We start from the raw sequence: 55,382 nt of genomic DNA on the forward strand, positions 1-55,382 counted from the left end.
CGCGCGGCGAGTTCGACATGTGCCGCAACGGACAGTACGTGGAGCGCGGGATCAAGCAGATCGACGGGTTCGGCTCGACCAGCTGGGTGGTGCCGGTCGACTACGCGGTGAAGCTGGATCCCGCGCTCGAACAGGTCGGTGTGCTGATGGAGCCGACGACGGTGGTGGCCAAGGCCTGGGATCAGATCGAGCGGATCAACCAGCGCGCCTGGTTCGAGCCCAAGACCGCGCTGGTGACCGGCGCGGGCCCGATCGGATTGCTCGCGGCGCTGCTCGGTGTGCAGCGTGGCCTCGATGTGCATGTCCTCGACCGCACGACGGAGGGGCCGAAGCCGGGGCTGGTCGCCGATCTCGGCGCCACGTTCCACACCGGGTCGGCCTCGGACCTGGCCGAGCGGATCGATCCGGATGTGGTGATCGAGGCGACGGGCGCGCCCGCGGTGGCGCTGGACGCGGCCAAGATCAACAATCCGGGTGTGATCGTGTGTCTGACGGGTGTGTCGACGCCGGGCAGCGACGCGTCGGTGGACGTGGGCGCGCTCAACCGCAACATCGTGCTCGACAACGCGCTGGTGTTCGGCTCGGTGAACGCCAACCGCCACCACTACGAGCTGGCGGCGCAGGCGCTGGCCAAGGCCGACGCGGGGTGGCTGGGCCGGCTGATCACCCGGCGGTTGCCGTTGGAGCGGGCGCTCGAGGCGTTCGATCCGGGTGATCACGCCGACATCAAGGTCGTCATCGACCTGTAGCGCTCAGACGGCGCAGCCGTCCGGGCCGCACGCGGGCGCGCCGTCCGCGGACACCTGCACCAGCGGTGCGGGGCGGTCGTTCCACGCGGTGGTCAGCGCCTGGGTGAAGACCTCGACGGGCTGGGCGCCGGAGACCGCGTACTTGTTGTCGAAGACGAAGAACGGCACGCCGGTGACGCCGAGCTGCTGGGCCTCGAGCTCGTCCTGGCGGACCGCGGCGGCGTAGGCGTCGGGGTCGGCGAGGACGTCGCGGACCTCGGTCTCGTCGAAGCCGGCGCGGACGGCGAGGGCGACCAGTCGTTCGTGGTCACCGAAGACCGGTTCGGGATCGGCGAAGTTGCCTGCGTAGAGCGCGTCGAGCAGCACGTCCTGTTTGCCCTGGTCGAGGGCGAAGTGCAGGAGCCGGTGCATGTCGAAGCTGTTGCCGTAGTCGCGGCCGCTGCTCTGGTAGGGCAGGCCGAGTTCGGCGGCCTGGGCGCCGATGGCGCGCTCGTTGGCGGCGGCCTGCTCGACGGGGATGCCGTACTTGGCGGCGATGCGCGGGATGACGGGGCCGGTCTCGTCGGCGGGCAGGGTGGGGTCGAGTTCGAAGGAGCGGTGCACGACGTCGACGTCGTCGCGGTGCTCGAATTCGGCCAGTGCCGCCTCGAATCGGGCTTTGCCGAGGTAGCAGAACGGGCAGTTGATGTCGGTCCAGATCTCTACTCTGGTGCTCAAGCGGGCCTCCTCTCGGCGGCGGTCCGCCGAACATCTCAGACGAACAGCAGTAGTGACGCCGCTATTCCCTGGCGCGTCCGAGCACGACGGGACGAGCGCGGAGGGGGTCCGATGGCGATCGAACAGCGAAGGGGGTGGGTGCCGGTGGCGGAGGGACTGGCGGTGCCGCGCGCACTCGGGGGTCTGTGGGCGGTGCGGCACGCGCAGAGCGTGGCCAACGCCTGGTACGCGGATCCGGCGACCGAGCAGCGTCCGATGCGTGGCACCGACGCGGAGGTGGAGCTCACCGAGTACGGGCAGTGGCAGGCGCGGTGCCTGGGTGAGTGGCTGGCGGGGCTGGCGGGTGTGCAGACGCCGACGCTGGTGGCGTGCTCGCCGTACCTGCGTACCCGGCTCACCTGGGCGGTGATGGCCGAGGCCGCCGCGACCCGCAATCGGCATCTGCGCCCGATCCGCACCCTCGTCGACGAGCGGCTGCGCGATCGCGAGATGGGGGTGTTCGAACTGCATCCGTACAAGGCGATCCGGCGCCGCGCCCCGGACGAGGCGATGCGCAGGGAGCGGGTGGGCAACTGGGTGTATCGCCCGCCCGGCGGGGAGTCGCTGGCCGATGTGGCGGTGCGGGTGCGCAGTTTCCTCGACGAACTCGACGTGGTCGCGGCCGGGGAGCAGGTCCTGGTGGTCACGCACGACGCGGTCGTGGCGTCGATGCGCTACATCCTGGCGGGAATGGGTGCGCCGGTACCGGATTCGCTCGAACCGGTGCCCAACGCGTCGGTGTCGCAGTGGCGCCGCGAGGGTGAGCGGCTGGGCTTGCGGGTGTGGGGTGAGGTGGGCCATCTCGGGGGCGCCGCCCAGGTGGGCTGAGTTCGGCGTGTGCGGACGCCTCACGCGCGGCGCCGACATTGGATTGTCGCCATGGCGACCCCCGCGATCGAGCACCGCCGGGTCGAGGCGGCGCTGCGTTTCCTGACCAGGCTCGGCGCCGCGATGCTCGAATCCGGGTTCGCGACCGAGGCGATGGAGCTGATGGTGCTGCCGTGCGCGGCCGCGCTCGGGCTCGAGGACGCGCGGGTCGTCGGGATCGGGCGGGTGGTGATCGTCGAGTGCGCCGACGGGACGGGCCGGACCACCTCCAGGCTGGGCGAGGCGGCGTCGCTGGACAGTTTCGACTGCGATCGGATGCGCAGGCTCAAGGATGTCGCCCGGGAGGTGGTGACGCGTCGGCTCGACCCGGAATCCGCGTGTGCGCGGCTGGATTCGGCCGATGCCGGGCCCGCGCCGTTTCCGTGGTGGTCGGTGCAGGCCGGCGGGATGTTGCTCGCGTTCTGTATCTGCGTGCAGATCGGCGGTACGCCGCTGGCCGGTGTGCTGGCGGCACTGAGCCAGCTGGTGGTGAACCTGAGTGCGCGCGGCTTCGGCGCGGTGTCGGAGCCGTTGCGGTTGCCGATGTCGGCGCTGGCGCTGGTCGGGATCACCGGGGCGTTGCTGCCGGGTCTGATCGTGTGCCAGGGGTTGATCCTGTCGGTGTACGAGGTGGCGGGGGTGAGCTACTTCGTGCAGGCGGGCGCGGTGTGTGTCGGGTTGGGTGTCGGTGCCAGCCTCGGGGTGTATCTGTGGTCGCTGGTGGCGCGGTTCGTCTCGGTGCCGTTGCCGAAGTAATCCGGTGGAAGAATGCTGGTCGTGCATGTGGCGATCGGCTTGGTGGTCCTGATCGGTTCGGCGACCGCGCTGGCGGCGCTGGCCCGGCGATTCGGGGTGTCGGAACCGCTGGTGCTGACCCTGGCGGGGGTGGCGGCGTCGTATCTGCCGATGGTGCCGCAGGTGCACCTCGAGCCCGAGGTGGTGTTGCTGGGGCTGCTGCCGCCGCTGCTCTACACCGCCGCGCTGCGCACGTCGCTGGTCGACTTCAAGGACAATCTGCGCACGATCGCCTCCCTGTCGGTGGGGTTGGTGCTGTTCACGACCTTCGCGGTGGCGCTGGTGGTGTGGTGGTTGCTGCCGATCCCGTTCGCGGCGGCGGTGGCGCTGGGCGCGGTGGTCGCGCCGCCGGACGCGGTGGCGGCCACGGCGATCGCGCGGCGCACCGGGATGCCGCGCAGCATCGTCACGGTGCTCGAGGACGAGTCGCTGTTCAACGACGCGACCGCGCTGGTGTCGCTGCGCAGCGCGATCGCGGCGATGGCCGGTGCGGTGACGGTGGTGCAGATCGGGGGCGACTTCCTGCTCGCCGCTGTCGGCGGCGCGGTGATCGGGGCGGCTGTGGCGGCCGCGCTGGTGCTCGTGCGCAAACGGATCAGCGATCCGGTGCTCGACACCTCGGCGTCGCTGCTCGCCCCGTTCGTGGCGTATCTGCCCGCCGAGCACTTCCACGCGTCCGGGGTGATCGCGGTGGTGGTGTGCGGGATGATCCTGGGCCACGGCGCGCAACGCTGGCAGGGTGCGGCCTCCCGGGTCGCCGAGACGACGAACTGGCGCACCATCCAGTTCATCCTCGAGAGCACGGTGTTCCTGATCATCGGACTGCAGGTGCGCTGGATCGTCGACGGCGCCTGGCACAGCGGCCTCGACCACACCACGCTGCTGGTGACGGCGGCGGCGGTACTGGTCGCGGTGATGCTCGCGCGCCCGATCTGGGTGTTCACCCCGGTCCTGGTGGCCCGGCTGTTCGGGCGCGGCAGCGAACCGTGGAGTCATGCCGCGGTGGTGTCGTGGGCGGGGATGCGCGGGGTGGTGACGCTGGCCGCAGTGTTGTTGCTGCCCGCCTCGACCCCGCACCTGCCGGTGCTGGAACTGCTGGCGCTGGTGGTGGTCGGTGGCACGCTGCTGGTGCAGGGCACGTCCCTGCCGTGGCTGGTGCGGTTGCTGCGGTTGCGGGGGCCCAGTCGTGCCGAGGACGCGCTCGCGAAAGCCGATCTGCTGCAACAGGCCACGGCCGCCGGCCTGGCCGAGCTGGACAAGCGCGTCCGCCCCGACACTCCGGAGCCGGTGATCGAGTCGCTGCGGCAGCGCCTCGTCTGGCGCACCAATGCCGCCTGGGAACGGCTGGGACGCCCGGAGGCCGAACAGCTGACCCCGACCGCGGAGTACCGGCGGCTGCGGCTGGCCATGCTCGGCGCCGAACGCGACGCCGTCCTGCGGGTGCGCGACGCGGGCTCGGTCGACTACGAGGTGCTCCAGCACGTGCTGGCCCGGCTCGATCTCGAGGAGTCGATGATCGATCGTTTCGACGAGCGCGACGACGAACCGCGGATCGAACCCCTGGCGGGCGCGGCCGCGGCCGACGGCTGCGTCCATCTCGAACACGCTCCGCTGCTGCGGGATCCGGCCGGCGCGCTCGAATGCCGCGCGTGTGTCGAGGAGGGCCTGACGTGGGTGCATCTGCGGATGTGTGTCGCGTGCGGGAACATCGCCTGCTGTGAGTCCTCGCTGGGCAATCACGCGAGCGGTCACTTCGCGGCGACGGCGCATCCGGTGATGCGCAGTGTGGAACCGGGTGAGGTGTGGCGCTGGTGCTACGTGGACGAGTTGCTCGGCTGACGGCGGTGTGAGTAGATCAGCCGCGCGTATTCGGCGAGCAGCCGGTCCAGTTCGGTCGGTTCGCCGGTGGCCGCGAGCTGCTGGTAGCCGATCAGCATGGCCATCCCGAACTCGGTGACGACGCTGGAGGTGTCGGCGTCGCCGACGACGCCGTCGATGACGCGGTGCACGGTCCGGCGGCGGGACTCGTCGACCCGTTTGACCGTCACGTGGACCGATTCGTCGTTGGCCGCCCAGGCGCGCAGGGCCGCTTCGGCGCCGTGTTCGAGGCCGCTGGCCAGCGCCGACATGGCGCGCACGTCGGCGTCGGGATCGCCGTGGCCGACGTCGAGGGCGCGCAGCTCGAGCATCTGCCGGTTCTCCCAGTGTTCGAGCAGGGTGTCGACGAACCCCTGCCAGGAACCGAAGTGGTGGTAGAACGAGCCGCTGGTGACTCCGAGGCGGCGGCACAGCACCCCGATGTTGAGACCTTTGAAGCCGAACTCGGCGAGCACCGTGACGGCGGCGTCGTAGTACTGCTCCTTGGTGACCACTCGGGACATCGCGATGCCGATCTGTTCGTGCGGACAGGACCGAAGAATGCGAACAGTACCCGATCACAACGAGGGCTCGCGCGAGCACAACGAAGACTATCGTGTGCCCGAATCCGTGGCGGTGAGATCGAAATCCCAAGGGACGGAACATAATCGGCGCCCTACCTGCTGACATGACCTCCCGAATGGAATAACAGAGCAGACGCTCTGTAAACTATTGTTCATGCCGAGACCCCGCACCCACGACCCGGAGACCGTCCTCGACGCCGCCGAGCGCCTCGCCGCGCGGTCGGGTCCGGCCGCCGTGACCGTGCGCGCCGTCGCCGCCGCGACCGGGGTGTCCAACGGCGCGCTCTACCACAGTTTCGGGTCGCGTCAGGAAGTGCTGGCGCGCACCTGGTTACGCGCCGCGCGCCGGTTCCTCGCGCTGCAGGCCGTCGACGTCGAACGCGCCGTGGCCGCCGCCGATCGGTCCGCCCGCATCGCCGCGGTGGTCGACGCCGCCGAGACGCCCGGCCGCCTGGCCGACACGCACCCCGACTCCGCGCGGCTGCTGCTGCTCGTCGACCGCGCGGAACTCCTCGCCGGCGACCTGCCGACCGAGCTCGCCGACGACATCGCCGCCACGGAGAAGGCGCTGCTGACCGTGCTGACCCGGCTCTCGCGCGCCCTGTGGGGCCGCGCGGACCGGCGCGGCGTCGCCACCGTCACCACCTGCCTGGTCGACCTGCCGACCGCGGTGCTGCTGCGCCGCGACCGGCTCACCGACCCCCTGGCCCGCGCGCAGCTGCGGGCCGCCGTCCGTGCCGTCCTCGAACTCGGCCCCCGCTGAGACCTCGGCCCCCGAAAGGAAACCCGTCATGCCCACCCTGCGCCACCACGACGCGATCGCGATCCTCGACTTCGGCGACGGCGAGAACCGCTTCTCCCCCGACTTCATCGCCGAGGTGCACGCCCACCTCGACACCGCCGTCGCCGAGGGCGCCGCCGCCCTGGTGACGACCGCGACCGGCAAGATCTACTCCAACGGTCTGGACCTGGACTGGTTGTCGGCCAACGGTGATCGGGCCGCCGAGTACGTCGAATCGGTGCACCGGCTCTTCGGCCGCATGCTCACCCTGCCCATGCCGACCGCCGCCGCGATCGGCGGGCACGCCTTCGGGGCGGGCGCGATGCTGGCGATCGCCCACGACTACCGGGTGATGCGGGCCGATCGCGGGTTCTTCTGCTTCCCCGAGGCCGATATCCGCATTCCGTTCACCAACGGGATGGCGGCGCTCATCCAGGCCAAGGTGCCGCCGCGCACCGCGATCGCGGCCATGACCACCGGGCGCCGCTTCGGCGGCACCGACGCGGCGGCCTACGAGCTGGTCGACGCCGCCGTCGGCGAGGCCGAGGTCCTCGACGCCGCGCTCGCCATGGTCGCACCGCACGGCGGCAAGGACCAGCCCACGATGACCGCGATCAAGTCGGTGATGTTCGACGGCGTACTCGCCGCACTGCGCGGCAAGGACTGACGCTCACGGCAGTCGGGGGCCCTTGCCCAGGTAGACGTCGCCGCGATCGTCACTGGCCCAGCCGCCCCCGGCGTAGTCGCCGAGCACGAAACACGCGTCGCAGAACTGCTTTCCGAACACCGACAGGTAGATGCTGCGGTAGGAACTGATGGCGCGCATCTTCACCGCCTTGTAGGCGGCCTGCGCGCTGGGCTGTGCCTCGAGGAAGGCGTAGCGACGGAAATCGGCGACCGGTTCGGTGGAGAAGCGCACCAGCCCCAGCCTGCTGAGATTGCCGAGGTAGTGGTGATCGCGTTCGGGCAGTGCGCATCCGGCCATGTAGGCGATCATGTTGATGCCGTCGGCCAGGCGTTGCGACCCGATCCCGAACGGTGTCTTGGTGCGGATGTCGATGGCCGGTTGCGGACCGGCGACGGCCAGGAAGCGCAGGATGCGGGCCTCGTCGGGGGTCAGGTCGTGCAGGATCGGCACGAACGAGGGATGCAGGTCGCGTGGCTGCTGGGCCGAGTCCCAGCCCTCGGTGATCATCGCGTCGCCCATCGCCTTGAGATCCTCGGCGCCCACGGAGTTCTCGCCGGACCCGTAGACGCCCGTGGCGGTGCTCGTCAGGCCGAGCGCGGCGAGGGCGATCTTGCGCAGCGACTCGACCCGTTCGTCGATGATCTGGGAGATCGGTTCGCCCGCGCGGATGTCGTCGGCCAGATCGGTCGCGGTGTGCAGGGCGCCCCGGGTGACGGCGCCGACGATGTGGCGCAGCGAGAGCCCGGCGATGCGCGCCAATCCCACCAGGTCGGTGGGGATTCCGGGCTCGGGCTCCGGCGCGGGCAGGTTGTCGCGTTCGTTCATGCTCACGCTCCGAAGACCAGCAGGTGCAGGGCGCCGACGAGCACACCCAGGACCCCGCCGTGCAGATAGAGCAGCCAGGCGTCCTGTTCGATGGCGGTGTACAGCATCTCGACGAATTCGTCGGGCGGCAGTTCGCGCAGCTTCTCGGTGGCGAGCCGGTCGACACTGGCGGCGGTGGTCTGGGAGAACTCGACGTCCTCGACCAGCCACGGCTTCATCTCCGTGGCCAGACTCGCGCCCGCGGTGGCCTGGATGGCGTCGAACTGGGCCGGGCCCACCGCGAGCCGGGTCACCGAGCGCAACGGTCCGAGCACCCGGTCGATCTCCACCTTGAGGAAGTGGGCGATGACCGCGCGGGTCTTGTCCCCGCTCGGGCCGTCGAGCAGTTGTTCGGTGACGACGTCGAGGGTGACGATCTGATAGCCGATGGCGTGGCCGAGATCGGCGGCCGCCTGGTGCTGGCGCTTGGCGAATTTCGCGACCCGCCACGGGTATTTGTAGCGCGGCTGCGGGGACGCGGGCTCGAAGACCACCTTGATCGCGATGATGTTGACCAGCACGCCGACGACCGCGCCGCCGAGCAGTACCCACAACCACGCGGGCAGGAAATGCAGGATGTCGTAGAGCCAGCCGGGCAGCGAGATCATGGCGGGGGTGTCCCCGTGCGGGGTGCTGTAGTGCAGCAGCGACAACCACAGCGCCACGATCACCCCGAACGGGAAACCGAGGACCCCGCTGCGGGTCATGAACCGCAGTTCCGGCGCGCCGAGCCCGTAGATGACGTCCTTGAGCAGTTCGGGGCGGCGCCGCAGATACCCCACGACCATCAGCTTCACATCCAGCAGCTGGTCGATGTTGGCGCCGATGAAGTCGAAGGCGCGGTCGGTGATGGCAGGCAGCTCCGATTCGACCCGCGTGTACACGACTTCCCGTGCGCGCGGCGGCATGTCGGCCCACAGCTGCGGATGTTCGGTGATCATGATCGAGTCCACCATCGACCGCACATTGGGCAGGGCGACGTGGGCGACCTGCGCGGAGATCTTGCGCGGATCCATCTGGTCGAAGAAGTCCTTGGCGGTGCCGATCTTGGCGACCGCGTTGTCGACCATCAGGCTGGCCATCTTCTCCGCGCGTGCCGGAATGAAGCCTTGGAAGCCGAGGATGCCGCCGGGCGCGAAAGTGGGCAGGATCTGCACCTTGCGCGGCAGCAGCGGGAAGATCGTCTTGAGGCCGGGCACGTAGAAGCCGGTGAAACGCACGGGCGCGAACAGCATGATCACGCCGGTCCAGTTGGTGATCAGACCGGCCATCGCGCTGAAGATCGGAATGCTGATCATGTCGACCCAGAACTTGCTCAGGCCGGTCGTCTTCTCCCAGTCGAGCAGGCCGAAGAAGCCCGCCGCCTCGATCCCAGCATTCATCCGGCGTCCACTCCGTCGTGTTCCGAACCGCGCGCGTCCGCACATCATAAGTGACCGACCCGTAGGTTTCGGGCGGCTTTGCCGGTTACCCGCTAAACCGGAGCAAACCCGCAATACGCGCTCAGGGTTCCACCGCGCCGTGCGTCGTGTTGACCAGCAGGAGATTGGTGTCGATATCGTGGGTCACCTTGTTGGCCACCGAACCGAGCAGCCGTGCGGGACCGCTCATTCCGCGATTGCCGATGACGACGAGGTCGTACTTCCAGGCCGCGTTGCAGATCGCCTCCGCGGCGGGGACGCCGGTGAGCACGTCGCGGCCGAACAGCGCCGGATCGTCGACCCCGGCGGCGCCCTCGACCTCGCGCAGGGTGTCGGCGCCGTCGTCGTCGGTCTTGGCGGAGGTCACCAGGAACGGGCGGGCGCCCAGCGCGACCGCGACGTCGTAGCCGCGGCGCACCGCGATGATCGAGCTGGCCGAGCCGTCGGTGGTCAGCCCGACGGTGGTCCAGCGCTTCGGGATCTTGTGGGTGAACACGACATCGGATTCGCTGTGGTGCGACACATGATTGGCGGTGGAGCCGAGCAGCCGGGCCTTCGAACTGCCCAGTCCGCCGCCGCCGATGACCAGCAGCGTGTCGGGCTCGCGCGCGGCCTCCTCGAGCAGCACGGTGCCCGCGGTGCCGGGGATCTCGATGCGCACCACCTCGGGAACGCCGGCCTCGAGCAGGACCTCGGCGGCGCTCGCGGTGACCGCCTCGGCCGACGCGGCATCGGTACCCGCCTTGAGCGTGGCTTCCTTCCACACGCTGACCACCGTGACACCCAGTTCGAGGCGCAGCGCCAGCTCGCCGGCCACCGCGACGGCGGTGCGCGCCGATTCCGAGCCGTTGGTCCCCACCACGATGCGCTGGTACCCCATGTGACGCTCTCCGATCGACGGCGGGTCAGCTGCGCTTGGCCCACAGTATAAGCGGCGCACACTTCCAGCAACCGGTTCGCCGCCAGCCGGCGGACTCGGGGACCGCCCGGGCCGATCCGCCGGTGGGTCTCGCGGCACAGGTGGGAACGGGAACTAGGCCGTCGATCCCGAGCGTACCGCGGCCGCGCCGAGGCGGTGCCCGGCCGGTTGCTGATCGGGGGCATCGGGCAGCGGGAGCCGTTTCAGCCGCAGGGCGTTGAGCGCGACGATCAGGCTCGACCCCGACATCGCCATGGCCGCGATCTCCGGGCGCATGGTCAGGCCCCACGGCGCGAACACCCCGGCCGCGATCGGCAGGGCCAGCCCGTTGTAGCCGACCGCCCAGGCCAGGTTCTGGTGTTCCTTACCGACGGTGCCGCGCCCGATCCGCAGCGCGGTCGACACCGTGAACGGATCCGAGCGCATGAGCACCACATCGGCGGTCTGGATGGCGACGTCGGTGCCCGCGCCGATGGCGATGCCGAGATCGGCGCGGGCCAGCGCGGGCGCGTCGTTCACACCGTCGCCGACCATCGCCACCTTCCTGCCCGCCCGCTGGAGCTCGGCGACGCGGTCGGCCTTGTCGCCGGGGAGCACCTCGGCGATGACGGTGTCGATGCCGAGGTCATCGGCGATGCGCCGGGCGGTGGCTTCGTTGTCGCCGGTCAGCATCACCACGTCCACGCCGAGGTCGTGCAGGGCCGCGACGGCGGCCGCCGAGCTGGGGCGTGCCGCGTCGGCCAGGGCGATCACCGCGGCGGCGGCGCCGTCGACGGCGACCAGGACCGCGGTGTGACCCGAGGCCGCCAGCTCGTCGCGACGGCGCGCCAGCTCAGCGAGTTCGACGTGTTCCTGATCGAGCAGCCCGCGATTTCCGACGAGGACGCGGCTGCCGTCGACGCTGGCCGTCGCGCCCCGGCCAGGGACGTTCTGGAAGTCTGTCGCGGAAAGCGACGGCGCGCCATGCTCTTTCGCGTAGGCCACGATCGCCGCGGCGAGCGGATGCTCGGACTCGCGTTCGACGGCGGCGGCCAGCGCCAGGATGCGGTCGGTGTCGGCCGCCGGCGCCGTCACCACCTCGGTGACCTCCGGCGCGCCCTTGGTGAGGGTGCCGGTCTTGTCGAGCACGACCACGTCGATGCGGGCCGAATCCTCCAGCGCCGTGGCATTTTTGAACAGCACACCCCGTTTGGCGCCGAGTCCGGTGCCGACCAGGATCGCGGTCGGCGTCGCGAGGCCGAGCGCGTCGGGACAGGTCACCACGACCACAGTGATCGCGAACAGCAACGCCCGGCTCAGCGAGGCGCCCGCGAGCAGCCACACCACCAGGGTGGCGACGCTGCCCACGAGCGCGACCAGGGTCAGCCAGAACGCGGCTCGGTCGGCCAGCCGCTGTCCCGGCGCCTTCGAATTCTGCGCCTGCTGCACGAGGTCGACGATCTGCGCGAGCGCGGTGTCGGAACCGACCTTGGTCGCCCGCACCCGCAGACTGCCGGTGGTGTTGATGGTCGCGCCGATCACCGCGGACCCGGGTTCCTTGCGTACCGGCAGGCTCTCCCCGGTGACCATCGACTCGTCGACCTCGCTGGTGCCCTCGACCACCGTGCCGTCCACGGCGATCTTCGCGCCGGGACGCACCAGCAGTACGTCGCCGACCGCGACGTCGGCCGTGGGGATCTCGACCTCATTGCCGTCGCGGACCACGACGGCTTTCGGCGGGGACAGGTCGAGCAGCGTGGAGACGGCGTCGTTGGCGCCGCCGCGCGCCCGCATCTCGAACCAGTGCCCGAGCAGCACGAAGGTCGCCAGCATGGTGGCGGCCTCGTAGAAGACCTCGCCGCCGCCGGTGAGCGTCACCCCCAGCGAATACAGCCAGCCGGTGCCGATCCCGACCGAGACCAGCACCATCATGTCGAGGGTGCGCGCCTGCAGCGCCTGCCACGCGCCGGTGAAGAAGATCGTCGAGGAGTAGAAGATCACCGGCAGGCTCAGGATCAGCGCCCACACGTCCACGCGCAGGCCGAACGGGACCGGCAGGTGCAGGCCGAGCATGTGGGTGGCCATCGGTGACCACAGCATCACCAGCGTGGAGAAGACCAGGGCGACGAGGAACCGGTTGCGCATGTCACGGGCCATGTCGTCCATCGACATGGCCGCATGCCCGCCGTGCGCGTGGCCGCCGTGCGCAGGATCGTGCTCGGCCACATCCCCGGCGTGCCCGGTGGGCGCACCATCGCGTGCGCCCGGGTGGTCGTCGTGTGGGTGCACGGCGGGTGCGTCATGCGCGGACACGGGCGCGGCGGTCGGGGCAGCGTGCCCGGCCGCGGGCGGTGCGGAATCCCCGCGCGTCAGGTGATCCGCAGGACTCGCCGGGGGTGGCTCCGCGGCCACTCCGCGCGGGGGTTTCGTCGCAGCACGCTCGGTCGAGTCGGACCGTGGTGGGGCCGGGCGCGCTTCGTCCTGTGGGTGGGCGGGCGTGTCGAAGTCGTGGCGCGCCGACCCGCCGTCACCGGTGGGTGCCGGTTCGGACAGCGGGTCGCACAGGTGGTTCGGCACCGCGCGGCCCGCGCAGTGGTAGCCGCAGTCCCGGACCCAGCCGCGCAGGTCGGCGACCGAGGTGCGCGCCGGGTCGTAGGTGACCGTGGCGGTCTGCGCGGCCGGGTTGGTGTCGACCGCGAGCACGCCGGGGCGGCGGGCGAGAGCTCGGGTGAGGACCAGGTGGGAACTGGCCCGCAGCACCCCGCCGACGTGCAGCACGGCGGTTGCCGTGGGGGTGGCGGGGTCGTCGGTGTCTGGCATCGCCGCTCCTGTCGCCGGTCGAACGCACGACGCGACAGCGCCACGCGCCTCACTCGATCGCGACAGTACTCCGGGCGCTCCCCTGTCCGGCAGTTCCGGCGATCGGCGCCGAGGCGGCCCGCGGGGGTCGCGGGTCGACGCACCCGCGACCGGTCAGAGGCCGACGCCGAGCAGCGCGTCGACCGCGTCCCGCACCAGGCCGGGCGCCGCGGTGTCGGTACCGCCGTAGGTCAGTGCCTGGGTAGCCCAGTTGTCGATCGCGTCGAGCGCCTTCGGGGTGTCCAGATCGTCGGCGAGGTGCTGACGCAGCCGGGCGACGGTGTCGGTTGCCGCCGGGCCGGTGCTCAGAGCCACGGCTTCGCGCCAGCGGGCCAACCTGGCCTGTGCCTCGGTGAGGACCTCGTCGGTCCACATCCGGTCCTGCCGGTAGTGGCCGGCGAGCAGGCCGAGACGGATCGCGGCCGGGTCGACGCCGGAGCGGCGCAACTTCGACACCAGCACCAGGTTGCCCTTGGACTTCGACATCTTCTCGCCGTCGAGCCCGATCAGCCCGGCGTGCACGTAGTGGCGGGCGAAGCGGCGGGAGCCGGTGATCGCCTCGGCGTGCGCGGCGGAGTATTCGTGGTGCGGGTACATCAGGTCCGAGCCGCCGCCCTGGACGTCGAACTCGGTGCCGATGCGGTTGAGCGCGATCGCGGCACACTCGATGTGCCAGCCGGGACGGCCGTCGCCGAACGGCGCCTGCCACGACGGCTCACCGGGACGCGCCGAACGCCACAGCAGGGCATCGATGGTGTCGCGTTTGCCGGGGCGGTCGGGGTCGCCGCCGCGTTCGGCGAACAGGGTCTCCATGGTGGCGCGGTCGTAGCCGGACTCGTAGCCGAACTGTTCGGTGGCGTCGGTGCGGAAGTAGATGTCGGGGTACTCGGCGTCGTCGACGATGTAGGCGGCGCCTGCCGTGAGCAGCTTCTGCACCAGTTCGACGACTTCGTCGACCGACTCGATGGCGCCGATGTAGTCGCGCGGTGGCAGCACGCCGAGGGCGGTCATGTCCTCGCGGAACAGCGCGATCTCGGAGTTGCCGAGGTCGCGCCAGTCGACGCCGTCGCGGGCGGCGCGTTCGAACAGCGGGTCGTCGACGTCGGTGACGTTCTGGACGTAGTGCACGTCGTGGCCCGCGTCGCGCCAGAGCCGGTTGATCAGGTCGAACGTGAGGTAGGTGGCGGCGTGGCCGAGGTGGGTGGCGTCGTAGGGAGTGATGCCGCAGACGTACATCTTCGCGGTCGCGCCGGGGGTGACCGGGCGGACCTGGCGATCGGCGGTGTCGTACAACCGCAACGGCGGCCCTGCTCCGGGGACGGTCGGTAGGGCGATATCGGACCAGGACTGCATGATTCGAGGGTAGAGCCCCTGCCGAAGTGCTCGGCCCGCGGGCCGGTCAGGGGGTTGCCAGCGGTGTCGTGGCAACGGCCCGCTACCTGCACACAAACGTGTCCGGCGGCTTCGGTCAAGGGTTGTACTCAGCCGGATTCGCAGGTCACGGCCCTGGAGCCGGGTCGAGCGCGGCGGCGGACCGCCGTCCTGGGCGAACAGGTTGCCACGCTCGGCCGACGGCGACAATGGTCACAAACCACAATCACTCAACTATCCCTATTGCTCCCTATTCATACCTGCGTTTAGGGTAGTTTCATGTCAGATCGCCTCTATTCGGTGGAGCAGGTCGCCGACCTGCTCGGACTGCATGTGCGCACCGTGCGCAGCTATGTGCGCGACGGCAAACTGCCCGCGGCGCGCATCGGCAAGCAGTACCGCATCGCCCACGACGACCTAGAGGCGTTCACCGGACTCCCGCTCGCCACACCGCCGCCCGCGGCCGCCATCGACCAGGCCGACGTGTCCTGCATCGTCGAGATCGACGCCGTCGACCGCACCACCGCCGACCGCATCACCACCCTGCTCACCGCCACCGCGGCGACCCGGGGACCGGGCGGCCGGGCGCTGCGCGTGGAAACCGGCTACGACCCGGGACGCTCGCGGCTGAAGGTCATCGTGCTCGGCGGCCTCGCCGACACGGCCCGCCTGCTCGACTACATGGACGGAGTCCTCAGCTCATGACCACCATCTACAAGACGCCCGAGGGCCGGCGAACCGTCGAGGAGCGTTACCGCGCCCACCTCGACGCCTGGCCCGTCCCCCGCGAGGAACTGCGGGTACCGACGTCGGTGGGTGAGACCTTCGTCGTGGCCTCCGGCCCCGTCGACGCGCCCCCTCTGGTCCTGCTGCACGGGTCGGGATCCAATGCCTCGGCCTGGCGCGGCGACGTCGCCGACTGGTCGCGCGGGTACCGGGTGTATGCGGTCGACCTGCTCGGCGAACCCGGCTTCAGCGCGCCCACCCGGTTGCCGCTGGACAGTGACGCGACAGCGAGCTGGCTCGACGAAGTCCTCGACGCCCTCGGGCTCCCGGCGGTGGCGATGGCCGGGATGTCGCTCGGCGGCTGGACGGCCCTGGACTACGTGCAGCGCAGGCCGGGGCGCGTCACGGCGCTGGCACTGCTGTGCCCGGGCGGTCTGGGGCCGCATCGTTACGGGTGGATGGTGAAAGGCCTGCTGCGGCGACTCGTCGGACGCGGCACGGTACGGGACATGGCGCGTGCCGGGCTTGGGCTCGACGAGGCGGCGGCGGGGCCGATTCTCGACGAGGTCGAGGTGACGTTCGCCCATTTCACGGCGCGTTCCGGGCGGCTGCCGATCTTCGCCGACGAGCGTCTGCGCACCGTGACGATCCCCGTTCTGGTGATCCTCGGCGAGCGCGACGCGCTCTTCGATTCGGCGCGGTCCGCCGAGCGTGCCCGCGACGCGTTCACGCGGGGCGAGGTCCGGGTCCTGCCCGGCGTCGGCCACGCGATCCTGGGGCAGACCGTGCCGATCAGGCAGTTCCTCGACGCGCACGCCGAGCGGGACACCCGGCGGTGACGGGGGCGGTGTCGCCGCGCGTCGGGAGCGGCGACACCGCGCTCATCGAATGATCAGGCCTGCTCGTAGCACTGCACGTTCAGGGTGTCGGCGTTCTGGCCGAACTGGGGCAGCGCGTAGTACGCCGCGCCGACCTGGTCGGCGGCCTGCACGGTGACGTCGGGCAGCGGCGCGCCGGTGTTGCGGTCGGTGGCGGTGCACACGAAGGTCTTCTCGGTCCACCAACCGGCGGGGAACGCCTGGGCGGGCGCGGCGACGGCGGCGGCCGCACCGGTGAGCAGCATCGCGGCAGCGGTGGTGGTGACGATGGATCGGGTCGACATGAAAATCCTCTGATCTCGCGTGGTATGACGAAAGTGCTTGCAGCACAGTAGCACCGGCCCCGACCCGGAAACAGCGTCACAATACCCCATGGCCGGGCGCGCGCGCACCGGAACGGAGCTACCCGCGGATCAGAACGCGGGCCAGGGAATCGGGCGCGAGGAGTTCGGCACCGGCATCACCGGATGTTCGAGCAGCCCCTTGGTGCGTTCGATCAGCGCGGTGATCTCCGCGTCGGTGATGTGGGGGGCCAGCGAATCGGCCACGGCACCGGGCAGATTCGCCGCGAACGTCGTGATGTCGGTGACCAGCGACTCGTGCACCGGCCGGCCCGCCCATCCCCACAGCACCGTGCGCAGTTTGGGTTCGCTGTGCAGGCAGATGCCGTGATCGACGCCGTACACGTGCCCGTCGACGCCTTCGAGCGCGTGCCCGCCTTTGCGGTCGGCGTTGTTGAGCAGCAGATCAAGCACCGCCATCCGCTGCAGGCGCGGATCGTCGGCGTGGACGAGCGAGACCTCCCTGCCCTCGCCGTCGAGCGCGCGCAGGACCTCGCAGAATCCGTCGGGTACCGTGCCCGGCCGCACCAGATCGACGAGGTCGAGGCGCTGCCTGGTGTCGGTGTGGTTGTCGACGGCGGTCACCCAGCGCTGCACCATGCCCGGCCCGAACGGACCGTCGCGCAGCACCGTCTCCGGGATGACGCCCCAACCCAGCTGCTCCGAGATCAGATACGAGGCCACCTCGCGGCCCGCGAGCGTCCCGTCGGGGAAGTCCCACAGCGGCCGTTCCCCGCGCACCGGCTTGTACACCACGCGCAACGGGGCGCCGTCGGGCTCGGGCGCGGCGATCTCGCAGACCAGCGTCAGATTGCTGGCCACGCCGACCCGGCCGACGATGTCCAGCTCGCCTTCGGTGAGCACCGGCACGCGATCACTCCTCGTCGAGCTCGGCCGCGCCGAAGATCTCGCCGCGCTTGTATCCGTTGGTGCGCACACACATGTGCCCCCGGGAGGACAGCGGCTCCCCGCACAGCGGGCACGGCGGCCTGCCCGCGGCGATGACCCGGGCCGAGCGCAACGCGAACTCGCGCGCCTGGATGGGGGTCAGGAACACCCGCACCGCGTCGGGTCCCTCGTCGGTGTCGTCGAGCACCACCGATTCGTCGACCTCGGTCTCGGTGATCGCCAGCAGTTCCACCACCACGGCGCCCGCGTCGGCGTCCCAGCCCAGACCCATGGTGCCGACCCGGAATTCGGTGTCGATGGGCGTCACCAGCGGGTCGACGTCGCGGACGTCGTCGCCCTGGGGCGGCACATCGGCGCCGAAGCGGCGCGCGACCTCGTCGAGCAGCAGTCCCATCCGGTCGGCGAGCACCTTCACCTGCTGCTTCTCCAGCAGCACGCTGACCACGCGCGGTTCCTGCACAGCCTGCAGGTAGAACGAACGATCGCCCGGTTCACCGACGGTCCCGGCGACGAAACGATCGGGGGTGCGGAATACATGGATTGCGCGTGACACATGCACCTCCTGATACGTGACCCTGATCGACACTCACGAACAACATTCCCTCTAAGGAGAATCGCGGTGTCCCGCATTCCCATTATCCGCGCCGGGCGCGGTCGGCACCTCCCCGCCCGGCACCGGTGCGGCGGTGACGGCGAGCGCCGACAGGTCGGCCCCGGTGTCGTTGAACTTCCACACCGACGGTCCCATGGTCCCGTAGCGGACCACGCTGATCGAGGCGGGTTCCACCGCGATCCGCTGGAAGCTGTCCAGATGCAGGCCGAGCGCGTCGGCCAGGATCGCCTTGATGATGTCGCCGTGCGCGCACGCCACCCACAGCACGTCCCGGCCCGCCTCGCCGGCGAGCCTGCGCTCGATGTCGCGGATGGCGGCGACGGCGCGCTGCTGGACCTGGGCCAGGCCCTCGCCACCGGGGAACACCGCGCCGGAGGCGTGCCCCTGCACGACCTTCCACAGCGGTTCGGTGAGCAGTTCGGCCAGCGGGCGGCCGGTCCACTCGCCGTAGTCGACCTCGATGAGCCGTTCGTCGTGCTCGGGTTCGAGGCCGAGTTTCTCGGCCAGCGGGGCGACGGTGCGCTGGCAGCGCAGCAGCGGCGAGCTGGCGATGTGCTCGATCGGCAGCGTCGCGAGCCGGTCGGCGACCGCCGCGGCCTGCTCGGCGCCGCGTTCGGTGAGCTCCACGCCCGGGGTACGCCCGGCCAGGGTGCGACCGATGTTGGACGTGGACACTCCGTGCCGGAGCAGGATCACCGTCATGGGACCAGCCTAACCATCGCCTGCCGTCCGCTCAGGTCGCCGAGATGACACCGGCGGCGAGCAAACCCATCACGACCAGGCCGACGATGATGCGGTAACCCACGAACCAGTACAGCGAATGCTTGCTGACGAACTTCAGCAGCCAGGCGACCGAGGCGTAGCCGACGGCGAAGGCCAGCACCGTCGCGACCAGCAGCTGCGGACCGCTGGCGTTGAGGCCCTCACCGGCCGGTTCGAAGGCGTCGGGCAGGCTGAACAAGCCGGACGCGGTCACCGCCGGGATGGCGAGCAGGAACGAGAACCGCACCGCCGCTTCGCGCTCGAGTCCCAGGAACAGACCCGCGGTCGAGGTCGCGCCGGAACGGGACACGCCGGGAACCAAGGCGAGGCACTGGGCGAAACCCATGACCAGGCCGTCGCGGGTGGTGAGCTGCTCGATCGAGCGCTCCTTCTTGCCGAAGTGCTCGCCGGCGGCGATGACCAGCGCGAACGCGATCAGCATGAACGAGACCAGCCACAGGTTGCGCGCGCCGGTGCGGATCTCGTCCTTGAACAGGAAGCCGAGCACGCCGATCGGGATGGTGGCGATGATCACGTACCAGCCGATGCGGTAGTCGAGCTCGCGCTGGGTGTCGCGTTCGTGGGCCTCGCGGGCGCTGCGGTCCATCACCGGCAATTTCGTGGTGACGCGGTCACCGACGGCGACCGACTGCTGCGAGCGCTCCCGCCAGCGCATGGCCAGCGTGGTGAACCAGGCGACGACGATGCGCTGGATGTCCTTGGCGAAGTACACCAGCACCGCGGCTTCGGTGCCGAGCTGGGTGACGGCGGTGAACGACGCGCCCGCGTCGCTGCCGAAGAACACCTCCGAGACGATGCGCAGATGTCCGGAGGAGGAGATCGGCAGGAACTCGGTGAGTCCCTGTACGAGCCCGAGCAGCAATGCCTGGAACCAGGTCATCGACTCGCCCACCAACTGTCCTCCTGCTGCTTCATGCCCGAAAGACGTCGTCCTCCTGGGCTTTTGCCACGTCGGCCCGCCTCGCGGGCGTGACCTCGCAGCGACCCTACCCGTCCACCGCACCTTCGCGCTGTCGGCGGGTCGTCGGCGGAGAACCCGCCGGTGCGCCCATTAGGCTGGGCGCCGTGACGAAAACACGGGCGCGGTGATGGAACAGCGAACGGTGGGGCGCAGCGGCCTGCGGGTGTCCCGCATCGGCTTGGCCACCCATACCTGGGGGACCCATACCGACGCCGACGAGGCCGCGGTGCAGTTGGCGGCGTTCACCGAGGCCGGTGGCACGCTCGTCGACCTCTCCCCCGTCTACGGCGACGGCAAGGCGCAGCGGATCATGGCCGACCTGCTCGGCGATCTGGTCTCGCGCGACGAGTTGGTGCTCAGCGGCAGTGCCGGGGTGGTGTGGCACGGTCCCGGGGCGGGCGTGGGCGACACGGTGCCCGCACCGGCGGCGACCGGCCCGGTCGTGGACGCCTCGCGACGCACCCTGCTGGCCCAGCTGGACCAGACGCTGCGTGAACTGGGCACCGATCATCTCGACATCTGGAGCATCGCGGCCTGGGACCCCTACACCCCGCTCGACGAGGTGGCGGCGACCCTGGACACCGCGATCCGCTCCGGTCGCACCAGGTACGCGGGTGTGCGCGGGTTCTCGGCGTGGCAGCTGGCCAGTCTCGCGGCGATCGCGCCGGTGACGGTGGCGCAGACCCCGTATTCGCTGCTGGCCCGTGGCACCGAGGCCGAGGTGATCCCGGCCGCGCGTCATCACGGGGTCGGGGTGATCGCGTCGGCGCCGCTGGCGGGCGGCATCCTCACCGGCAAGTACCGCGACGGCGTGCCCGCCGACTCGCGGGGCGCCGACGAGGCGACCGCCGCGGAGATCCGCCGCAGGCTCGACGACGAGCGGGCCGTGCGGGTGGTCGACGCCCTGGTCACCGCGGCCGACGGGCTCGGCACCTCGCCGCTGGCGGTGGCGCTGGCCTGGATCAGGGACCGGCCCGGCATCGCGAGCATGATCGTGGGCGCGCGTGACATCGGTCAGCTCACCGGCGTGCTCGCCGCGGAGACCCTCGAGTTGCCGCGCGCGATCGCGGCGGCCCTGGACGACGTGAGCGCCCGTTCCGAATGATGGCTAGCCTTACCTGCATGAGACTGCGCGGTGTGCTGACGACGTTGATCGCGGCGACGGTGCTCACCGGCACCGTCGCGTGCACGACGAGCGACCCTGCATCGACTGCCACTTCGGGTGGCCCCGCAACCGCGCAGCTGGCCGACCTGGACCCGGTCCCCATCGGCCCGCCGCCCACTCCCCGCCTGCCCGCCACCGCGAAGTCGTTCGACGGCACCGACGTCACCGTCACCGACGCGTCCCGGATCATCGCCGTGGACCGCTACGGCACGCTCGCCCAGACCGTCTACGCCCTCGGGCTCGGCGCGAACCTGGTCGGCCGCAGCACCTCCGCCTCGTTCCCCGCCGTGGCCGACGTGCCGAACGTCGCGGGCGGCAACGGCGCGCTCAGCGTCGAGGCGGTGCTGGCGCTGCGGCCGTCGGTGTTCCTCACCGACACCACCAGCGCCGCTCCCGCCGTGCGCGATCAACTGCGCGCCGCGGGCGTCAACGTCGTCTACTTCGACCCCGACCGCACCATGGACGGTGTCGTGCCGCAGATCGAAGCGGTCGCCGGCGCGCTCGGTGTGCCCGAGGCGGGCACCCGGCTCGGGCAGCGCACCCGCGACGAGATCGCCGCCGCCACCGCGCGCGTCCCGAAGCAGGACCCCGCGCCCAAGATCGCCTTCCTCTACCTGCGCAGCACCGCCATCACCATGATCGCGGGTCCTGGCTCGGGTGCCGATTCGCTGATCACCGCGATCGGCGGCGTCGACGCGGGCACCGCGGCCGGGATGAGCGAACCGTTCACCGCCATCACCAGCGAGGCCATGATCGCGGCCGCCCCGGACGTCGTGCTGGTGATGTCCGACGGTTTGGCCTCGGTCGGCGGCGTCGACGGCCTGGTGAAGATCCCCGGCATCGCCCAGACACCGGCCGGGCGCAGCAAACGGGTCGTCGACATGGCCGACGCGGTACTGCTGAGCTTCGGCCCCAACACCGGACGCGTCATCTCGGCCCTGTCGGAGGCCGTCTACGGCAAGCCCGCATGAGCGAGACACCGGATCTGACCAAGCCCGCGACCGCGCCGCGGATCGACGACGCCACGCCCGATCCGCTGCCCTCGCCGCGGCACCGGTGGACCCGGGTCACCGTGGTCTTCGCCGCCGCCCTGCTCGCCCTGGTGGCGCTGGCGGTGGTGTCGGCGGTGCTCGGGCAGGTGCCGACGACGGCCGCCGAGGTGCTCGGCAGCGTCGCGCACCGGATCGGTCTGGATCTGGGCCCGATGCCCGCCCATCCCGCCGGTGAGGTGACGCTGTGGGAGGTCCGCTTCCCACGCGTGCTGCTGGCGATCCTCGTCGGCGCGGCGCTGGCGACAGCGGGTGCGTTGTTGCAGGGTGTGTTCGCCAATCCGCTGGCCGAGCCCGGCGTGATCGGGGTGTCGGCGGGTGCCGCGGTCGGCGCGGGCACCGTCATCGTGATCGGCGGCGCCTTCGTGGCGTCGTGGTCGGTGGCCGCGGCCGCGTTCGCCGCCGGACTGGTCACCACCGCGCTGGTCTATCTGCTGTCGCGCTCAGGGGGACGCACCGAGGTCGTCACCTTGATCCTGACCGGGGTGGCGATCAACGCCTTCGCGGGCGGTCTGATCGCGCTGTTGCTGTTCGTCGCCACGCCGGCGGCGCGCGATCAGATCGTGTTCTGGCAGCTCGGCAGTCTCAACGGGGCGACCTGGTCGGCGGTCGGGGTGGTCGCGACGCTGACCGCGGTCGGTGTCGCCGCCGCGGTCGTGATCGCGGGGCGCCTCGATCTGCTGGCGCTCGGCGATTCCGCGGCCCGCCATCTCGGCGTCGACGTGGAGCGGCTGCGCAGGCAGGTGATCGTGATCGTGGCGGTGCTCACCGCGGCGGGCGTGGCCTTCAGCGGCATCATCCTGTTCGTCGGCCTGATCGTGCCGCACGTGGTGCGCATGCTCGTGGGCCCTGGCCATCGGGTGCTGGTGCCGCTGAGCGCCGTCCTCGGGTCGGTGGTGCTGCTCGGCGCCGACGTGCTGGCGCGCACCCTCGTGCACAACGCCGACCTGCCGCTGGGCATGCTGACCTCGCTCATCGGCGGCCCGTTCTTCTTCTGGCTGCTGCGCCGCACCAGGGCCAAGGCGGGAGGCTGGGGATGACCGAGCTGCGCGAGACCGCGTCCACCGGCAGGCGGTCGCTGCGTGGGCTGTTCGCCAGGGCCACCGACCTGCCCGCCCGCCCCGAGCGGGGCGCCGTCACCCTGCGCGCACGCGAGCTCACGGTCGCGCGGGGGCATCGCACGGTGCTGGAGAAGGTCGACTTCGAGGTGGCGGCGGGTGAGATCGTCGCCCTGGTCGGGCCCAACGGCGCGGGCAAGTCGAGTCTGCTCGCGGCCCTGGCCGGTGAACTCACCCCGACCAGCGGCACGGTGGAACTCGAAGGCCATGCCCTCACCCACTGGACGCACGGCGAGATGGCGCGCAGGCGGGCCGTGCTCCCGCAGGCGCACTCGGTCGGATTCCCGTTCACCGCGCGCGAAGTCGTCGCGATGGGCCGCGCGCCCTGGCTGCGCACCCCGGCCGCCGACCGCGACGAGGAACTCATCGCCGCCGCCCTGGCCGCGACCGACGTCGGCCATCTCGCGGGCCGGGTGTTCCCGTCACTGTCCGGTGGCGAGCGCGCCCGGGTCGCCCTGGCCAGGGTCCTGGCCCAGGACACCGCCACGCTGCTCCTCGACGAGCCGACCGCTGCCCTGGATCTCGGGCATCAGGAAGCCGTCCTGCGCCTGGCCGCCACCCGTGCCACCGAGGGGGCGGCGGTCGTTGTCGTCGTCCACGACCTCGGCGTCGCGGCCGCCTACGCCGACCGCGTCACCGTCCTCGACGACGGCCGTGTCGCCGCCGACGGTCCCCCGCGCGAGGTCCTGACCCCCGAGCTGCTCACCGCCGTCTACCGCCACCCGGTCGATGTCTTCGACCACCCGAACACCGGCGCCCAACTCGTGCTGCCCGAACGCGGCCCCGGCAGCCGTTCGCGGTGAACGGAGACCCGGGGGCGCGTCAGCCGCCGGGGACCCGGCCTCGGGTGAGCAGCGGACACCCCGATCGGCCGCCGGTCACCGCCAGATGATCTTGAGCAGGGCCGGGGTGAGGACCATGCGGATGATCGTGGCGTCGATGATCAGCGCCACGATCATGCCGTAGGCGATGTATTTCATCAGCACCAGATCGGAGAACCCGAACGCGCCGGTGACCACAATGAGTATCGCGGCGGCCGAGGTGATCACGCTGCCCGTGTGGGCGACGCCGTACCGGATGGATTCGGTGGCGTCGGCGCCCGCGGCGCGCTTCTCCGCGATCCGCGAGAGCAGGAACACCTCGTAGTCGGTGGACAGTCCGAAGATCACCGTGACGATCAGCGCCACCACCGCGAACATCAGCGGTCCCGGCGTGAAGTGGAAGACCCCGGAGCCGTGCCCCTCCACGAAGATCCAGGTGAGCACACCCAGCGTCGACACCAGGCTGAGCGCGCTCATCGCCACTGCTTTCACCGCCAGGATCACCGACCGGAACGCGATCACCATCATCGCCATCGCCGCCACCATGAGGATCAGCAACAGCAGCGGGAGTCCCTCGATGAGACCGTTGATGCTGTCGCGTTCCAGGGCGGGGATCCCCGCGACCATCACCTGCACCCCCGGCGGTTCCGGGAGCGCGCGCAACGCCCCGATCACCGCGTCGGCGTCGCGTTTGTCGGCCAGGCCCGCCGAGAGGACGTTCATGTCGTTCTTCGTCGGTGACGCGGGTTCGAAACGCCCGGTCAGGCCGGGGATCTGGTTGGCCTCGTAGCGGATGTCGCCGAGTTGCTGCGGCGAGGCACCCACCACGATCAGCTTCACCGGCTCGGTACGGAAGCCGGGGAAGAGCCGGTCGAAGTCCTCCTGCGCCACGCGCGCCGGGTTGTCCTGCGCCAGGTACTTCTCGCTGATGCCACCGAACTCGATGTGGCGCAACGGGATGCTCAGTGCCAGCAGGGCGAGCACGATGGGCACCACCACCGCCCACGGCCGACGCATCGACCACTGCGCCAGCCGGGAGAAGAATCCGGCGTCGATCTCGTCCTCGGTCTTGCTGCGGGAGAAGCGTTTCCAGCCGAGCCAGTCGATGCGGCGCCCCGCGATGCTCAACGCCGCGGGCAGCGCGGTCACCGACAGCAGCGCGGCCAGCATCACCGCCGAGATGCCGCCGTAGGGCACCGACCGCAGCACGCCGTTGGGGAAGATGAACAGCGCGCCCAGGCTCAGCGCGATGATCGCGGCCGAGAACAGCACCGTGCGGCCCGCCGTGGCGACGGTGCGGGCCGTCGCGTCCTCCACGCTGCGGCCCGCGGCGAGTTCCTCCCGGAACCGGGTGACCGTGAACAGTCCGTAGTCGATCGCCAAGCCGAGACTGACCAGCGTCATCACGGCGCTGGCGAACACGTTGACCTCGATGTGGTCGGTGAGCACCCGCAGAATGCCCGAGGTCCCGAGCACGGTGAGCCCACCGATCAGCACCGGCAGCAGTGCGCCGATCACCCCACCGAACACGAAGTACAGCAGGATGGCCACGATCGGCAGCGCGATGATCTCCGCGCGCCGGATGTCGTGCTGCATCCCGATGTTGATGCCCTCCACGACCGGCTGCAGGCCCGCCAGCTGCACCGTGGTCCCGCCGGGTCCACCGCCCGGCACCTCGGCGTTCAGGTGCGGTTTCAGGGCGAGGTAGTTGTTGACCGTCGCCGTCCCGCCGCCCCCGGCCAGGCCGATGCTGGCGAAGGCGTGCTGTTTGCTCGGGTCGGAGGCGTTCGCCGAGAACGGGCTGTCCCAGTAGCTGTCGATCTTGTGGATGTGCTCGCCGTAGCGGGCGCGCAGGTCGTTCAACGCGGCCACGACCGGTCCGCGCACCGCGGGATCGTCGACGGTGGCGCCCGGCGGCGCGGTGTAGATGACGATCAGGTCGCCGTCGGTGTCGCGGCCGAAGGTCTCGTCGGCCAGTTTCGAGGCCGCCACCGACTCGCTGGACTCGTCGAACCATCCCTCCTGGGTGTAGCGGCCCGCCAGGTCACGGCCGAACCACCCCGAGATCAGCACCGTGAGGATGAACAGGCCGAGCACCAGGAAGCGGTGCCGGTGGACGAATCGGCCCCACCGCATCGCACGCGATTCCCGCATGGTCAGCCGCAGGCGGCGGTGCGGTAGTCGGCCGAGCGCAGGATGCCGCACAGGTCGGTGCGCGAGATCTTCCACTTCCCGTCGAGCAGCACGAAATGCACGATGGTGGTGCGGACGTTGGTGCCGGAGCCGTCCTTGTCCAGGCGCATCGTGGCGGTCAGGGTGCCGTCGCGATTGTCGAACACCGGGTCGACGACGCCGTAGACGGCGTGCGGATTGTCGCGTAGCGCCTTGTACATGTCCGGGATGGCGTCCTTGAACGCGGCGCCGTCCTCGATGAGGTCGGTGCGTTCGACGTCGGGCAGATTCGGGTCGAGCGCGCGCTTGATCTGCGCGTCGAGCTCGGCGGCGGTGGGCAGCGGCGCGTTGGCCTTGCTCGACGACGTCGCGATGGAAGCGGACAGGGAGGCGTTGGCCGAGGACCGTGCGGCGTCGACCGAGGCCTCGTCGGTTCCCCCACCGCACGCGGCGGTGAGAGCGACGAGGGCCGTGAGGCAGGCGGTGGCCGCAGCGGCCCTGGCGAAAAGTGTGGAAGACATCACCATCTACATACCATCAATGACGGAACTGATCCGGCCCAGGAGGGACCGGACCGCCGTGGCGTCGCGCCCGCCGGGCGCGACGACGGGCACCGCGGTGGGGATCAGGTCGCGCACGAAGGCGGCCACGCTGCGTTCGTCGCCGAGGTCGATGTCGGTGACCTGAGCGCGCGCGACGGCGACCACGTCGTCGGCGCCCGGCACGTCCTCGCCCAGGTCGGGGCGGTAGATCTGCAGGGTGAGGACGGCGCGGTGGGTGCGGAAGCTGAAAGCGTTGCCCTCGTCGGTCGTGCCGAAACCGTGGGCGAAGGGTCCGACGGAGATGTCATCGATGCCGAAACCCGCTGCTGTCCGGTCGGTCATCGTGGTGATCTCCTGCCGTGGACGGGCGTTCGATTGTCGACACGTCAACAGTAACCTGCGTCACCGACAGGCCCGACGCGCGCCACCCGGTCGAAGCTACCGGTGAGTCATCATGGTCAGATGGTGATCAGCGGTCACCTCGTGAGATTAGGAGTACGGTGCATGCGCCCTCGCGGCTCGGTCGCCTCAGCGTTGTTCGGCGCGGCGGTACTGGTGATGCTGACCGGATGCGCCGGTTCGGACGGCGGCCCCGACGTGCCGACGCGCGAGCCCGCCACCGCCGCGGTCTCCCCCGCCACCACGACGGAGCCCGCCGGCCGGACCGTCCCGCTCGCGGCGACGAAAGCCCTGCTGGCCGAACGTGAGTCCGGGCGTGTCGCCGCGCTCGACACCGCGGGTACCGCACTCACCCTGATCGATCCGGCCGCGCCCGAGGGCGCGCGCACCGTCACGCTGCCCGCGCCGGGCGCCGCGCTGGCGCAAGGCGGCGCGGGTGAGATCCTCGTCGCCGCACCGGGCCGGGTGCTGCGGGTCGACGCCGTCACCGGCGCGGTCTCCGAGATCGCCGTCGACGGTGACGTGCACGCCGTGCAAACTCGCAGCGACGGCAACCTCGTGGTCGGCACGGCCGACGGCACCGTCCGCGAACTGCGCGCCGACGGCGGCACCGTCCGCACCGTCACCGGCCTGGTCTCCGCCGACGCGCTCGCCCTGACCGGTGACGACATCACCGTCCTCGATCGCAAGCAGACCGCGGTCGTCGGCGTCGGCGACGACGCGCTCGGCCTGATGCTGCGCGCGGGCGACGGCGCGACCAACGCCATCGCCGACAGCGAGGGCCGGGTCCTGGTGGCCGACACCGCGGGCGGTGAACTGCTCGTCTACTCGGCCGGTCCGCTCGTGCTGCGACAGCGTTTCCCGGTATCATCGTCGCCTTACGCGCTCGCCTACGACACGCGCTCGAACACGGTCTGGGTGACCTGCACGCAGAGCAACGAGGTGGTCGGTTTCGACCTGTCGACCGGGATCGGTGTCGAGGTGGGACGGTTCCCCACCGTGCGCCAGCCCGACGCGGTGACCGTCGACGAACGCACCGGCGACCTGTTCGTGGCCTCGGCCACGGGCGAGGGCCTGCAGCGGATCGGCGCGCAGGAGCGGAGGAAGGGGCAGTGATGGCGGCCAAGCCTCGCGGGTCTCGCTCGGCGGTTCCGCCGAGCTGGGAGACCAGCAACGACGACTACGAATACGTGCCACTGCGGCTGCCACCCGAGGTCACCCGGGTCACCGCGTCGATGCGGCTGGCCATCCAGGCCGAATTCGGTGGCTGGGAGTTGTCGCGGGTGCGTGCCTACACCGACGGCAGCCGCCGGGTGTTGTTGCGCCGCCGCAAGAGTGCCGTCCTTCCTGTGCCCGAACCCGGAGTGTGAGCCGACCCATGTACGCCCTGTTACTACGCCTGATGTTCCTGGTGCCGCCGGAGCGGGTGCACCACCTGGTCTTCGGCGCCCTGCGCTTCGCCACCTGGTTCCCGCCGACCCGCTGGCTGGTGCGCAAGCTGACCGTGGTCGAGGACCCGATCCTGGCCACCACCGCCTTCGGCGTCGAGTTCCCGGCCCCGCTGGGCCTGGCCGCGGGCTTCGACAAGAACGCCGACGGCGCGAACACCTGGGGTTCGCTCGGTTTCGGTTTCGCCGAGATCGGCACGGTCACCGCGCATGCCCAGCCGGGCAACCCCGCGCCGCGGCTGTTCCGGCTGCCCGCCGACCACGGCCTGATCAACCGCATGGGGTTCAACAACCACGGCGCCGCCGCGGCCGCCGCCCGCCTCCACGGCGCGCACCCGAGCGTGCCGATCGGCGCGAACATCGGCAAGACCAAGGTCACCGAACCCGAGCACGCCGCGGGCGACTACGCCACCAGCGCCCGGCTGCTCGGCCCGCTCGCCGACTTCGTCGTCGTCAACGTCTCCTCCCCCAACACCCCCGGCCTGCGCGATCTGCAGGCGGTGGAGTCGCTGCGCCCGATCCTGCAGGCCGTGCTCGACAGCGTCTCGGTGCCGGTGCTGGTGAAGATCGCCCCCGACCTGTCCGACGAGGACATCGACGCGGTCGCCGACCTCGCCGTCGAACTTGGCCTGGCCGGCATCGTCGCCACCAACACCACCATCCGCCGGGACGGGCTGAACACCCCGGCCGCCGAGGTGGAGGCGATGGGTGCCGGAGGCCTGTCCGGCGCGCCCGTGGCCGAGCGGTCCCTCGAGGTGCTGCGCCGCCTCTACGCGCGGGTGGGCGAGCAGGTCGTGCTGATCTCGGTCGGCGGCATCGAGACCCCCGAGCAGGCCTGGGCCCGCATTCTGGCCGGCGCCACCCTGCTGCAGGGCTACACCGGCTTCATCTACGGTGGCCTGTTCTGGACCACCCGCATCCATCGCGGCATCGCCGCGCGCCTGCGCGCGGAGGGCTTCGCCTCCCTGGCCGACGCGGTCGGCGCGGAGCACCGCACGCGCTCGGTGTGAGGGTCTATCCGTAGTTGACGTGCCGCGTGCCGCCGTGCCCGAACAGCTGGGTGGTCCGCGGCCTTGTCAGCGGGCGTGGTGCGCCCTCCTCGGCCTCGTCGGAGTCGAATCGTTCGAGCATCCGCTTGTAGAGGCGGATGATCGCCTGCTCCCAGACGATGCCGATGGTGTCGGCGAGCGCGTTGATCTGGGCATGGGTGAGGCGGTCGTGGGCGGCGGTGAGGTCGCTGATCAGTTCGTCGAGTTCCATGCCCGCGTAGGCCTGGTCCCGGTTGAGCCTGCGTTCGGGCAGCCAGCTCAGGCGCCAGATCTCGGGGTCGGCGCTCACCCGTTCCGCGTATTCGGGGCTGTGGGTGCTGCGCATGTCGTCCGGGGTGATGTGAATGGTCATCGGAAGCTCCGATTCCACGAAGGGGAGCTGGCGGCTCCGGTGTTCCTGGGTGCCGGACGCGCGCGTGGCGGGTGCGGCGTGTGCGTCGGCGGCGCCGAATCGCACCTGAGTTCCTGCCGGTGGGGCCGGTGAAACTCGTTGCCTGGTGGGCGATGTCCCCGTTCCAGTGTGGCATTTGCCCTTCGGGATGGTCAATTGCCGTTGTAGATTGATAATTGCCAGCGAAGCGGGTGCATAAACCACCGAAGTCCCGACCGTGGAGGGCCGAAGGCGTGCCGATGATTCCGCAGGACGCACGAACCGACGTGGTACGCGGCATCCTCGCGCGGCTGGGGAAGTTCTCCGGCCTCAGCGCGGAACGCTTGCGCCACACCGAGATCGGCGCCGAGCCGATCCTCGACCTGCCGATCGTCGGCGACCACGCGCGCCGTTCGGGCATCTCCAGGGAAGAAGCCGTGCTGCCGGTGCTGCGCGAGACCGCCCGGCAATTGCCCCCCAACGACCTGCTGATCGCCGACGCGACCCTGGCGCTGGGGCTGCTGCGCGAGCTGTCGCCGGACACCGTCGACGTCGATCAGCTCTACGCGGCCAATCTCGGCGCGCGCCGGGAGTACCTGGCCCGGTGCTGGGACACGCTGCACGCCGCGATCGGCGCGCCCACCGCCACCGCCGCCCCGACGGTCAAACGCCTGCGCACCACGGCCGAACGCGGCGCGCTCACCGCGTTGGCCGGCCTGCTCACCGACCCGGTCACCGCTCCGGCGCGCCCCGGCGAGACCCCGCGCGCCGCAGCGCCCACCGGCCGGACAGTGACCGTGGTCGGCGACGCCGTCATCGACCACCTGTACCGGGTCGACACCTTCCCCGGCCGCAACGCCCCCGTCGACGGTTCCTTCGCGGGCCAGCCCGGCGGCAAGGGCCTCAATCGCGCGGTCGCCGCCGCGCTGCTCGGCCTCGACGTGCGGCTGCTCGCGGCCGTCGGCGACGACGAGAACGGCGCCAAGATCCTCGGCCTGCTCGACGAATTCGGCGTCGGACGCGAGCTGGTGAAGGTCGTTCCCGCCGCGGCCACGCTGGTCACGGCGGTGGTCATGAACCACAGCGGCGAGGTGCGCCTGATCGCCTGCCGCGACGCGCGTGTGCAGCTGCTCGACGAGGATCTCGACCGGCCCGACATCCGGGCCGCGCTGGCCGGGTCCGACGTCGTGGTGCTCACCTTCGAGCAGCCCGCGCCGATCATCGAAGGCGTGCTCGCGTTCCTGCGGGAACTGCCCGAGCGACCCCAGGTGATCGTCTGCGCGGCGCCGAGTATCGCTGTCCCCCAAGGGCTGTACCTGTATCTGGACGTCGTCGACTACCTGGTGGGCAGCTCGGTCGAACTCGACGCGCTGCTGCCCGAGGTCGACACCGACTCGCCCGCCGACACCGCGCGCAGGCTGCGCGGACTCGGCGTCTCGGTCGTGTGCGCCGTCGACAACTTCGGCTGCACCGTGTATTCCGATCACGACGACATCGTCATCGACCACTTCCCCCGCGTGCTCAAAGCCGCGGTCGGCGCGGCCGCGGCCTTCGCCGCCGCCCTCGCCCAGCGCGTGGCCCGATCCGAGGATTCGCTCACCGCCGCCGATTTCCGGTGGGCGACCGCGGCGATGATCCCCACTCAGAAGCTGGGCGCGGTCTCGGCCGGATTCCCCGATGTCGCCGAGGTGGACCGGATCGTGCAACTCTACGCGCCCGGTGCGGGCGGCGCCCGTAACACCGGCGTGACCCCCGGTTGATGTGCGCGGCGACACAGCCGGAGTAGAGTCGCGCCGTTGCCCTGCCCCACACCGTCCACGCAGCGGATTCCCGATGCCGACACCGTCTCGGAGGAGCGCTTGACGATCATCGACGCCACCCCGGTCCCGCCTGGCGCGGCGCCCGGACTCGGCGCGGACGATCTGCAACCGGAGCATCAGTTCAGCCGCCGTGGCGCCCAGCTGCGCGTGCGGGTGCACCCGATCGACGACCCCGACAACGGCGGCTATCTGCTGGTCTTCGGGGACCTGGGCCCCGCGCCCCTGGTCCGCGTGCACTCACGCTGCCTCTACGGCGACGCGCTGGGCTCCGACGACTGCGATTGCGGCCCGGAGCTGGCCCTGTCGATGGACATGATCCAGGCCGAAGGCGCGGGCGTGCTGGCCTACCTCGAGCAGGAGGGCCGCGGCGCCGGGCTCGTTCTCAAGGCCATCGGTTACCGCACCAGCGAACGCTACGACCTCGACACCTTCGACAGCTACGCCAAGCTCGGGCTCGACCCCGACGCGCGCCGCTACGAACCGGTCGCCAAGGCTCTGCTGAACATCGGCGTGCATCGGCTGCGGCTGCTCACCAACAACCCGGACAAGCTCCAGGCGCTGGCCGAGGCGGGGATCGAGGTCGAGGTGCTGCCGCTGGCGGTGCGGCTGACCTCCGAGCGCGGGCAGCGCTACCTCGACGCCAAGGTGCGTCAGCGCGGGCACATGATCCCGCGCGAGGTCGGCCCGTGGGCGCCCGAATACACCGCGCGGGCCGAGCATGTCACGGAGGAACGCCCGCGAACCCGCAGGCGGTGGCTGTTCGGCCGTCGTCGGTAACCCACGCCACAATCCCGTATGTCCGGTTACGATGAGTGAGCCGCGCCACTCTCGACGCCCACAGCTCGAGACGATGAGACAGATTCACTCGCATTGGCTCGGCATCCGGCACGGCCTATCGGGAACAGGGATATGACAGACATCGGTTTCGCGCACGCTTCCGGCGTCACGGTGCACACCGTGCCCGCCGCCTTCCAGCAGACCGCCGCGTTGCGGCCCGACCAGATCGCCTTGCGCACGGTCGGCGGCACCCAGGAGATCACCTGGGCCGAGTACGCGACCCGGGTGCGGGCACTGGCGGCCGGCCTGGCGAAACTCGGTGTCGGCCACGGTGACGCGGTGGGCATCATGCTCACCAACCGGCCCGAGTTCAACCTCGTCGACACCGCCGCCCTGCACCTGGGCGCGACCCCGTTCTCGGTGTACAACACCAGCTCCGCCGAGCAGATCGCGCACGTCTTCGGCAATGCGGGCAACAAGGTCGTCATCACCGAGCAGGCGTTCCTCGACGTCATCCGCGAGGCGGGCGGCGAGGTCGAGCACACCGTGCTCGTCGACGGCAGCGCCGAGGGCACCATCGGGCTGGCCGAGCTGGAAGCCGACCCGGCGCCCGACTTCGATTTCGACGCCGCCTGGCAGGCCGTGCAGCCCACCGACCTCGCCACGCTGATCTACACCTCGGGCACCACCGGCCCGTCCAAGGGCGTCGAGCTCACCCAGAGCAATGTGATCGCGCAGGTCGTCGGCCTGGTCTCCGGTCCGCTGCCGGTCGGTTTCGACGATCGCGCCGTGTCGTACCTGCCGGCCGCGCACGTGGCCGATCGCATCTCCGCGCACGCGATGAGCCTGCTGACCGGCATCCAGATCACCACCGTCACCGACCCGCGCGAGATCGCCGCCGCGCTGCCCGACGCCAAGCCCACCGTGTTCTTCGGTGTGCCCCGGGTGTGGCAGAAGATCAAGGCAGGCATCGAGAACAAGCTCGCGGTCGAGCCGTCGCCGGTGAAGAAGGCGCTGGCCAACTGGGCGATCGGCGTCGGGGTGGCCCAGGCCAAGGCCAAGCTGTCGGGCGAGGGTTCCTCGCTGCTGCTCAACGTGCAGCACAAGGCCGCCGACGCGCTGGTGCTGTCGAAACTGCGCGAGGCGCTCGGGTTCGCCGAACTCAAGGTTGCCGCGTCCGGCGCGGCTCCGGTGCCCGCGGAGACCCTGGAATACTTCCTCGGCCTCGGTTTCGCGGTCAGCGAGGTGTGGGGCATGTCCGAGACCACCGGTGTCGGCACCTTCACCGAGATCGACAAGCCGCGTCCCGGCTCGGTCGGCCGCGTCATGGACGGGGTCGAACTGCGCCTCGACGCCGACGGCGAGGTCCTCATCCGCGGCCCGATCGTCACCCCCGGCTACCGCAACATGCCCGACAAGACCGCCGAGGCCATCGACGACGCGGGCTGGCTGCACACCGGTGACATCGGCACCCTCGACGCCGACGGCTACCTGCGCATCGTCGACCGCAAGAAGGAACTGATCATCAGCGAGGCGGGCAAGAACATCGCCCCGTCCAACATCGAGAACGCGATGAAGGCCGCGTCCTCGATGATCGGTCAGGCCGTGGCCATCGGCGACGCCCGTCCCTACATCACCGCGCTGATCATGCTCGATCCCGACGTGGCGGCCTTGCGCGCCAAAGAATTCGGCGCCACCGACGCCACCCACGCCGAGCTCGCGCGCCGCGCCGAGATCGTCGACGAGGTCAAGGCCGCCGTCGCCGCCGGCAACCGCAAGCTCTCGCGGGTCGAGCAGATCAAGCGTTTCGTCATCGTGGAGACGCTGTGGGAGCCGGGCGGGGACGAGCTGACCCCGAAGATGTCACTCAAGCGCACCCCGATCGCGAAGAAGTACGCCGCCGACATCGAGCAGCTCTACGCCGCGACGCCGCCCGAGCACGTCGTCAACGTGAAGTAGGCCCGAGACCGACGGTGGCCCCCCGGAGATTCGTCTCCGGGGGACCACCGTCGTTCGCTCTCAGTGCTGCTCGTAGGTGCCGATCAGGGTGGCCCGGCCGAGCGTGTGCGAGAACAGGTTGAAGCCGAGGAAGGCGGGCGAGGCGTCCGGCCCGACCTCGAGCACGGCCACGTCGACGGCGTGCACCACGACGAAATACCGGTGCGGGCCATGGCCGTTCGGCGGCGCGGCGCCCACGAAGCCGGGGAATCCGCCGTCGTTGCGCAGCGACACGGCACCGATGGGCAGCTGACCGCCCGCGCTGCCCGCGCCCGCGTCGAGCGAGGTGACCGAGGCGGGGATGTTCGCGACGGCCCAGTGCCAGAAGCCCGACGCGGTCGGGGCGTCGGGGTCGTACACGGTGACCGCGAAGCTCTGGGTTCCCTCCGGGAAGCCCGACCAGCTCAGCTGCGGCGAGATGTCCTTGCCGCCCGCGCCGAACACGCCCGAGACCTGATCGTTGCCCAGCGGCTGACCGTCGGTGATGTCCGTGGAGGTGAGGGTGAACGACGGAACCTGCGGCAGTGCGTCATACGGGTTGTAGCTCATGGTTTCTCCGATTCGTCTCAGCTGTGCAGGAGGAAGTGTTCCAGGACCCGGGTGCCGAATTCCAGCGACTCGACCGGCACCCGCTCGTCGACCCCGTGGAACAGGGCGGTGAAGTCCAGTTCCGGCGGCAGCTGCAGCGGCGCGAAGCCGAAGCAGCGAATACCCAACCGCGCGAACGCTTTCGCGTCGGTGCCGCCGGAGAGCATGTAGGGCACGGTGCGCCCCTGGGAATCGTGGGCCAGCACCGCGTCGTTCATGGCGTCGACGAGGTGACCGTCGAAGGTGGTCTCGTAGGAGTCGAGCTTGGTGATCCACTCGCGTTCGACATCGGGGCCGATGAGTTCGTCGACCTCGCGTTCGAAGGCGGCCTGCCTGCCGGGCACCACCCGGCAGTCCACGACCGCCTCGGCGGTCTGCGGGATGACATTGGCCTTGTAGCCGGCCTGCAGCATGGTGGGGTTGGCGGTGTCGCGCAGGGTGGCGCCGATGATGCGGGAGATGGTGCCCAGCTTGGCGAGCTGGCCCTCGATGTCGGGGCCGTGCGGGTCGAACTGCAGCCCGCTCTCCTCGCTCACGGCGGTGAGGAACTCGGCGACCGAGTCCGACAGCACCACCGGGAAGGTGTGTTTGCCGAGCCGGGCGACCGCCTCGGCCAGGATGGTGACGGCGTTGTCCTCGTGCAGGAACGAGCCGTGGCCCGCGCGCGCCTTGGCCCGCAGCCGCATCCAGCCAAGCCCCTTCTCGGCGGTCTCCACCAGGTAGAGCCTGCGTTCGGTGCCGTCGGGGCGTGGCACGGTCAGCGAGAATCCGCCCACCTCGCCGACGGCCTCGGTGACACCGTCGAACAGGTCGGGCCGATGCTCGACCAGCCACTGCGAGCCCCAGCGGCCGCCGTTCTCCTCGTCGGCGAGGAACGCGAACACCAGATCGCGCGGCGGCACGGTCCCCTCGGCCTTGAACTGGCGGGCCAGTGCCAGGGTCATGCCGACCATGTCCTTCATGTCGATCGCGCCGCGGCCCCACACGTAGCCGTCGCGGACCGCGCCGGAGAACGGGTGCACGCTCCAGTCGGCCGCCTCGGCGGGCACGACGTCGAGGTGCCCGTGGATCATCAGCGCGCCACGACCGGAATCGGCACCCTTCAACCGCGCGAACACGTTGCCGCGACCGGGCGCGCCGGATTCGACGTACTCGGTCTCGTAGCCGACCTCGCGGAGCTGCGCGGCCACCCACTCCGCGCACTCCCGTTCGCCTTTGGTGGTGGCCAGTTCGCCGGTGTTGGAGGTGTCGAACCGGATCAGCGCGCTGACCAGCTCCACCACCTCGTCCACCGCGCGGGAGCGACCGTGGGACCCAGAACTCTTGTCAGATGCCGACACGTCCCCTTTCCTACCACCCCGGGCCGGCCCGCCGCGCCCCGTCCCCGGTCGCGCCGCTGGTGACGGGTACGGCGCAGGGTGAGCGCAATTCGCGTCCGGGCCGGTCGCGTGTTTGGCTGTGCCGATGAGATCGCAGGTCGTCCGGGTGGGCGCCGTCGTCCTGTCCGCCGCGGCGACGCTGGCCGGCGCGGCCGGTGTCGCCCTGCACCACACGGCGTGGACGGCCGAGCCGGTGGTGCTGGCCGCCTCGGTCGCGCCGTATCTCCTGGGTGGTGCGCTCGTCGGCGCGGTGGGCTTCGCGGCGAGCAGGCAGTGGGTGGCGAGCGGGGTCGCGGCGGTGGTGGCGGCGGCCGGGATCGCGACGCAGGTGCCGCTGTACGTCGCCGACGGCGGCGGCGACGGACCCGCGCTCACGGTCATGCAGGCGAATCTGCTGTTCGACGGCGCCGATCCCGCCGCGCTCGTCGACGCGGTGCGCGCGCGGGAGGTCGCGGTCCTGACCGTCAACGAGCTGACCCGCACCGCGGTCGCCGCGCTCGGCGCCGCCGGTCTCGACGAGGTGCTGCCCCACCGCTACCTGGCGCCCGGTCAGACGGCGAGCGGGACGGGCATCTGGAGCCGATTTCCCTTGTCGGACACCGTCGAATACGACGGATACGTTCTCAACCAGATTTCGGCCACCGCGGCGATACCCGAGGTCGGGCCGGTCTCCGTCTACGCCTTCCATCCGGTTCCGCCGGTCTACGACACCGCGGTCTGGGCCGACGAGCTGGCGCGCCTCGACGCGGTCCTGCGCCGGGCTCCGGCGGATCGTCCGGTGATCGTGGGCGGTGACTTCAACGCCACCTACGATCACGTCCGCTTCCGCGCGCTCGCCTCGGGGCGTTTCGCCGATGCCGCCGCGCAGGCCGGAGCGGGCCACGTGGTGACCTATCCGACCGACAAGCGGATGCCGCCCCTGGTTGGCATCGACCACATCCTGCTCGCGGACGCGCGCGCCGTCGCGGTCGACACCGTCGACCTGCCCGGCGCCGATCATCGAGCGCTGGTGGCGCGGATCGTCGTGCCGCGCCGGTAGCGACCTGCCCGCTCGGGTCAGCGGTCCCCGGCGGTGCCGCTGCTCGCGGCCAGCAGTTGCTCGACCCGCGCCGCCAGCGTCTTGCCCGCCGCGTGCAGCGGTTCGGCCGAACGCAGCGCGCGGGCCAGCACGAACGCGCCCTCCAGTGCGCTGAGCAGACCGAGCACCAGGTCACGGGCGTCGGCGTCGGTGAGCCCGCGGCCGGCGAAATAGGCCGTCCCCCTGTCGATCCAGTCGGCGACGACCTCGGCGATCACCGCGCGCAGGGCGGGCTCGCTGTCGGCGATCTCGCCCGCGACGGTGCCGACCGGGCACATGTTCATCCACCCCGATTCCGCCATCGTGCGCGCGGCGTCGTCGAAGGCGGCGGGGACGGCGGCGCGCAGGTCCTCGTGCGGGTCCATCAGCAGCGGCAGCAACTGGATGTAGGCGGCGCCCGATCCGCGCAGCGCCTCGGCGGCGATCTGCGCCTTGCCGTGCGGAAAGTGGTGGTAGAGCGACCCCATCGGCGCCTGGGCGGCCGCGGTGATCTGTTTGACCGTGATCGCGCTGTACCCCTGCGTGCGCATCAGCTCGGCGACCGCGACGACCAGGCGTTCCCGGGTGGCCGTTGACATCTTCTCGCTCACCGTTCCAGACTAGAGCAAACGCGCTAGAGCGTTCGCTCTAATTCTGGAGGTCGTCATGCCCACCGTCGACGTGCCCGCGGGCCGCATCCACTACACCGAGCACGGCGACGGTCCGCCGGTCGTGCTGCTGCACGGCCCGCTGATGAACCACACGCTCTGGGATCGGGTCCTGCCCCTGCTCCCCGAGGGGTTCCGCTACCTGCGGATCGATCTGCCCTTCGGTGGTCATCCCGAGCCGCTGCGGCCCGGCACCGATCTGAGCCTGCGTGGCCTGAACCAGCTCATCGCCGATGTCCTCGCCGCGCTCGACCTGCGCGCGGTCACACTCGTGCATTCCGATTGGGGCGGCGCGCTGTTCCTGACCGCCTACGGCCTCGACGAGCGGGTCGGGCGGATGATCGTGTTCCCGTGCGAGGCGTTCGACAACTTCCCGCCCGGCCTGCCCGGCAAGACCGCCACCGTGGCCGCCCACCTGCCCGGCGGCATCGGTCTCGCCCAGCGCCAGCTCCGCCTGCGCCGGCTGCGCGCGAATCCGTTGATGTTCGGCTGGATGGCCAAGTATCCGCTCCCCGACGATCTCGTGCACGGCTGGACCGAGCCCGGCCTGCGCGACCCCGCGATCCGCGCCGACCTGCTCGCCTACTTCCGTTCCGGATTCTCACGCTCCGAACTCGTCGCGAATACCGAAGCGTTGCGGCGGTTCCGGGGCGAGGCGCTGATCCTGTGGTCCTCGGCGGGCAAGGTGATGCCGCGCGACCACGGCCGCCGCCTGGCCGCCCTCATCCCCCGCGCCCGCCTGGTCGAGATCGACGACGCCTACGTGTTGTCGATGCTCGACCAACCCGCCGCCGTCGCCACCGCCATGACCGACTTCCTCACCACCACCGCGGCGCACCCCGCCGACCGCTGAGCGTGGCCGGACGGCGTGCTCGGCCTGCGCTCAATAGCGCCAGAGGTGTTCGGCGACGACCTCCTCGTCGGTGCGTTCGCTCGCCCAGCGGGCGTCGGATGCGCGGACGACGCGGAAGGCTTCACGGTGCTCGGGCGTGAAGATCGAGCGCACGGTGGGAGCGGCGTCGAGGGCGGCGTCGGCGGCGTCGGCGGTGAACGGCAGGGCGGTCACCGCGCGGGCGTCGCGTTGGGCCAGGGTCCACTGGTGGGGGTCGTCGGCGATCGGGGCCGGGAGGTCGAGTTCCTCGGCGAGGCCGGCCAGGCCGGAGGCGATGAGGGCAGCAAGGACGAGGTAGGGATTTCCGGACGCGTCCGAGGCGCGGAATTCGATGTTCCAGTACGAATCGCCCAGCAGCGGGCCGCCTTCGGCGAGACGCAGGACGGCGTCGCGGTTCTCCACGCCCCAGAAGGTGTAGGAGCCGACGAAGTAGCCGGGGCGCAGGCGGCGCAGCGACGGCACGCTGGGCGCGGCGACGGTGGTGAGGGCGGCGACCTCCCGGAGCAGGCCGGCCAGGAAGTGCGCTCCCCCGCGCCCGAGACCGTGGATGTCGGATGCCGTCGCGGTCGGGGTGAGCAGGTTGACTCCGTCGCGCCACGGTGAGATGTGCACGTGGGCGCCGTTGCCTGCCCGATCCAGCGCGGTCAGCGGAGCGAAGCTCACGCGCAGACCGTGGGCGCGCGCGACGCTGTGAATCAGGTGGCGGGACAGGAGATGATCGTCGGCGGCGCGCAGCGGGTCGGTGGCCGCGAGGCTGATTTCGAGCTGCCCGGAGCTGTATTCGGCATGGATCTGATCCGCCGCGATTCCGGTGCGCGCGAACGCGTCGAGCAAGGCGGTGGGGAAATCACCGAGATCGGCGAGGGCCTGCGCGCTGTAGGCCGGTCCGTGGTGTGCCGGTGTCAGGTCGTCGGCGCGGAAGACCGTGAACTCGAGTTCGTAGCCGACCCGGAAGTCGATTCCGGCGCGGGCGGCCCGGTCGAGTTGGCGTTGCAGGGCGTGTCGTGGGTCGTATTCGCTGCGTGTGCCGTCGGCCCGGTACTGGTCGACGGGCGCGAACGCGAGGGTGGGCTCGCTGCCGAGCTGTCGCACCGCGTCCAGATCCGGCAGGACCCGCCGGTCACCGCTGGCTGTGGCGAGCCCTTCGTACCCGCGGGCGACGGCGTCGTGGGTGTCGAAGACGGCCAGCAGCACCGAGGCGCCGAGTCCGCGCCGGGCCACGCGCTCGAGCCGGTCCACGTCGACCAGGCGCACCCGCAGAATGCCGTTGTTGTCCGCCCAGTACAGGACGACTCCCCGGACGCCTCGTTCGCTCAGTTCCACGCCGATTTTCGCCGCGTCGGTCGCTGATGTCATGTCGTGGTTCTCCGATGTGTCGAGGTGCGGCTAGCTCACGAGCTTGGGGCGGTACTGCTGGAACCAGGAGGCGAAGTTCAAGATCACTTCGCCTTCGAAGTTGCTCACCAGCCCCCGCGACCGGGCGGCGTTCGCGATTTCACCGGGGTCGAGCAGTCGGGACGCGAAGATCTCGCGGAGTCCGTCCGGCGGATCGGTGACCACGTCGGCGACCTGGCGGGCGATGGTGGTGGAGTAGTCGGGGTCCGGTGTCGTCGGGTAGGGCGATTTCTGCCGTTCCAGAACCGCGGTGGGCAGCAGGCCGGTGACGGCGTCGCGGAGCACGCCCTTCTCGCGTCCGCCGGTGTTGTGTACCGCGCGGGGCAGCGTCACCAGGTGTTCGACGATGCGGTGGTCGCAGAAGGGAACGCGGATCTCGAGGCCACTGGCCATGCTGAGCCGGTCGCTGCGGTCGAGCAGCATGGGCAGGAAGTAGGTGAGCCCGAGGTGGATGACTTCGCGATGCCGCCGCTCTTCGGGGCTGAGGGCCGGGTCGAGGTCGAGTCCGCTCAGTGCCGTGGTGTATTCGTCGCGCAGGTAGTCGTGCAACCGCAGGCGTTCGATCAGTTCCGGTGCCAAGGTGGCGAGCACGCGTTGGTGCAGGTGGCCGTGGGCGGGGCTGTCGGCGATCCACGGAAAGGTGTCGGCCCAGAAGGCTCGTGGATCGTGAAACCACTTGTAGCCGCCGAGGATTTCGTCGGCGGCCTCCCCCGACAGCGCGACGGTGGCGCGCTGTCGGATCTCGGCGCACAGCAGCAGCAAACTCATCTCGAGGTCGCCGAACCCGTTGGGCAGGTCACGGGCACGGACCGTGGCATCGCGGACCGACGGGTCCGACAGCAGCGCGGCGTCGAGGACGATGTTGGTGTGCCTCGATCCGATGAACTCCGCTGCCTCGCGGGCGAATCGGCGGTCCAGTGCCGATCGGGAGTCGGCTGTTCCCGCGGCGTCGGAGAAGTCGACGGAGAACGATTCCACGCCCGCGCGGCCGGGTCGGGCGTTGGCGAGGGCGGTGATCGCGGAGGAGTCCAGGCCACCGGACAGCAGCGTGCACAGGGGGACGTCGGCGATGGTCTGGCGTTCCACGGTGTCTTCGAGCAGCCACCGCAGCCGTTCCACGGAGGCGTTCACCTCGGCGGTCGGCTCGGAGCGGCTGATGACTTCGGCGAGATCCCAGTACGTGGTGCGCCGCAGCCCGGCGCGGGAGAACGCGAGGATCTGGCCCGGCAGGACCTCGGCCACACCGCGATAGGGATTCGCGCCGGGGAATTTCAGCAACGGCAGCGCCAGCTGGCGCAGTCCGTCTTCGTCGACGACCGCGGGGACGTCGGGGTGGGCGAGAATACCTTTCGCCTCGGAGGCGAACAGGAGCCGGTCACCGTCGAGGTGGTAGTGCAGTGGCTTGACGCCGAGGTGATCGCGGACCAGCCACAGCGTCTCCTCGGTGGTGTCCCAGACCGCGAACGCGAAGATGCCGTTGAAGTGTTCGACCGCGCGCGGTCCCCATTCGGCCCAGGCGTTGAGCACCACTTCGGTGTCGCTGTGGGTGTGGAATCGATGCCCGCGTGCGGCGAGGTCGCGGCGCAGTTCCCGGTAGTTGTAGAGCTCCCCGTTGTAGCTGAGCACGAGCCGATCCCGGCCGCTGGGCGCGGTGTGCGTCATCGGTTGGGTACCGGCGGCGATGTCGATCACGGCGAGCCGCCGGTGTGCCAGGATCGCGCGGCCGCCGTGCCAGAGCCCGGAACCGTCGGGGCCGCGGCTGAGTTGGGCGTCATTCATCTGTTCGGCGATCGGTACGGCGTCGGCGGGTAGTCCCGAGTGGTCCACCCAGCCAGCTATCGCGCACATGTGGTTCTCCTTCTCGTCGGTGTCAGGTGCCGGCCGCGGGCCGTGCGGGATTCGGCGCCCACGGCAGGATCGCGAGTGCGGTCGCGGCCAGTCCGGTGGCGAACCACAGCAGGGTGGTCGTGCCGGTCGATTCCAGGACCGCACCGCCGGCGAAGCTGCCGAGGGCGACGGAGGCGTTGAACGTGCCGACGTACAGGCCGGTGACCTGCTCGGCGCGGTCCGGCTCCGAGCGGGTGAGCCAGATCTGCCCGCCGGCGGACAGGCCGCCGTAGGTGAAACCCCACAGCAGCAGCGCGGGCACGACGACGGCGACAGCCGAGCTGCCCAGCGCGAGCAGCGCAACCGAGATCAGCACACCCACGGTGATCCCGGTGATGGTGTGGCGCGCCCAGCGCGCGGCCAGCGCTCCGGCGGCGAAATTGCCCGCGATGCCGAGGATTCCGTAGGCGGACAGTGCGAGGGCGACGGCGGTGGGACCGAAGCCCGCGTCGTCTTCCAGGATCGCCCGCACATAGGTGTAGGCGGCGAACTGGGCGGCGACCAGAAAGGTGATGGCGGCCAGCCCGACGACGACCCGCGCGCGGCCCCGCTCGCGCAGGGCCCGCGCCGGGCCCGCGTTTCCAGCCCCCGGCAGCGCCGGAAACGCGGCGAGCACCGCGAACACCAGGACCAGGGCGACCACGCTGACGAGCGCGTAGGCGCTGCGCCACCCCAGCAGGTCCCCCACCAGCGTGCCCAGCGGCACTCCGACGACCGCCGCCGCCGCGATGCCGCTCACCGCGATCGAGAGCGCGAGCGGTCCGTCGCCGTCGGCCACGAGCCGTCCGGCGACCACCCCGGCCAGCGCCCAGACCACGGCGATGGCCACGCCGAGCACCAGCCGTCCCAGTGCCAGGGTCGCGAAGTCCGGTGCGGCGGCGGTGATCGCGTTGCCGAGGCCGAGCAGCACCAGCGCCACGGCCACCACCCGGGTGCGGTCGCGGGTGCCGAGCACCCGGGAGACCAGCGGTGCCACGACGGCGGTGACGAGGCTGGTGACGGTCACCGCGTACCCGATGGTCCCCGGATCGGACCCGAGCCCGGCCGCCATCGGGGTGAGCAGTCCGATCAGCAGAGTCTGGGAGGTCACGGTCGTGAACGTCACCGTCCACAGCACGCCGACCCTCCCCCACTGGCGTCGCGTCGTGCGCGCCTCGGGTTCTCGTCGGGCCGCGGTGCCGACTGCGCGGCGCTCGGCTGATTCGGGCTCCCCGGTGGTCATGGTCGGTTCCCCAGAAAGCGCGGGACGACCTCGTCGAGGACGGTCTCGAACCTGTTGCCCAGGATGAACTGGAAACCGTCGACGCCGCCCTCGTCGTACCAGCGGCGCAGTTCGTGGGCGACTTCGGCGGCGGTGCCGACGAATTGGGCGTGCTCGCCGAGCCCGGCGACGGCGACCGCGAAGTCGGCCACGGTCTGTCGTGGCGTGCGGGCGATGTCCCAGAGCGGCAGATAGTGCGAGCCGTGCTGCTCGAACACGACGTCGGGATCGTCGTCGAGCAGGTCCGCGGGCAGCGGATCCGACGGGCCGAGCCCGTCCCAGCGCAGACCCGGGAACCGCGACTTGACCTGCGCCAGCGCGAATCCCGCGTTCCGGGCGCGCGGTGCCGGCGGCCGGGCGGTCCACCCGGCATCGCCGGTGCCCGCGTCGAGCAGGTGCAGGAACGCGCCCGGCAGGACGGCGACACTGTCCTCGGCGCGCCCGGCCCGGCGGACCTCGGCACGCAGGATCCGGCGCAACTGCTGCGCGGCCCCGAGCGTCGGGGTGCCGACGAACACGGCGTCGGCGGTGCGGGCGGCGAGCCGCAAACCCGCCGGTGAGGAGGTCGCCTGCAGGGTGAAGGGGAATTCGTGGGAGTACGGCGCGGTGTCTATCGGGCCGTGCTGGGTGTAGAACTCGCCGTCGTGCTCGACATCGGTGATGAGGTCGGCGCGAACGAACTCGCCACCGGCGGCGTCCACCACGTTCGCGCTCGGCGGCCAGCTCCCCCACAGCCGCCGGGCCACGTCCAGGAACTCGGCGGTCTGCAGGTGGCGTTGCGCACGGGGGATGTCGCGCTGCATGCCGATGGCCGTGCCGTCGCGGAAGGACGACACGACGTTGATCCACGCCCGCCCACCGGCGATCCGGTCCAGGCTCGCCAGGTTCCTGGCGAAGGAGAACGGATGCGTGTACAGCGTCGACACCGTGGGCATCACCGCGATCCGCGAGGTGGCGGCGGCGAGCAGCGCGCAGAGCTGGAACGGTTCGAAGGCCGACAGTGGCGGCCCGGCGCGCAGGCGGTCGCGGTTCACCCCGGAGAAATCGGCCACGAACAGCGCGTGCATGCCCGCGGCTTCGGCGCGCTGCGCCGCGCGGACGAAGGTCGCGACGTCGAAGGGTGAGTGCGCGCGCCCCTCGGGGGTGCGCCAGTCGTGGCTCGTCGGCAGGTACTGCGCGTTGAGCAGCAGTGTCGGCTCGCGTGTGCCGGTCGGTCCCGTGGTCACCGAACTCACTCCTTGTCGACGCGGTAGAAGATCGGCTCCCACGAGTTCACGGGGAAGGTCAGCTCCCGCACGGCGGAGCGGACGAGCAGCACCTGGGCGGAGTCGTAGAGCGGGATGCCGTAGGCGTCGTCGACGATCTTGTCCACCGCGTCGTCGACGATCCGGTGCCGCTCGGTCTTGTCCGCGGTGAGCGCCTGTTCGGCGAGCAGCGCGTCGATCTCGGGTCGGGGTGCGAGGCCCTTGTAGACGCTGAGCTGCGTGGCGTAGTAGGCGGCGATGCCGTCGGCGTCGCCGCGTGCGGCGCCCTGGGCGATGGTGAGTTGCCACTGCCCGGAGCCGCGCAGGTCGGTCTGCTGCGCGTTGGAGATCGGCGCCAGCACGAGTTCGACCCCGATCTCGGCCAGTTCGCTCTGCACGTACTCCCAGCCGGACTGCACTGCCCCGATGGACCCGCTGACGTAGTTGAGCGTGAGTGCCAGGCGCCGCCCGTCCTTCACCCGGATTCCGTCGGGCCCGGGGGTCCAGCCCGCGGCGTCGAGCAGGGATCGGCTCAGCGCGGGGTCGTGGCGTAGCTGAGCGCTGCGGTCCCGGTAGTAGGGGTGGCCGCGGGACACGATGTCGGTGGCGGGCTCGACACCGGTGCCGTAGAACGCCGAGACCAGTTGCCTGCGGTCGATGCCGTGTTGCAGTGCCTGCCGAACGGCCCGGTCGGCGAGGATCGGGTCGGCGGTGTTGGGCAGGAAGCTGTTGACCACGCCGCGATTCGGTGCCAGCACGCTCTGCACCTGGTCGTTGCCCTTGGCCTGATCGACGCCGGTCTGGAAGATCGAATACGCGATGTCGTAGTCGCCGGCGATCAGGCCCGCGGCCCGGCCGCCCTCCTCCGGCACGATGTGGATCGTCAGTCGCTCTAGCGCCGCCTCGCCCTGCCTGCCGAAGGTCGGTGGCGCCCAGTTGTAGCCCGCGCGCCGCACGTACTCGAGCCGCTCGTCCTGGACGACGTGGTCGAGGACGAACGGTCCGGAGCCGATCGTGCCCTGGGCGCAGCGTTCCTCCGGTGTCTTGGCCAGCGACGCGGGTGCGATGATGCCGAACTGTCCTTCCGTGTTCGCCTGCAGGAAGCCGGCGTTCGGCTGGGTGAAGTGCACGCGCACCGTCCGCTCGTCGACGGCCTCGGCCCGGTCGAAGCCGCGCAGGTACGCCCCGGGTGTGGGTGAGACGCCCCGCTGCGCGAGCTGCCACAGGGTGCGGAAGTTGTCGGCGACCACCTGGGCGGTGAGGCTTTCGCCGTTGCTGAAGGTCACGCCGGGCCGGAGGGTGAACTCGTAGGTGCGGCCCTCGTCGGAGCTGGTCCACGATTCGGCCAGATACGGTTTCAGCTCGCCGGTGGCGAGGTCCTCGCTGAGCAGGGTGTCGAGTACCTGTCGGCCGAAGATGGCCGTGGGATTGGACTGGGCGTAGTCCAGGCAGGTCGGATACCAGCCGTAGGCGACGCGCAGGTGATTCGGGTCGCCGGACGAGCCAGCGGTGCCGCCTGCGCAGCCGGCGAGCACGAGTGCGGCGGCGGCGAACATGCTGATCAAGGGTGGGCGGATCATGCTGATCTTTCTGGTGGAGAGCTGGCGGGGAATTCGTCGAGCACCGGCACCGCGTCGAGCAGCGTCCGGGTGTAGGCGCTTGTCGGCCGGGCGAACACCGTGTCGGTGGGTCCGCGTTCCTCGACGCGCCCGTCCCGCATGACGATCACCTCGTCCGCGACGGCGCGTACCACGCCGAGGTCGTGCGAGACGAGCAGGTAGGCGATGCCGAGCGTTTCCTGCAGGCTGGTGAGCAGGCGCAGCAGCGCGTACTGCACGGCCTGGTCGAGGGCGGAGACCGGTTCGTCGAGTGCGACGACGTCGGGTTCGAGCGCCAGTGCCCGGGCGATCGCGACGCGCTGGGCCTGGCCACCGGAGAGCTGGGTCGGTCGTCGATCGGCGATGTCGGGCGGTAGCTCGACGTGCTCGAGCAGTTGACGGGCCCGCGCCGCGCGGCCCGCCGGGGTGCCGACGCGGTGTGCCTCGAGCGGCTCGGCGATGATGCGGCCCACCCGCTGTGCGGGATTCAGGCTGCTCGCCGGGTTCTGGTAGACGAGTTGGACCGCGCGGGAGAACGCCGGGTCACCGCGCCGTGGGAGCGCACCGCCGAGCTGGACTGTGCCCGCGTCGGGGCGTTCCAGTCCGGTGAGCAGCCGCAGCAGCGTGGATTTCCCGGCACCGGATTCGCCGACGATGGCGATGCTCTGCCCGCGGTGCAGTTGGAGGTCGATGTCCTGGACCGCCGCGACGCCGCCGAACGATTTGCTCAGCCCCTGACCCGTCAGCACGATCCGCGGTGGCGTCTCGGACTGGAATCTCGGCCGGGCGGGGAGCAGGCTGGGCTGGGAGTGCACCAGTTCGCGGGTGTATTTCCGGTGTGGGGATCGCACGATCGCCCGGGCCGGACCCGTCTCGACGAGCTGTCCGTGCCGTACCACCACGATGCGGTCGGCGCGCTCGGCGGCCACCGCCAGATCGTGGGTGACCAGCAGCAGGCCCAGCCCCCGTTCGGCGCGCAGCTGATCGAACAGGTCGAGTACCCGGCGCTGCACCGTGGCGTCCAGGTTCGAGGTCGGTTCGTCGGCGAGCAGCAGGCGCGGCTCGGCGACGAGCGCCAGGCCGATGAGTATCCGTTGGCGCAGGCCGCCGGAGAGTTCGTGCGGGTACTGCCGCAACCGCAGTTCCGGCCGGTCCACGCCGACGGACTCGAGGGTGTCGAGCGCGCGGCGACGGCTCTCGTCCCGGTCGGTGATCCGCAGCAGGTGGCGGTGGAGTTCGGCGAAGTTCTCGCCGATCCGCACGAGCGGGTCCAGCGCACGGGCCGGATCCTGAGGTACCAGGCCGAGTGCGCGGCCACGCAGGGTGGCGGGGTCGGTCACGTCGCGGTGTTCGCCGACGTCGAGCCTGTCGTAGCGGACCTCGGCCGTGCGTGGCAGCAGGCCGAGCAGGGCCGACAGTGTCGTCGACTTCCCCGACCCCGATTCACCGACGATCGCCACCGTTTCGCCGCGGGCCACCGTCAGCGACAGGTCGGCGACGGCGACCACGGGCGGGGTTCGCCGGCGTCCCGGATAGGTGACGCGCAGATGCTCCAGACGCAGGAGCTCGTCCTGTGGCGCGCTCATACCAGGCTCGTTTCCGCCGCGCCGAGCCCGCGCCCCGCCCGGTGCAGGGCGAGGACGACGACGGCCAGGACCGCGCCGGGCAGCACCGTCAGCCACCAGGCGGTCGCGAAGTGGTTGCGTCCCTCGGCGATGAGCGTGCCCCATTCGGGCGCAGGAGGTTTCGTGCCGTAGCCGAGGAAACTCAGTGCCGAGACCGACAGCACCATGCCGGCCAGTTCCAGCGCGGCCAGCGCGGTGATCGGGCCGCGCGCGTGGGGCAGCACGTGCCGCCACAGGATGCGGACTCGGGACAGCCCGTAGCCCGCTGCCGCCTCGACGAAGGAGTGCGAACTCACGCGCAGGACCTCCGCCCGGGTGATCCGGGTGAACGCGGGTACCGAGGCGATGCCGATCGCGATCGCGATGTTGGTCGCCCCGGCGCCGAGCCCCGCCACGATCAGCAGCGAGATCAGCAGATGCGGCAGTGCGAGCAGGACATCGACGACCGACATCAGCACGCGGTCCACGATCCCGCCCAGATACCCCGCGCACAGTCCGAGCAGGATGCTCAGGCCGAAGGCGAACACCAGCGCGACCAGCGCGGTCGACAGGCTCGCCTGGGCGCCGTGCACGACGCGGCTGAACTGGTCGCGTCCCAGTTCGTCGGTGCCGAACAGGTGCTCCCAGCCAGGGGCGCGGAGTCGCTGCGAGACATCCACCTCCAGTGGGCCCCTGGGTGCGATCACCCCGGGGAACGCCGCGGCGGCCGCGACGAGGACCAGGACGGCGACCGACCAGAAGGGAATCGCGATCCGGTCACCGAGACGGGTTGCCACGCTGGTCTTCTCGGTCATCACGCGGCTCCGGTCCGAATCCGGGGATCGAGGACCGGATACAGCAGGTCCACACCGAAGTTCACCGCGGCGAAGACGATTCCGGCGAACACCGCGATCGCCAGCACCACCGGGGCGTCCTGGGTCTCCACCGAGGCCACCAGCAGCCTGCCCAGCCCGGCGCGGGCGAAGACCGTTTCGGTGATCACGGTGCCCACCAGCACGCCACCGATGGTGAGCCCGGTCAGGGTCACGAAGGGCAGCAGCGCATTACGGGCCACGTGCCCGAGGTAGATCCGCGACCACGGCAGCCCCCGTGCCCGGAGCACGGCGACGAAGTCCGCGCCCTGCACCGAGTCCAGGCTGCGGACCAGGACCGCCGTCAGCACCGCCGAGACCGGCAGCGCCAACGCCACTCCCGGCAGCACCAGCCCCGCGGGCCCGCCCCCACCGGCCGCGGGCAACCAGCCCAGCTCGAACGAGAAGACCTGCAACAGCAGCAGACCGAGCCAGAACGCGGGAACAGCCGAGATCAGCGCCGGGATGTTCACCAGGAAGCGGTGCACGAGGCTGTCGCGCCACCACGAGGTGAGCAGGCCGAGGGCCAGCGCCAGCGGGACGGTCAGCACGAGCGCGAAACCGGCCAGTGCCAGGGTGTTCGGCGCGACAGCGGCGAGCACCTCTGGCACGGGGCGCCCCGACTGGAAGGACACGCCGAAGTCGCCGGTGACGAACTCACCGAGGGTCGTCGCGTACCGGAGCGGCAGCGGGCGGTCGAGTCCGTAGTGCGCCCGCAGGGCTTGCACCTGCTCCGGGGTGCTGCCGCCCGCGCCCATCGACCGGCGGTCGAGCATGAGCTCCACCGGATCGCTGGGCAGGGCGTAGAGCAGGAAGAACGACAGCGTGTAGACGGCCAGCACCACCGCCACGAAATAGCCGAACCGGCGCACCAGGTAGCCCGTCGACGAGTGCCGCGCCCGTGTTCGCCACGTCGCGGCCCGCGCCGGCCGGGCCGGGGTCAGAGTCGCTGCCATGCGTCGGCCAGGGTGGACCGCAGGACCTGCTCGATGAACCCGAACTCGGCCGCGCCGATGATCGCAGGCGGTGCCAGCAGGATGGTGGGATCGCCGCGCTCGTCGAGCCGGGCGTGCAGACCCGCCTCGCGCAGTGCCGGTGTGAGGAGTTCGTCGATCAGCCTGCGCCGTTCGGTGAGCGTGAAGCCCGCCCGGCTGTGCCGGTCCTTGACGAGCACGACGCCCCAGAAGTAGCCGGCGCCGCGCACATCGCCGACCAGCGGAAGATCGCTGAGCCCGGTCAGTGTCGACCGGAACAGGTCCTCGTTGGCGCGCACGTGCTCGTTGAGCTTCTCGCGCTCGAAGATCGCCAGGTTCGCCAGGCCGACGGCGGCCGCCACGGGATGACCGGCGAAGGTGAGCCCGTGGGCGAAGGTGTTCTCCTTCTTGGTGAACGGCTCGAACAGGCGGTCGCTCACGATCACCGCGCCCGCGGGAATGTAGCCGGAGGTGATGCCTTTCGCGCCGGTGATGATGTCGGGTGTCACGCCGTAGCGGCTGATGGCGAAGTAGTCGCCGATCCGGCCGAAGGCGGTGATCACCTCGTCGGCGACGAGCAGCACCCCGTAGCGGTCGGCGATCTCGCGCACCCGCTCGAGGTAGCCAAGGGGCGGTGGTATCGCGCCGCCGGAGTTCTGCACCGGCTCCAGGAAGATCGCGGCGACCGTCTCCGGGCCCTCGAACTCGATGGCCTCGGCGATACGGTCGGCCGCCCAGCGCCCGTAGGCCTCCTCGTCGTCGCGCAGGTGCTCGGGCCCGCGATAGATGTCGGTGGCCGGCACCTTGAGCGCACCGGGCACCAGCGGCTCGAACGGCGCGCGCACCGGCGGCAGCGAGGTGATCGACAACGCGCCCTGGGTGGTCCCGTGATAGGCCAGCGCGCGGCTGACCACCTTGTGGCGGCCGGGCTGCCCGATCGCCTTGAAGTACTGCTTGGCCAGCTTCCAGGCGGTTTCGACGCTCTCGCTGCCGCTGTTGGTGAAGAACACGCGGTTGAGGTCCCCGGGTGCGCGGTCGGCCAGAGCCTCGGCGAGTTCCGCGGCGCGCGGGTGTACGGCGTTCCAGATCGGGAAGTAGTCGAGGTCGCGGATCTGCCGGGCGGCCGCCTCCGCCAGTTCCGGGCGGCCGTGTCCGGCGTTGACGGCGAAGAGCCCCGACAGGCCGTCGAGGTACTTGCGGCCCTTGTCATCCCAGAAGTAGGCGCCCTCGGCCCGCGTGATGACGGGCAGTTCGCCGCCGGTGTGCAGGTGTGAGTGATTGGTGAAGTGCAGCCACAGATGATCGCGTGCCTGCTGGAGTACGTCGTTGCCGGTCATGATGGTCCCGCTCTGTCGGAATCGGTGTGGATCAGCGGTTCGCCGCGAATCCCTTGCTGGTCATGAGGAACTCGCCGACGTAGCCGTCGTGCGGCATGCGGGTGCCGCTGTGGGTCGTCGGCGCGTTCCAGTGCACGTTGGCGATGCTCGATTCCTCGAGCAGGTCGTCGAGGATCGTTTCGTCGCTGGTGATCGCGTTGACCACCAGCGAATCCCGCAGCGGCGCGACACCGTCACCGCGCCGCCAGGGCGCGACCCACACGCACGGGAACGGCAACTCCGAGCCCAGCGTTTCGGTGTCGAGCCGATCGAGGACGAAGACCGCGGGCGTGAGGGTGACCGCTCCGTCGTGGCCGGGCGCGGCCAGTTCCTCGATCGGGACGAGTGGCTCGATATCGCTCGCGCGTGCGGTCAGGTGGCCGATCAAGGCGGTCGCCGCGGCCTGGGACACCCGCGGTCCGGAACGGCGGTGCCGCGGTGTCCGTAGCACCGCCGCCAGCTCGGTCGCGAAGCCGCGATGATCACCGTCGACCAGTACGGCCGAGGTGTTCACACACGCCGTCCCCGATTGCGCCGCCACCGCATCGGCGACGGCCGCGACCGCCGGGCCCCGGTCCTGGCCCGGTGCCAGGCTGACCAGCGTCTTGGACCGACCCGGCCCGCCCACCTTCACCCGGGGGTTCGCGCCGTATTTCCGGGACACCGCGACGCCGCCGTAGACCAGCGCGCGATCGGCTCGTGTGACGATCTCGTCCGCGCCCGCGTGATCGGTGGGCAGGAACGACACATCCGTGTTGCGGAATCCGGCTTCGTGCAGTGCGCGCACCAGCCGGTCCGCGGTGAACGGCTCGCCCTGCGAGGGCCGCACGGCCACGCGATAGCCGAGCGCCAGCGCTTGCAGCCAGGCGGTGTGCACCGTCGGGGAGTTCCCGGAGACGATGGCCCCGAGCGTCTCGCCGCGTCGGCTCCACACCCCGGTTTCCGCGACATGTCCCGCGTCCCGCCAGGATTCGACCGCGGCGACCGGGCGTGCCGCGTAGGCGCGTTCCGTCGCGGTCGCCGCGACCTCGGCGACCGCACGGCACAGCGCGTCCGCGGTCTCGCGCGAATGCCCCGACACCGCGCTGACATCGTCGCGATAGTCCGCGAATCCGCCCACCGAGTCCGCGAGGAAGATCCGGGCGGCGGCGGCGAGCAGGTCCGCGCGGTCGCGGCGCGGGAGCGGCGCCGAGGCACGCTGCGCCGCGAGAGTCTGGGCGATCAACAACGGCGGGCACACCGGCAACCGCGCCAGCGGGTGCCCCGCCACGTCGAGCACCGGCACGGTGGCCCGCACCGCGCGTTCCCCACGATGGGTGCGCGCCACCAGCACACGCTCGGTGTTCCCTTGCGCCACCAAACTTTCCGAGACCGCGGTCATCAGTAGACCCCTGGGATCACGGTTTCGCCGTCGAAGCTGCCCAGCGGCTGCGGCGCGGACAGCGAGTCGCCGATCCCGCCGGGCGGGGCCGCCACCCGGATCGCGGTGTCGCGTTCGAGATTGTTGGGCACGAACATGCCGTCGCTGAGGTGGGACATGCGGACCTGACCGCGCCGGCCGTAGTCCACCGGACGCAGGGTCTCCGGGTCGACGACGGCGAAGATCGTGTGCGGCGGGTACGCGTCGTACACGGTCCGCGGTGCGGGATCGAGCGGATCGCGGATGCGCGCGGTCGTCAGCACCATCGTGCTGCCGTACACGTTCTGGATGCGGGCGCCGGGGAAGGTCTCCGCGATGATGTCGAAGGTGTCGTCGTCGAGCTGGGCGCCCGCCAGCGCGATGTAGGACACCGTGGCCGCGAGCTTGTCGACCAGTTCCGGGCGCAGGATGATCTCGGCGAGGATCGGCGGCGTGGTCGTGACCGCGGCGATGTCCTGGGTCTGGACGATGTGGCCGATCTGCTCGACCAGATGCGCCACGTACCCGTCCACCGCCGCCCCGTCGGCGATGCTCTTCTTCACCCATCGCGGGTCGATGTCGATGCTGTGCAGCAGCGAGCCGAGCTCGCGGGCCTGCAGCCGGGCGGTGTTGCCGTAGGCGTGCGGCCCGGACGGCATGGCGACCAGCCAGGGTCGCCCAGCGGGGAAACCGGCCGCCCGCAGTTCGTCGACCTTCCAGCGCAGGCAGCGTTCGATCCAGCTCGCGCTGTAGATCAGCCGCTTGGGTGACCCGGTCGTGCCGCCCGTCTCGTAGATCAGCGGCGGCGCGCCCGAGCGGCCGAGACCGCGAGGAATGAGGTCTTCGACCCGGCTGGTGCGCAAGTGCGCGGCGATGTCGGGGAACCGGGCGAGATCCTCGTAGGAGGAGATGTCGGTCCGGGGATCGAAATCCAGGGTCTCGGCGATCCGCAGCCACAGCGCCGAGCCTGTCTCCGGGTTGAAATGCCAGTCCAGAGCGTCGCGCAGGAACTGGTCGGGATCGCGCGCGTCCCATCGGGTCGAGGCGGTGACGGGGCTGGTCATGGCGCGTCCTCTCGTGGCGCGTCGTGGCGCCAGGCATCGATGACGTGGGCGGTTTGTTCGGCGTTGAGGCGCGGATCGAGCAATGTGGTGTAGTGACGGCCCGGCTCGGGATCGCGGCCACGCTCACCGCATTCGTAGATGTCCTCGTGGGTGGCCTCGAGGTGCAGGCCGCCCGGGTGCTGGTCCTGGGAGCCGAGCACCGCGAGGAACCCGCGCAGCTCGTCGACGATGCGCTCCACCGGCCGGGTCTTGAGGCCGCGCGCGGTCGTCACCGTGTTGCCGTGCATCGGATCGCACACCCAGTTCACGGGATGCCGTTGCGCACGAAGGTGTTCCACGATCGGAGCGAGCCTGCCGATCGACGCCGCACCCATCCGGATGATGAACGTCAGGCGCCCCGGGACACGGGCGGGATCGATCCGCTCGGCCAAGGCGGCGACGTCGCGCGGTGTCGCAGTGGGGCCGATCTTGACGCTGACCGGGTTGGTCAGCGTGGCGGCGATCGCGATGTGCGCGCCGTCGAGGTGGCGTGTCCGTTCACCGATCCACGGCCAGTGCGTGCTCGCCAGATGATTGCCGGCTGGCGTCGGACGCAGGTGTGCCAGTTCGTAGTCGATGAGCAGCAGTTCGTGACTCGACCAGATGGTGCGGTCGGGATGGCGGCGGTTGTGCTCGTCGATGACGGCCATGGCCATCGCGGAGGCCTGGTGACAGTGCAGGATTCGGGCTGGATCGGGGATGCGTGCCGCCGGGGTCGGCGCGGGACCGTTCACCATCGGCCCGCGGAAGGCGGGCAGCGACCGGCCCTCGACCTGGTCATAGGGATTCGACCGGGGTTTGGTGTACTGCCCGGCTATCCGGCCCACCGCCACGGCGGCGAGTCCGGCTCGATGCGCCAGGCGGATGCGGGAGTCGTCGAGGAATTCGAGTTTGCGGGCGATCAGCTCGGGCGTCGATTTCGCTGGGTCCTCGACACAATCGCCCAGTTGCAGCACCACGGCGCGTCCGGCATTCACCGCCGCGAGTTGATTGTCGAGAATCGCGTTCGACGCCTGCTCGACGAGCGGTGTTTCGGCGGTTTCCCGAAAGGCCTTTCGTGCAGATTCCGGGTCCGGCCAGAACGGTTGCTGGTCGGTCCGCAGTGCACGGAAACTGTCGATATGGTCGGGAATGACCGGCGTCGCCGCCGGGAGAATATTCGTCATCTGAGGTGGTCCCGTTTTTGTCGTCGCGGGTTTTATCGGCTGGCGTTCCAGATGCAGCCCCGCGCACCGCCGGGCTGTTCCGACAGCGTGCATTCAGCGCGCAGTCCTTTGGCATTGATCAGCGATGTCGTCGCCGGGACGCAGTATTCGCAGGGCGCTTCGAGCGTGATCGTCACCCCGCGTGCGCGGGCCTGTTCCCGGTAGTCCCAGATCGCGCAGTGCGCGATCTCCAGCGTGGCGTCCGCGGCGGAGGCGCTGAGCCAGCGCATCTTCGAACCATACAGTGCCGCTTGACTTTCCAGTCGACGCAGTGGCGTCACGGCATCGTTGCGGCCCTCGTCGTCGATCGCGCCGTAGATCGTTCCGTTCGTCTCGGCCCAGGCGCCGAGTTTCTCGTGCCCGAAATTGCGGACCACGAATCTCTCCATCGCCGCCTGGGCCCGGAAGAACGCGCTCTTCCATTCACTCTCGGCGGCCGGACCCGATTGCG

The 55,382-nt window shown here is 70.7% G+C and carries 52 protein-coding genes (2 of these 52 only partly in view); 20 read left to right on the forward strand and 32 right to left on the reverse strand.

Going from position 1 to position 55,382, the window contains the following annotated elements; translation table 11 throughout:
- Window positions 1-749 carry the 3' portion of a glucose 1-dehydrogenase gene (locus AB0H56_RS16270; protein ID WP_357163195.1) on the forward strand. It extends 301 nt beyond the left edge of the window, so the window shows 749 of its 1,050 coding nt (coding positions 302-1,050); the start codon falls outside the window, past its left edge; the stop codon is at window positions 747-749.
- A gap of 3 nt (window positions 750-752) precedes the next feature.
- On the opposite strand, the gene AB0H56_RS16275 is transcribed toward AB0H56_RS16270, so the two are convergent.
- Window positions 753-1,466: a DsbA family oxidoreductase gene (locus AB0H56_RS16275; RefSeq protein ID WP_357163198.1), complete on the reverse strand. Its 714-nt coding sequence runs from the start codon at window positions 1,464-1,466 to the stop codon at window positions 753-755.
- Window positions 1,467-1,610: 144 nt separating this feature from the next.
- Between AB0H56_RS16275 and AB0H56_RS16280 the strand changes: the two genes are divergently transcribed.
- From AB0H56_RS16280 to AB0H56_RS16290, 3 genes are read left to right on the forward strand one after another with little or no spacing between them, the layout of a single operon-like run.
- Window positions 1,611-2,333: a histidine phosphatase family protein gene (locus tag AB0H56_RS16280; RefSeq protein ID WP_357163201.1), complete on the forward strand. Its 723-nt coding sequence runs from the start codon at window positions 1,611-1,613 to the stop codon at window positions 2,331-2,333.
- A gap of 51 nt (window positions 2,334-2,384) precedes the next feature.
- The gene (locus tag AB0H56_RS16285) at window positions 2,385-3,128 is read left to right on the forward strand and encodes a threonine/serine exporter family protein (protein WP_357163204.1); all 744 of its coding nucleotides are present in this window, start codon (window positions 2,385-2,387) and stop codon (window positions 3,126-3,128) included.
- A gap of 12 nt (window positions 3,129-3,140) precedes the next feature.
- Window positions 3,141-5,006, forward strand: coding sequence for a Na+/H+ antiporter (locus tag AB0H56_RS16290; RefSeq protein ID WP_357163207.1), 1,866 nt, complete (start codon window positions 3,141-3,143; stop codon window positions 5,004-5,006).
- Here the strand turns inward: AB0H56_RS16290 and AB0H56_RS16295 are convergent.
- A complete protein-coding gene (locus AB0H56_RS16295; RefSeq protein WP_232998889.1) occupies window positions 4,982-5,548 on the reverse strand; it encodes a TetR/AcrR family transcriptional regulator in 567 nt (188 codons plus the stop codon). The genes AB0H56_RS16290 and AB0H56_RS16295 overlap by 25 nt on opposite strands.
- A gap of 214 nt (window positions 5,549-5,762) precedes the next feature.
- On the opposite strand from AB0H56_RS16295, the gene AB0H56_RS16300 reads away from it, so the two are divergent.
- Together AB0H56_RS16300 and AB0H56_RS16305 are read left to right on the forward strand one after the other, a co-directional pair.
- Window positions 5,763-6,371, forward strand: a complete 609-nt coding sequence (locus tag AB0H56_RS16300) for a TetR family transcriptional regulator (protein ID WP_357163210.1) — start codon at window positions 5,763-5,765, stop codon at window positions 6,369-6,371.
- 28 nt (window positions 6,372-6,399) lie between these two features.
- Complete coding sequence (locus tag AB0H56_RS16305; protein WP_357163213.1) at window positions 6,400-7,056, forward strand: enoyl-CoA hydratase-related protein; 657 nt, start codon at window positions 6,400-6,402, stop codon at window positions 7,054-7,056.
- Between the two features lie 3 nt (window positions 7,057-7,059).
- Here AB0H56_RS16305 and AB0H56_RS16310 read toward each other — a convergent pair whose 3' ends face one another.
- The 5 genes from AB0H56_RS16310 to mshC form a co-directional block, all read right to left on the reverse strand.
- The gene (locus AB0H56_RS16310; protein WP_357163216.1) at window positions 7,060-7,902 is read right to left on the reverse strand and encodes an Abi-alpha family protein; all 843 of its coding nucleotides are present in this window, start codon (window positions 7,900-7,902) and stop codon (window positions 7,060-7,062) included.
- A 2-nt stretch (window positions 7,903-7,904) separates the two neighbouring features.
- Window positions 7,905-9,323, reverse strand: coding sequence for a hypothetical protein (locus AB0H56_RS16315; protein WP_232998892.1), 1,419 nt, complete (start codon window positions 9,321-9,323; stop codon window positions 7,905-7,907).
- A 121-nt stretch (window positions 9,324-9,444) separates the two neighbouring features.
- Window positions 9,445-10,242 (reverse strand): universal stress protein, encoded by a 798-nt coding sequence (locus AB0H56_RS16320; RefSeq protein ID WP_357163219.1) that lies wholly within the window; start codon window positions 10,240-10,242, stop codon window positions 9,445-9,447.
- A 153-nt stretch (window positions 10,243-10,395) separates the two neighbouring features.
- Entirely contained in the window at window positions 10,396-13,080 is a 2,685-nt protein-coding gene (locus tag AB0H56_RS16325; protein WP_357163222.1) for a heavy metal translocating P-type ATPase, read from the reverse strand.
- 153 nt (window positions 13,081-13,233) lie between these two features.
- Entirely contained in the window at window positions 13,234-14,472 is a 1,239-nt protein-coding gene (mshC, locus tag AB0H56_RS16330; protein ID WP_357163225.1) for a cysteine--1-D-myo-inosityl 2-amino-2-deoxy-alpha-D-glucopyranoside ligase, read from the reverse strand.
- Between the two features lie 297 nt (window positions 14,473-14,769).
- Between mshC and AB0H56_RS16335 the strand changes: the two genes are divergently transcribed.
- Together AB0H56_RS16335 and AB0H56_RS16340 are read left to right on the forward strand one after the other, a co-directional pair.
- Window positions 14,770-15,195, forward strand: a complete 426-nt coding sequence (locus AB0H56_RS16335) for a helix-turn-helix domain-containing protein (protein ID WP_357163228.1) — start codon at window positions 14,770-14,772, stop codon at window positions 15,193-15,195.
- Window positions 15,192-16,055, forward strand: a complete 864-nt coding sequence (locus AB0H56_RS16340) for an alpha/beta fold hydrolase (RefSeq protein WP_357163231.1) — start codon at window positions 15,192-15,194, stop codon at window positions 16,053-16,055. The genes AB0H56_RS16335 and AB0H56_RS16340 overlap by 4 nt, the downstream gene beginning before the upstream one ends.
- Window positions 16,056-16,108: 53 nt before the next feature.
- On the opposite strand, the gene AB0H56_RS16345 is transcribed toward AB0H56_RS16340, so the two are convergent.
- The 5 genes from AB0H56_RS16345 to AB0H56_RS16365 form a co-directional block, all read right to left on the reverse strand.
- Entirely contained in the window at window positions 16,109-16,378 is a 270-nt protein-coding gene (locus AB0H56_RS16345) for a hypothetical protein (protein WP_357163234.1), read from the reverse strand.
- Window positions 16,379-16,507: 129 nt separating this feature from the next.
- A complete protein-coding gene (locus tag AB0H56_RS16350) occupies window positions 16,508-17,305 on the reverse strand; it encodes an SCO1664 family protein (protein WP_357163237.1) in 798 nt (265 codons plus the stop codon).
- A 4-nt stretch (window positions 17,306-17,309) separates the two neighbouring features.
- Window positions 17,310-17,897 (reverse strand): DUF3090 domain-containing protein, encoded by a 588-nt coding sequence (locus tag AB0H56_RS16355; protein WP_110040094.1) that lies wholly within the window; start codon window positions 17,895-17,897, stop codon window positions 17,310-17,312.
- A 51-nt stretch (window positions 17,898-17,948) separates the two neighbouring features.
- Entirely contained in the window at window positions 17,949-18,659 is a 711-nt protein-coding gene (locus AB0H56_RS16360) for a histidine phosphatase family protein (protein WP_357163241.1), read from the reverse strand.
- Between the two features lie 31 nt (window positions 18,660-18,690).
- On the reverse strand, window positions 18,691-19,620 hold the full coding sequence (locus AB0H56_RS16365; protein WP_357163799.1) for an undecaprenyl-diphosphate phosphatase: 930 nt from the start codon (window positions 19,618-19,620) through the stop codon (window positions 18,691-18,693).
- Window positions 19,621-19,828: 208 nt separating this feature from the next.
- Here AB0H56_RS16365 and AB0H56_RS16370 point away from each other — a divergent pair, with 208 nt between their 5' ends.
- The 4 genes from AB0H56_RS16370 to AB0H56_RS16385 are packed head-to-tail and all read left to right on the forward strand — an operon-like array spanning window position 19,829 to window position 23,836.
- The gene (locus tag AB0H56_RS16370) at window positions 19,829-20,806 is read left to right on the forward strand and encodes an aldo/keto reductase (RefSeq protein ID WP_357163244.1); all 978 of its coding nucleotides are present in this window, start codon (window positions 19,829-19,831) and stop codon (window positions 20,804-20,806) included.
- A gap of 17 nt (window positions 20,807-20,823) precedes the next feature.
- Window positions 20,824-21,837, forward strand: coding sequence for an ABC transporter substrate-binding protein (locus tag AB0H56_RS16375; RefSeq protein ID WP_357163247.1), 1,014 nt, complete (start codon window positions 20,824-20,826; stop codon window positions 21,835-21,837).
- The gene (locus tag AB0H56_RS16380) at window positions 21,834-22,955 is read left to right on the forward strand and encodes an iron ABC transporter permease (protein ID WP_357163250.1); all 1,122 of its coding nucleotides are present in this window, start codon (window positions 21,834-21,836) and stop codon (window positions 22,953-22,955) included. Before AB0H56_RS16375 ends, AB0H56_RS16380 begins: the two co-directional genes overlap by 4 nt.
- Window positions 22,952-23,836, forward strand: a complete 885-nt coding sequence (locus tag AB0H56_RS16385; RefSeq protein ID WP_357163253.1) for a heme ABC transporter ATP-binding protein — start codon at window positions 22,952-22,954, stop codon at window positions 23,834-23,836. The genes AB0H56_RS16380 and AB0H56_RS16385 overlap by 4 nt, the downstream gene beginning before the upstream one ends.
- Window positions 23,837-23,911: 75 nt before the next feature.
- On the opposite strand, the gene AB0H56_RS16390 is transcribed toward AB0H56_RS16385, so the two are convergent.
- From AB0H56_RS16390 to AB0H56_RS16400, 3 genes are read right to left on the reverse strand one after another with little or no spacing between them, the layout of a single operon-like run.
- The gene (locus AB0H56_RS16390) at window positions 23,912-26,008 is read right to left on the reverse strand and encodes an MMPL family transporter (protein WP_357163256.1); all 2,097 of its coding nucleotides are present in this window, start codon (window positions 26,006-26,008) and stop codon (window positions 23,912-23,914) included.
- 2 nt (window positions 26,009-26,010) lie between these two features.
- Window positions 26,011-26,547 (reverse strand): hypothetical protein, encoded by a 537-nt coding sequence (locus AB0H56_RS16395; RefSeq protein ID WP_357163259.1) that lies wholly within the window; start codon window positions 26,545-26,547, stop codon window positions 26,011-26,013.
- Between the two features lie 6 nt (window positions 26,548-26,553).
- Complete coding sequence (locus AB0H56_RS16400; protein WP_357163262.1) at window positions 26,554-26,910, reverse strand: hypothetical protein; 357 nt, start codon at window positions 26,908-26,910, stop codon at window positions 26,554-26,556.
- Window positions 26,911-27,072: 162 nt separating this feature from the next.
- Between AB0H56_RS16400 and AB0H56_RS16405 the strand changes: the two genes are divergently transcribed.
- From AB0H56_RS16405 to AB0H56_RS16415, 3 genes are read left to right on the forward strand one after another with little or no spacing between them, the layout of a single operon-like run.
- Window positions 27,073-28,083 carry a hypothetical protein gene (locus AB0H56_RS16405; RefSeq protein WP_357163265.1) on the forward strand — a complete coding sequence of 337 codons (1,011 nt, stop codon included), beginning with the start codon at window positions 27,073-27,075 and terminating at the stop codon, window positions 28,081-28,083.
- Window positions 28,083-28,337 (forward strand): DUF5703 family protein, encoded by a 255-nt coding sequence (locus AB0H56_RS16410; protein ID WP_110039982.1) that lies wholly within the window; start codon window positions 28,083-28,085, stop codon window positions 28,335-28,337. The genes AB0H56_RS16405 and AB0H56_RS16410 overlap by 1 nt, the downstream gene beginning before the upstream one ends.
- Window positions 28,338-28,345: 8 nt before the next feature.
- The gene (locus tag AB0H56_RS16415; protein WP_357163802.1) at window positions 28,346-29,425 is read left to right on the forward strand and encodes a quinone-dependent dihydroorotate dehydrogenase; all 1,080 of its coding nucleotides are present in this window, start codon (window positions 28,346-28,348) and stop codon (window positions 29,423-29,425) included.
- Between the two features lie 4 nt (window positions 29,426-29,429).
- Here AB0H56_RS16415 and AB0H56_RS16420 read toward each other — a convergent pair whose 3' ends face one another.
- Window positions 29,430-29,816, reverse strand: a complete 387-nt coding sequence (locus AB0H56_RS16420; RefSeq protein WP_357163269.1) for a hypothetical protein — start codon at window positions 29,814-29,816, stop codon at window positions 29,430-29,432.
- Window positions 29,817-30,094: 278 nt separating this feature from the next.
- Here AB0H56_RS16420 and AB0H56_RS16425 point away from each other — a divergent pair, with 278 nt between their 5' ends.
- From AB0H56_RS16425 to AB0H56_RS16435, 3 genes are all read left to right on the forward strand, one after another.
- Window positions 30,095-31,594, forward strand: a complete 1,500-nt coding sequence (locus AB0H56_RS16425) for a PfkB family carbohydrate kinase (protein ID WP_357163272.1) — start codon at window positions 30,095-30,097, stop codon at window positions 31,592-31,594.
- A 36-nt stretch (window positions 31,595-31,630) separates the two neighbouring features.
- Entirely contained in the window at window positions 31,631-32,431 is an 801-nt protein-coding gene (locus AB0H56_RS16430) for a GTP cyclohydrolase II (RefSeq protein WP_357163275.1), read from the forward strand.
- A 132-nt stretch (window positions 32,432-32,563) separates the two neighbouring features.
- Window positions 32,564-34,390 carry a long-chain fatty acid--CoA ligase gene (locus AB0H56_RS16435; RefSeq protein WP_357163278.1) on the forward strand — a complete coding sequence of 609 codons (1,827 nt, stop codon included), beginning with the start codon at window positions 32,564-32,566 and terminating at the stop codon, window positions 34,388-34,390.
- 60 nt (window positions 34,391-34,450) lie between these two features.
- Here AB0H56_RS16435 and AB0H56_RS16440 read toward each other — a convergent pair whose 3' ends face one another.
- Together AB0H56_RS16440 and AB0H56_RS16445 are read right to left on the reverse strand one after the other, a co-directional pair.
- Window positions 34,451-34,978, reverse strand: coding sequence for a YbhB/YbcL family Raf kinase inhibitor-like protein (locus AB0H56_RS16440; RefSeq protein WP_357163281.1), 528 nt, complete (start codon window positions 34,976-34,978; stop codon window positions 34,451-34,453).
- Window positions 34,979-34,995: 17 nt separating this feature from the next.
- Window positions 34,996-36,357 (reverse strand): M20/M25/M40 family metallo-hydrolase, encoded by a 1,362-nt coding sequence (locus AB0H56_RS16445; RefSeq protein ID WP_357163284.1) that lies wholly within the window; start codon window positions 36,355-36,357, stop codon window positions 34,996-34,998.
- A gap of 124 nt (window positions 36,358-36,481) precedes the next feature.
- Here AB0H56_RS16445 and AB0H56_RS16450 point away from each other — a divergent pair, with 124 nt between their 5' ends.
- Entirely contained in the window at window positions 36,482-37,435 is a 954-nt protein-coding gene (locus AB0H56_RS16450) for an endonuclease/exonuclease/phosphatase family protein (RefSeq protein ID WP_357163287.1), read from the forward strand.
- A 17-nt stretch (window positions 37,436-37,452) separates the two neighbouring features.
- Here the strand turns inward: AB0H56_RS16450 and AB0H56_RS16455 are convergent, their stop codons facing one another.
- The gene (locus AB0H56_RS16455; RefSeq protein ID WP_357163290.1) at window positions 37,453-38,064 is read right to left on the reverse strand and encodes a TetR/AcrR family transcriptional regulator; all 612 of its coding nucleotides are present in this window, start codon (window positions 38,062-38,064) and stop codon (window positions 37,453-37,455) included.
- A 55-nt stretch (window positions 38,065-38,119) separates the two neighbouring features.
- Here AB0H56_RS16455 and AB0H56_RS16460 point away from each other — a divergent pair, with 55 nt between their 5' ends.
- Window positions 38,120-38,974: an alpha/beta hydrolase gene (locus AB0H56_RS16460; protein ID WP_357163293.1), complete on the forward strand. Its 855-nt coding sequence runs from the start codon at window positions 38,120-38,122 to the stop codon at window positions 38,972-38,974.
- A 30-nt stretch (window positions 38,975-39,004) separates the two neighbouring features.
- Here AB0H56_RS16460 and AB0H56_RS16465 read toward each other — a convergent pair whose 3' ends face one another.
- The 13 genes in view from AB0H56_RS16465 to AB0H56_RS16525 are tightly spaced (at most 32 nt apart) and all read right to left on the reverse strand, a layout consistent with a single transcriptional unit that may run on beyond the window.
- Entirely contained in the window at window positions 39,005-40,369 is a 1,365-nt protein-coding gene (locus AB0H56_RS16465; RefSeq protein WP_357163296.1) for a glutamine synthetase family protein, read from the reverse strand.
- A 30-nt stretch (window positions 40,370-40,399) separates the two neighbouring features.
- Entirely contained in the window at window positions 40,400-42,256 is a 1,857-nt protein-coding gene (gene asnB, locus AB0H56_RS16470) for an asparagine synthase (glutamine-hydrolyzing) (protein WP_357163299.1), read from the reverse strand.
- A gap of 22 nt (window positions 42,257-42,278) precedes the next feature.
- Window positions 42,279-43,517: an MFS transporter gene (locus AB0H56_RS16475; RefSeq protein WP_357163302.1), complete on the reverse strand. Its 1,239-nt coding sequence runs from the start codon at window positions 43,515-43,517 to the stop codon at window positions 42,279-42,281.
- A complete protein-coding gene (locus AB0H56_RS16480; protein ID WP_357163305.1) occupies window positions 43,514-44,782 on the reverse strand; it encodes an LLM class flavin-dependent oxidoreductase in 1,269 nt (422 codons plus the stop codon). Before AB0H56_RS16480 ends, AB0H56_RS16475 begins: the two co-directional genes overlap by 4 nt.
- A 5-nt stretch (window positions 44,783-44,787) precedes the next feature.
- Window positions 44,788-46,380, reverse strand: a complete 1,593-nt coding sequence (locus AB0H56_RS16485; RefSeq protein ID WP_357163308.1) for an ABC transporter substrate-binding protein — start codon at window positions 46,378-46,380, stop codon at window positions 44,788-44,790.
- Complete coding sequence (locus AB0H56_RS16490; protein WP_357163311.1) at window positions 46,377-47,984, reverse strand: ABC transporter ATP-binding protein; 1,608 nt, start codon at window positions 47,982-47,984, stop codon at window positions 46,377-46,379. The genes AB0H56_RS16485 and AB0H56_RS16490 overlap by 4 nt, the downstream gene beginning before the upstream one ends.
- The gene (locus tag AB0H56_RS16495; protein ID WP_357163313.1) at window positions 47,981-48,817 is read right to left on the reverse strand and encodes an ABC transporter permease; all 837 of its coding nucleotides are present in this window, start codon (window positions 48,815-48,817) and stop codon (window positions 47,981-47,983) included. Before AB0H56_RS16495 ends, AB0H56_RS16490 begins: the two co-directional genes overlap by 4 nt.
- Window positions 48,817-49,830: an ABC transporter permease gene (locus AB0H56_RS16500; protein WP_357163316.1), complete on the reverse strand. Its 1,014-nt coding sequence runs from the start codon at window positions 49,828-49,830 to the stop codon at window positions 48,817-48,819. Before AB0H56_RS16500 ends, AB0H56_RS16495 begins: the two co-directional genes overlap by 1 nt.
- Window positions 49,815-51,185, reverse strand: a complete 1,371-nt coding sequence (locus tag AB0H56_RS16505) for an aspartate aminotransferase family protein (RefSeq protein WP_357163319.1) — start codon at window positions 51,183-51,185, stop codon at window positions 49,815-49,817. The genes AB0H56_RS16500 and AB0H56_RS16505 overlap by 16 nt, the downstream gene beginning before the upstream one ends.
- A 31-nt stretch (window positions 51,186-51,216) precedes the next feature.
- Window positions 51,217-52,581 carry an aldehyde dehydrogenase family protein gene (locus AB0H56_RS16510; RefSeq protein WP_357163322.1) on the reverse strand — a complete coding sequence of 455 codons (1,365 nt, stop codon included), beginning with the start codon at window positions 52,579-52,581 and terminating at the stop codon, window positions 51,217-51,219.
- Window positions 52,582-52,604: 23 nt separating this feature from the next.
- Window positions 52,605-53,687, reverse strand: a complete 1,083-nt coding sequence (locus tag AB0H56_RS16515) for a phenazine antibiotic biosynthesis protein (protein WP_357163325.1) — start codon at window positions 53,685-53,687, stop codon at window positions 52,605-52,607.
- A complete protein-coding gene (locus AB0H56_RS16520; RefSeq protein ID WP_357163328.1) occupies window positions 53,684-54,892 on the reverse strand; it encodes a 3-deoxy-7-phosphoheptulonate synthase in 1,209 nt (402 codons plus the stop codon). The genes AB0H56_RS16515 and AB0H56_RS16520 overlap by 4 nt, the downstream gene beginning before the upstream one ends.
- Window positions 54,893-54,924: 32 nt before the next feature.
- A protein-coding gene (locus tag AB0H56_RS16525) for a hypothetical protein (protein WP_357163331.1) crosses the window boundary here: on the reverse strand, window positions 54,925-55,382 show its 3' portion. The gene runs 148 nt beyond the window's last position; only the last 458 of its 606 coding nucleotides appear in the window; its start codon lies beyond the right edge, outside the window — the gene reads right to left on this strand; it ends in the stop codon at window positions 54,925-54,927.

Source organism: Nocardia sp. NPDC050717, from assembly GCF_040654275.1.
In the GTDB taxonomy this organism is placed as follows: Bacteria; Actinomycetota; Actinomycetes; order Mycobacteriales; family Mycobacteriaceae; genus Nocardia.

What these genes read in the sequence shown, in the direction of transcription:
- AB0H56_RS16285 (WP_357163204.1), top strand. Translation starts at nt 2,385, where the DNA reads ATGGCGACCCCCGCGATCGAGCACCGCCGGGTCGAGGCGGCGCTGCGT.
- AB0H56_RS16290 (WP_357163207.1), top strand. Translation starts at nt 3,141, where the DNA reads ATGCTGGTCGTGCATGTGGCGATCGGCTTGGTGGTCCTGATCGGTTCG.
- AB0H56_RS16295 (WP_232998889.1), bottom strand. Translation starts at nt 5,548, where the DNA reads ATGTCCCGAGTGGTCACCAAGGAGCAGTACTACGACGCCGCCGTCACG.
- AB0H56_RS16300 (WP_357163210.1), top strand. Translation starts at nt 5,763, where the DNA reads ATGCCGAGACCCCGCACCCACGACCCGGAGACCGTCCTCGACGCCGCC.
- AB0H56_RS16305 (WP_357163213.1), top strand. Translation starts at nt 6,400, where the DNA reads ATGCCCACCCTGCGCCACCACGACGCGATCGCGATCCTCGACTTCGGC.
- AB0H56_RS16310 (WP_357163216.1), bottom strand. Translation starts at nt 7,902, where the DNA reads ATGAACGAACGCGACAACCTGCCCGCGCCGGAGCCCGAGCCCGGAATC.
- AB0H56_RS16315 (WP_232998892.1), bottom strand. Translation starts at nt 9,323, where the DNA reads ATGAATGCTGGGATCGAGGCGGCGGGCTTCTTCGGCCTGCTCGACTGG.
- AB0H56_RS16320 (WP_357163219.1), bottom strand. Translation starts at nt 10,242, where the DNA reads ATGGGGTACCAGCGCATCGTGGTGGGGACCAACGGCTCGGAATCGGCG.
- AB0H56_RS16325 (WP_357163222.1), bottom strand. Translation starts at nt 13,080, where the DNA reads ATGCCAGACACCGACGACCCCGCCACCCCCACGGCAACCGCCGTGCTG.
- mshC (WP_357163225.1), bottom strand. Translation starts at nt 14,472, where the DNA reads ATGCAGTCCTGGTCCGATATCGCCCTACCGACCGTCCCCGGAGCAGGG.
- AB0H56_RS16335 (WP_357163228.1), top strand. Translation starts at nt 14,770, where the DNA reads ATGTCAGATCGCCTCTATTCGGTGGAGCAGGTCGCCGACCTGCTCGGA.
- AB0H56_RS16340 (WP_357163231.1), top strand. Translation starts at nt 15,192, where the DNA reads ATGACCACCATCTACAAGACGCCCGAGGGCCGGCGAACCGTCGAGGAG.
- AB0H56_RS16345 (WP_357163234.1), bottom strand. Translation starts at nt 16,378, where the DNA reads ATGTCGACCCGATCCATCGTCACCACCACCGCTGCCGCGATGCTGCTC.
- AB0H56_RS16360 (WP_357163241.1), bottom strand. Translation starts at nt 18,659, where the DNA reads ATGACGGTGATCCTGCTCCGGCACGGAGTGTCCACGTCCAACATCGGT.
- AB0H56_RS16365 (WP_357163799.1), bottom strand. Translation starts at nt 19,620, where the DNA reads ATGACCTGGTTCCAGGCATTGCTGCTCGGGCTCGTACAGGGACTCACC.
- AB0H56_RS16370 (WP_357163244.1), top strand. Translation starts at nt 19,829, where the DNA reads ATGGAACAGCGAACGGTGGGGCGCAGCGGCCTGCGGGTGTCCCGCATC.
- AB0H56_RS16375 (WP_357163247.1), top strand. Translation starts at nt 20,824, where the DNA reads ATGAGACTGCGCGGTGTGCTGACGACGTTGATCGCGGCGACGGTGCTC.
- AB0H56_RS16380 (WP_357163250.1), top strand. Translation starts at nt 21,834, where the DNA reads ATGAGCGAGACACCGGATCTGACCAAGCCCGCGACCGCGCCGCGGATC.
- AB0H56_RS16385 (WP_357163253.1), top strand. Translation starts at nt 22,952, where the DNA reads ATGACCGAGCTGCGCGAGACCGCGTCCACCGGCAGGCGGTCGCTGCGT.
- AB0H56_RS16390 (WP_357163256.1), bottom strand. Translation starts at nt 26,008, where the DNA reads ATGCGGGAATCGCGTGCGATGCGGTGGGGCCGATTCGTCCACCGGCAC.
- AB0H56_RS16395 (WP_357163259.1), bottom strand. Translation starts at nt 26,547, where the DNA reads ATGTCTTCCACACTTTTCGCCAGGGCCGCTGCGGCCACCGCCTGCCTC.
- AB0H56_RS16400 (WP_357163262.1), bottom strand. Translation starts at nt 26,910, where the DNA reads ATGACCGACCGGACAGCAGCGGGTTTCGGCATCGATGACATCTCCGTC.
- AB0H56_RS16405 (WP_357163265.1), top strand. Translation starts at nt 27,073, where the DNA reads ATGCGCCCTCGCGGCTCGGTCGCCTCAGCGTTGTTCGGCGCGGCGGTA.
- AB0H56_RS16410 (WP_110039982.1), top strand. Translation starts at nt 28,083, where the DNA reads ATGGCGGCCAAGCCTCGCGGGTCTCGCTCGGCGGTTCCGCCGAGCTGG.
- AB0H56_RS16415 (WP_357163802.1), top strand. Translation starts at nt 28,346, where the DNA reads ATGTACGCCCTGTTACTACGCCTGATGTTCCTGGTGCCGCCGGAGCGG.
- AB0H56_RS16420 (WP_357163269.1), bottom strand. Translation starts at nt 29,816, where the DNA reads ATGACCATTCACATCACCCCGGACGACATGCGCAGCACCCACAGCCCC.
- AB0H56_RS16425 (WP_357163272.1), top strand. Translation starts at nt 30,095, where the DNA reads ATGATTCCGCAGGACGCACGAACCGACGTGGTACGCGGCATCCTCGCG.
- AB0H56_RS16435 (WP_357163278.1), top strand. Translation starts at nt 32,564, where the DNA reads ATGACAGACATCGGTTTCGCGCACGCTTCCGGCGTCACGGTGCACACC.
- AB0H56_RS16440 (WP_357163281.1), bottom strand. Translation starts at nt 34,978, where the DNA reads ATGAGCTACAACCCGTATGACGCACTGCCGCAGGTTCCGTCGTTCACC.
- AB0H56_RS16450 (WP_357163287.1), top strand. Translation starts at nt 36,482, where the DNA reads ATGAGATCGCAGGTCGTCCGGGTGGGCGCCGTCGTCCTGTCCGCCGCG.
- AB0H56_RS16460 (WP_357163293.1), top strand. Translation starts at nt 38,120, where the DNA reads ATGCCCACCGTCGACGTGCCCGCGGGCCGCATCCACTACACCGAGCAC.
- AB0H56_RS16465 (WP_357163296.1), bottom strand. Translation starts at nt 40,369, where the DNA reads ATGACATCAGCGACCGACGCGGCGAAAATCGGCGTGGAACTGAGCGAA.
- asnB (WP_357163299.1), bottom strand. Translation starts at nt 42,256, where the DNA reads ATGTGCGCGATAGCTGGCTGGGTGGACCACTCGGGACTACCCGCCGAC.
- AB0H56_RS16475 (WP_357163302.1), bottom strand. Translation starts at nt 43,517, where the DNA reads ATGACCACCGGGGAGCCCGAATCAGCCGAGCGCCGCGCAGTCGGCACC.
- AB0H56_RS16485 (WP_357163308.1), bottom strand. Translation starts at nt 46,380, where the DNA reads ATGATCCGCCCACCCTTGATCAGCATGTTCGCCGCCGCCGCACTCGTG.
- AB0H56_RS16490 (WP_357163311.1), bottom strand. Translation starts at nt 47,984, where the DNA reads ATGAGCGCGCCACAGGACGAGCTCCTGCGTCTGGAGCATCTGCGCGTC.
- AB0H56_RS16495 (WP_357163313.1), bottom strand. Translation starts at nt 48,817, where the DNA reads ATGACCGAGAAGACCAGCGTGGCAACCCGTCTCGGTGACCGGATCGCG.
- AB0H56_RS16500 (WP_357163316.1), bottom strand. Translation starts at nt 49,830, where the DNA reads ATGGCAGCGACTCTGACCCCGGCCCGGCCGGCGCGGGCCGCGACGTGG.
- AB0H56_RS16505 (WP_357163319.1), bottom strand. Translation starts at nt 51,185, where the DNA reads ATGACCGGCAACGACGTACTCCAGCAGGCACGCGATCATCTGTGGCTG.
- AB0H56_RS16515 (WP_357163325.1), bottom strand. Translation starts at nt 53,687, where the DNA reads ATGACCAGCCCCGTCACCGCCTCGACCCGATGGGACGCGCGCGATCCC.
- AB0H56_RS16520 (WP_357163328.1), bottom strand. Translation starts at nt 54,892, where the DNA reads ATGACGAATATTCTCCCGGCGGCGACGCCGGTCATTCCCGACCATATC.